This is a genomic window from Aetokthonos hydrillicola CCALA 1050 (genome assembly GCF_017591665.1).
Lineage (GTDB): Bacteria > Cyanobacteriota > Cyanobacteriia > Cyanobacteriales > Nostocaceae > Aetokthonos > Aetokthonos hydrillicola.
The window spans coordinates 115,343-173,013 of record NZ_JAAKGC010000004.1 but is presented as its reverse complement, the minus strand read 5'-3'; the positions used below and the strand labels follow the sequence as shown (position 1 = coordinate 173,013).

Genomic DNA, 57,671 nt, shown 5'->3' with positions numbered 1-57,671 from the left:
TTTAAAACTAATTTCACCAGAAACACATTCAGAAACTTATGTCCGTGTGCAAAATAATCTCGGAACAGCCTATGGTGATTTAGCTCGTTTCTCTAATGCAGGGGAAAATTGGCAACAAGCAGTTTTAGCTTATAGCGAAGCACTCCGTATCCGTACCGTCGAAATGGATCCAATGAAGTACGCTGCTTGTCAAAACAATTTAGGTACTGCTTACTGGCACTTAGCGCAATTTAATCAACCAGTCGAGCATCTCAAACACGCCATCACAGCCTATAAGTTAGCACTGGCTCACTACAAAGCCGAAGAAGAGCCTTTTAAGTATGGCATGATTCAAAACAACATTGGTACTGCTTACTGGAATATTGCTCAATACGAACAGCCAGAGGAAAATTTCTGCTTAGCAATTGATGCTTATAATGAAGCATTAAAGTATCGCACTCCAGCTAATGCTCCGGCTGCTTGCGCTGCCACGGAAAATAACCTTGGTACGGCTTATTGGCATTTATCAAACGTACCAAAAATAAATAAAGATGAGAGATTGAAGTTATTAGAAATGTGCATCGCTGCCTATGATGAAGCACTTGCCCTTGCTCACTCATTGAATGGCGTTACTATGAGTTTTGATATAGCAGCAACTCACAATAACTTAGGATTAGCTCATTATCAACTTGTAACAGATGCTTATTTTAATGGTGATAAAACAGCTCGTTCTCATCATTTAGAAGCAGTATTAGATAATCACTTGCTAGCTTTGAGTGGATTGAATAAGCAAACTGAGGCTTATCAAACAACTGTTAATTATATAGTTAAAGCAATTCGCTCTTTCCACAACGAATTAGGAATACAAGGACAAAATCTTGCTTTATCTAAATTACCAAGCCACTTGTTACCGGAAATATTGCCTAGATTGTAAGTCAATGGATGGAGGTTCAATTTTTATATTGAACGCGGGCAAGATGCCCGCACTACAATAATTTTACGTTTTTGTCTTATCCAAGAGATCTGCACACCAGCTACCACCAGCTTATATCACGCTTTCTATACACTCTCATTGATTTTCTGGACAAGATGCGTGTAAGAACGCATAATTCCTGTAAACTTTATCATCATGTATGAAAAAGGTTGTCCAAGATGAATTTGTATCAAAAAGCACTTTTTGTTGTCGCGACTTCTGTGATAAGTGTCACAACTATTCAGGCAAATCGTGTCTTTGCAGCCAGTTTTGACTTTGATTTTATATTGAAGCCTTTTTTGGGTCCACCTGCAAACACAATTGCAGGACAAGGAAACTTAACTTTTGATGACGATAGCTTAGTAGGTGTTGGTCAAGAGATAAAACCTCTGTCATCACTGAAAGGAGCCACTTTCAATTTTGACTTTCAGCCAGATGCTGTCAGACCAAACTTCCAGAACGCAGGAACTATTACAGAAACAAATATTACAGAACCAGCGGAATTTATCTTTGAAAATGGAAGATTAACAAATATCAGCTTTATGGCCAGAAAAACAATATTCGTAGATGCAAATCAAATATCAAGTCGGCTTCAAACAGGAAGATTCGTTCCAATAGTTAGTATTAACGATCAACTAATTTCATTAGATTTTACTAGTTTTACTGTAATTATGGATGAAAATAACCCTAACTCTGTTAATATTTTAGGCGAAGCTATTGGTGATTTTGCGATCAGAAAAGTAGATACAAATGTAAGATCAGTCAATGAACCTAATAGCATTGTTGGTTATTGTATGGCATTAGGACTAAGCGTTTTATTTTTCAAAAAAAATAATTTCGGAAATAAGCTGGCATTCTTGTCAAGAAATAAATTACGATAGCTGTCGTTTGCTCATACATAAATGACTTGTGATAACACTAGCTTCCTGATTCTTGGCTTCAAACCATTTTGCGTTACGACATCAACCTTGATACCGATCGCGCTACTGAGATAGTCACGTAGCTCCACCAGCTTAAATAAAGTAGGTGCTTGATCGTAGTCAATGAGTAGATCAACATCACTTTCCTCAGTTTGTTCACCACGAGCGTAAGAACCAAAGATACCCAACTTAGTGATCCGATATTGTTGCTCCAACAACGGTTTATTCTGTCTCAGAATTTGCTTAATTTCCTCTAACGTTTTCATATCTTCAATTGAAGGTGTAACTTGAATTCCGGCGTTGCGTTGGGCTGTGCGACAACACACCTACCCTGACTTTGATCAATCAAGCTTGGCGCGATCGCCCCTGATAGCCGAGCCTACAATATATAAATACTTATAATTAAACTGAGGATAAAATTATGCAAGAAGTTGCGAATTATATCCAAGAACTCACCAACCGTATCTCACCCATTGTGGAGAATTTATTTAAAGGTAGTAGCTTGTACATGGTGAGATTAAAAAAACAGGAAAGGATTGAACACTTAGTGAATCTTTTTGGTGAGTTTTCGCCTGAAGAATTTAGAGCTATCCGTGATGATGAATTGATACGTAGAATTGATAAACTTTTAGTTTTAGAAGCCGTTTCCGGAACTCTCAACGATTTGACTCCACAACAAATCAAAATTTTTGATGAGGCAGTGGAAGGAAGATAAATAGAGATTTTAAAGCTTGCTAGTGGTTAATATCAAGTTTAGCGCGATCGCCCTTCTCAGTAAGCATAAATACTTGTACAAAACTTCGTCAATCTTTACTAGCCAAGCGATCGCTTGACTTTTAAGCGTGAGTGATTAGCCCGAGATGAAATAAAAAGTTTTGATGAAGTTTTGTAAAAGAAATGACAGATAGCACAAAACACTCTATTGACTAACACTGGAATCATGGTTTACTCAAGACTGATTCTGCGTTAGGAAGATTTTTAGGAAGAGTGGAATGTTGCAAATCCAGACCAGTTGCCGTCGTGGGCGTAAGTTATTGGGAATTATTTTTGGTAGTGCTTGCGTATTGACCGCCCATTGTGCCGTAGCTCAGATTACACCAGATACAACTTTACCAAATAATTCTAGTGTCACAATCAATGGCAGCACCTTTAATATTACTGGCGGAACACAAGCCGGACGCAACTTATTCCACAGTTTCCAAACATTTTCTGTCCAGACTGGCGGTACGGCTTATTTTAACAATGGCTTGGATATTCAAAATATTATTAGCCGGGTAACAGGAGGAACCGTCTCAAATATTGACGGGATAATTCGTGCTAATGGTGTTGCGAATTTGTTTTTTCTCAATCCTAGCGGGATTGTGTTTGGGCGTAATGCTCAGTTAAATGTGGGTGGTTCGTTTGTTGGTTCTACAGCTAACGCCATTCAATTTGGCAACCTGGGAATTTTTAGCGCCTCCACCCCTAATACACCAACACCGCTATTGACAATCAACCCTTCAGCATTGTTATTCACTCAAACTAATCCAGGGGTGATTACCAATCAATCAATTGCACCCGCACAGCAGGATCTTACAAATCAAAATGTCACAGGGTTGAGAGTTCCTGATGGGAAAAGTTTACTGTTAGTTGGTGGAAATATCAACATTGATGGCGGTGGACTGCGAGCTTATGGTGGCAACATTGAACTTACTGGATTAGCCGCACCAGGAAATGTGGGATTAAATATTGTCGGGAATAGCCTCACTTCGGTTGTTCCTAATGGTGTAGAACGTGCAGATGTATCTCTCAACAATGGAGCAGAACTCAACGTTCGTGGTGCGAATGGTGGGGATATCAAAATTCAAGCGCGAAACTTGAACTTGGCAGGACAAAGTAAACTGCGAGCGGGAATTGAGAGCGGGTTGGGTACGGCAGATAGCCGAGGCGGAAATGTTGAAATTAACGCAACAGGCACCACAAATTTGACTGAACAAAGTTTTATTAGCAATTCTTTGTTAGAACAGTCCTCTGGAAAAACTGGTGATATTAGCATCACAACGGAGTCGCTACGCTTAAGTAATGGTGCTGCACTGAGTTCTACCACTTTTGGGCAGGGAAATGCAGGGAGTATATCTATCCAAGCAAACTCCGTTACCTTTGCTAACGGTGATATCTTTAGCAATGTAGAAAGTGGGGGTATTGGCCGTGGTGGGGATATTAATATCAAAGCTGGATCACTTACCCTGACTGAAGGCGCTCAATTACAAACTTCTGTAAAAAAAGCTGATGGAACTCTTCAGGCTGGACGTGGTGATGCGGGGAATGTCAATCTTGATGTTTCAGGTAAAGTCTCTATTACTGGGGTAAATAATGGACTCTCTAGTGCCATTTTTAGCGATGTGGGAACGGATGCAACTGGTAACGCGGGCAACATCAATGTTAAAGCTGGCTCCTTTGAACTCAGTAATGGTGCTCAACTAAGCTCTAGCACTTTTGGGCAGGGAAATGCAGGGAATGTCTCCATACAAGCATCTAATGCTGTTTCCCTTGCTGGGAAAAACACAGGCATCCTCAGCAATGTAGAAAGTGGGGGTATTGGTCATGGTGGTGATATTAATATCAAAGCTGGATCACTCACCCTGACTGAAGGTGCTCAATTGCAAACCTCTGTAAACAAAGCTGATGGAAATCTTCGAGCCGGACGTGGAGATGCAGGGAATGTCAATCTTGATGTTTCAGGTAAAGTTACTATTACAGGGGTGAATAATGAACTTCCTAGTGCAATTTTTAGCCGCGTGGAGACGGATGCAATCGGTAATGGGGGTAACATTAACATTAAAGCTGGCTCTTTTGAACTGAGTGATGGTGCTCGACTAAGCTCTAGCACTTTTGGGCAGGGGAATGCAGGGAGTGTCTCTATACAAGCATCTAATGCTGTTTCCCTTGCAGGAAAAAACACAACCATCTTCAGCAATGTAGATAGTGGGGGTATTGGTCGTGGTGGTGATATTAATATCAAAGCTGGATCACTAACCCTGACTGAAGGTGCTCAATTGCAAACCTCTGTAAACAAAGCTGATGGAAATCTTCAGGCTGGACGCGGTGATGCAGGGAATCTCAACCTTGATGTTTCAGGTAAAGTTACTATTACTGGGCTTCCTAGTGCAATTTTTAGCAATGTAGGGACGGGTGCAACTGGTAGTGCGGGTAACATCAATGTTAAATCAGGATCTTTAGAACTAAGTAATGGTGCTCAACTCGATTCCAGCACTTCTGGGCAGGGCAATGCAGGGAATGTGAATCTTGAGGTTTTAGGTAAAGTTACTATTACTGGGGTAAATAATGGATTTCCAACTGCAATTTTTAGCAATGTAGGGACGGGTGCAACTGGTAGTGCGGGTAACATCAATGTTAAATCAGGCTCCTTTGAACTGAGTAATGGTGCTCAACTCGATTCCAGCACTTCTGGGCAGGGCAATGCAGGGAGAATATCTATACAAACATCTAATGCTGTTTCCCTTGCTAACGGTGATATTTTCAGCACTGTGCAAAGTGGAGGTGTTGGTCATGGTGGTGATATTAATATCAAAGCCGGGTCACTCTCCCTGACTGAAGGTGCTCAATTACAAACTTCTGTAAACAAAGCTGATGGAAATTTTCAGGCTGGACGCGGTGATGCAGGGAATGTCAATCTTGATGTTTCAGGTAAGTTGACTATTACTGGGGTAAATAGTCAACTATCTAGTGCAATTTTTAGCAATGTGGAGATGGGTGCAACTGGTAATGGGGGCAACATCAATGTTAAAGCTGGCTCTTTTGAACTGAGTAATGCTGCTCGACTAAACTCCAGCACTTTTGGCCAGGGGAATGCAGGGAGCATATCTATACAAGCATCTAATGGTGTTTCTCTAGCAAGTAGTTACATTTTGAGTAATGTGGCAAAAGGAGCGGTGGGCAATGCTGGAAATATTAATATTCAAGCTGGTTCCTTTTCTTTAACCGATGAGTCTCAAGTTACTGCTAATAACCTTGGTGGGAAAGGTTCTGCTGGCAATATATTAATCAATACAGCGAATGATGTTTCTATCCGCAAGGGTGCTTTTGTAAGTGGTTTCTCGCAAGGTGAAGGAAATGCTGGTAAGATAACAATTCGCTCAGGGGGTGCTGTTTCTATTTCCGGACGTGGTGAAAATACAACTAGTGGGGTTGCTAGCGGCATATTAAGTCCAGGGATGGGTAACGCCGGTGATATTGAGATCCGATCACGTAGTTTTTTGTTATCCGATGGTGCATTCTTAAGTGGCACACCTCTAAGTGGTGCTGTAGGCAACGCAGGCAACATTTCGATTAGTACAATCGATGATTTCACCCTCAAAAATAATGCTTCTATAGAAACTTCCACCGACACACGAGGAAATGCAGGCAATATCACAATTCATGCCGGAGGGAATGTTTTTATTTCGCAACAAAGTTCCCTGAATAGTACTGTCGGACAAAATGCAGTTGGTAGTGGCGGAAATATTGAAATTTCCGGGCGTAATTTCTCCTTGTCTGATAAGTCTCGATTATTTACCCCAACTATTGGCAAAGGAAATGCAGGCAATTTCCAAATTAATACAACTGGTGATATTACTTTAACGAATGGCGCTCAAATTAGATCTGATACTGTTGGAATGGGAAACGCAGGAAATGTCACAGTTAATGCTGGTGGTACATTTTCTGTTGATGGCATAAGTTCTGATGGTTCTGTTAGCGGAATATCTACTCAAGTTGGTGCAGAACAAGGGTTTGTCGGTATAGGCAAGGCTGGAGACATTAACATTAATGCTCGTTCTATCAAACTAGATAATCAAGGTACTATTACCGCATCAACTAGCTCTGGTGATGGTGGAAATATTAACTTAAAAGCCGCAGACTATTTACTTTTGCGTCGTAACAGCAGCATTTCTACAACTGCGGGAACAACTCAATCTAAAGGCAATGGCGGTAACATCACCATCAATACCCCTTTTGTGATTGCTGTTCGTGGCGAAAATACTGACATCACAGCCAATGCATTCAGTGGGAGTGGTGGAAGAATCACGATTAATGCTGCTGGCATTTTTAACATAGCGCCCTTGAGTTTGCAAGACTTAAAAAAGCTACGTCCATCTGATGTAGATCCGCGTCAACTACCAACAAATAACATCACTGCCGTTTCTCAGCAAAACCCGGAGTTAAGCGGGGCGGTGCAAATCAACACACCTGATGTTGACCCCAGCAAAGGTTTGATTACCCTACCCACAGTCAGCGAAAATACTCCTAAGCTAGTCTCCTCTAGCTGCGCGGCTTTTGATGAAGCTAATGGTGGTAGTAACTTTGCTGTCACTGGACGCGGTGGTTTACCACCCAACCCTTACGAAACGCTGAGTTCTGATGCGATTTGGTCGGACACTCGTCTACCAGTAACCACAGCACAGCAACGTCCGCCCAAGACTCGCGCTGCTAAAATTAAACCTAAACCAATAGAAATTGTGCCTGCTACTGGTTGGGTGTTCAATGATAAAGGCGAAGTCACTCTTATTTCCTCTGTATCTAAGACTACTTCTAGTAGTACTCCAATGAGTTGTCCTGTGAAGTGAGCAAGCCTCTCGTGAACTGGAGCATCCCTGCTTATTGGAATATTATAGAAATGCCACCTTCATTGTTAACCTTTCTTTAGTAGAGCGATCAGGCTTGAAATAAGCGGATTTTAGATAGCGAGAAAAATAATGAGCCTTTCAATTGAGCGGGTTTTAAATGAAATCGATCAATTAAATTTAGTTGAACAAATGCAGGTATTAGAGCATTTGGTAAAGCAGATTAAGCAGTCTGTTGATTCTGTTGCAGTAACTCAAAAGCCTAAGCATAAGGTGACTGATTTTTATGGGATAGCTCCCAATTTGCTAGAGGGTGAAGATGCTCAACAATGGGTTTCTCAGATACGGGATGAGTGGGAAGAGCGCGAAGCATGGAAACAGCCTCAATGAAACTTAATGATGCTTTAGAGGATGGACTAAAGTTTTCTTGGATACTTCTCCTGTAATTTATTATGTGGAAGCTGTACCTGCTTTTGCTGAGGTAGTACGGGAGATATTTACTTTGATAGGACAAGGGCATATAGTTGGTGTGGTGTCTCCTGTAACATTGGCGGAATGTGTAACTTTACCTATGCGGTTGAGGCAGATAGAAGTGCAGCAGAGATTTATGGATTTGTTGACGGGAACGGAGGGGATTTTATTCGTGAATATTGATGCAGCAATTGGACAACAAGCAGCTGATTTACGGATCAGTTATGGGTTGAAGTTGCCGGGTGCTTTACAGCTGGCAACAGCTATTGCTGCTGGTTGTGAGGCTTTTTTAACAAATGATGTAGCTTTAAAGCGGGTGACAAAGTTGCGGGTTTTAGTTTTGGGTGAGTTGGAGGTTTAAAAGATGGGTGGGTATTCATTAAATTAACGGTTAAAAGTTTCGCTTAGGGATACATCCTCATAAACATCGGTTAGAGAACAAGAAAAATTCAAGCTGGTAAAGTGTAATTCTTGATTTCCCCTATAACTATAAAGCTCCCATCTGTTTTGTGCATTGCGCCGGAAAGAATCAACACGCTGACGGTTTTGACTGATTAAAACATATTCTTGCAACGTTTCTAATTCTTGATAGTCACTAAATTTATCACCTCTGTCTAAAGCTTCGGTGGAGGGTGATAGAACTTCAATAATTAAGCTGGGATAGCGTTTGAAATATTCAAAATTTGTATCTCGTTGATCACAAGTCACCATGATATCAGGGTAGTAAAAAAGATTCAGAGATTCGATGCGTGCTTTCATGTCAGAAACGTAAACACGACAACCAGTTCCGCGAATGTGATTCCTCAACAGGGTAACTAAGTTAGCTGTAATTGTTACATGAGCATCACTTGCCCCTACCATTGCATAAATCTGCCCTTGGATATATTCATGTTTAATTGGGCTAGATTTTTCACTCTCCAGGTATTCTTCTGGTGAAAGATAGGGGTAAGATTGGCTAACAGTCATACAACAAAATTCTTATATTTTTTTCATAAAAATTAACAGTTCAATCAAGAGGAGGATAGTCCCTCCAGTGAAGTTTTTTTGTTGATTATAACCCAATACGGTTCAGTTAACTCAAATCTTGCACCTTTCAATATAAATACTGAATTAACGCCACAAAAGTATCGAAGATTGAACTATCAAACATTCGTTTCCATTCCTCTTATAGAGGAATTTAGCTTTTAGACAGGGATTTATAATCCCTGGCTAATTTAAATGCAGTCACACAATCAGTATCGTCGCGGTAGCATTTATATTTATCATTTTATTGGTGCAAGATATGAATCAACCCAACCTACGGAACTTCTTTAACTTAAATGTATTGGATTATAACCCATATTCCGCACCCATAACTGTCACAAGTTATTAGCAATTGAAGGTGTACCTTGACTTTAGACGCTGCGTTACGGCTGAGCTGATACAGGATTATTATTAACTTTATTCTCTGCTAGTTTGTCAATTAGGCTTCCTTCAAAACTATAAATTGTTGACATAATGCTGTCATGAGGATTGTACAATAGCACCTGCTTCATTTCATCTAAATACTCTAAGATAGCTTCGCGCATTTTTGGTCTTTCTATCTGAGCAGTATGGTAGTTATCCCATATATCCCAAGCAAGGATACCCACAGCAGCTAAAGGATCTATTAACTCTAATCCTATAGTTGAAAGAGTAGGAAGCGAAAATTCAGTTGCAACCTTACCAGCAGCTTTAGTTGATATTTTTGCAGTAATCTTGGCACCTGCTTTTGTTGCTGCAGTTTCTGCAAATTTGGTAGCTAGTCCGCTGCCCAGTTTTACTGTAGCTTTACTTAAAGGTAAGGCAACTAAATATTCTGTTCCGCGTGATAATACTCTTAGTGAGAGATCTTGGTTATTACCTGTACTATCCAGGATGGTTGTTGACACTCCGCTGAGGTATCGCTCCCAGTCAGCTTGAGGAATTTTATATTCGCTTTGGATTCCTGCTAGTTGTTCACTCAGTTTAGAGACATAAGTATTTATAGTCTCCCGAGTAAACCGTTCTAATTTAATTTGTGCTATTTCTGGTTTTAATACACGCCTTGTGAATTCTCTTTGAAATTCCTCAGTGATCTTCTGTGCTTTTTGTTCTTGTGCCGTTGGCTGATTTGGATTGAAACTACGAGCGATCGCTGACGAAAAGTCCGTGATCATAGCTTGAAATCCAAGATCCAGTTGAGTAAAGTAATTAAAGTACCAATTTAAGAAGTCGTTATCGACACGCTCTTTCAATCGATTCATCCATTCATCTAGTTTTTCAGACGCATACTTTTCAGAACTAGCACGTGCATTCTTAAGAGCAAGTATGACGTCACGATTGATTTGAGGAGGAACTGATGGAACGGTAATTACCACTCGTCCATGTGTTGTATCGCTAGATGGTTTAGAAATATACTTTCCTCCTATACTGCCAATAGAAATTCTGCCCCATACACTAACTACAACAATCAAAATAACTACTGTCCAAATTATAGGGCTGATTGATTTAAGAAACTGACTCACTGCAAGAAGTCTGTGAGTTTTTTCAGAATAAGAAGCTTGATTATTTAACGATTTTTCTTCTGGAGACGGCTTTTGTTCATCGTTTACCATTGTTATTTGCCTTATTTTGAATTTTGAATTGTTTTGACTACACATCCTGATTTATGGCGAAGACAGCGCAACCAAGAACCTTTTTTAATCTGTAGTCTAGTCAATACTGCACGGGTTTTGCCAAAAACTTAAATCTAATGTAGGTTGGGTTGAGGAACGAAACCCAACATTTATCGGCATTTGTTGGGTAACGCTTATGCGCTCTACCCAACCTACAATTTTCCAAAACCCGTGCAGTATTGGTAGTGTAGTTTATCAACGAAAGTTTTTGGTAAAAGTAGACAGTATTGCGTGCGAGGGTGGCTTCTTTATTTGCTGCTATTCATCCTTACTCTACTTAGAAGGTGGGGAATGTCGCGAATTGGTTAACTGCAACAAATAATCTGGGTTTGGTAACATTTCTAATGTAAGCGAAAATACATTCTGCCAGCGGTTTTCAGTAATATGAGTAGCTAGGTTTTCCAAAGCTTTTTCAGCTTGGGAAGATCTAGAGGAAACAATTTTTCGGGCAACAAGATATTCATGTAAAGCAATAAAAGGAAAGGAGTAAATCCCTTTTGCTTGCTCAATGAGTAAACTGTGGTGCGCTTCAATAGATTTTAAAATAGCTTCAGTATCGATTTGCAGTGCTTGTGGATCAGTGTTGGCATCAGGAAGATTATCAATATAGTCCCTAATTTGCTGCTCTAGGACTTTTTGTTTGAAGAAGCGATCGCCTTTCACAAAAGTACTCCAAGCAATCTCGCTCAGCAAGTCTTCCTTCCTCTCACCAGAAAGTCCTTGATATGCTTGGTTTCTTTGTATACACCGCTTCGCATCCCATTTCTTCAGTAACACATCCAGTACTTCTTTATAAAGTTCTGCAAGATTAACAGGAAAATCGTTTCTTTCCTCAAATACTAAGCACAGGAGGACAAGTAGTAGAGGGTTAGTCGCCAGTTCTTTAAGTAATTGATTTTCTGCCAGCTTTTGCAAAAAGTTAATTGTTGTTTTTGAGCGATACCATTTAGCTGCAAAATCAGCAATCTGCTGCTCATCAAAACCAGCAACTTCCACTTCAGTGAAAGACTCAAAATTATATTCTACTGCTGCAATGCGAGAAGTGATAATAAAGTGATTATCTGGAAAACGGTCAGAAAACTCTCGAATCTCCTTGAATACCCGGTGGGTGTCCTCGTTTCTAACTTCATCCAATCCATCAAGTAAAATCAGCGTTCTACCATGACTTAATAATTGTTTTGTTACTGAAACGTCAGTCGAGTCCTTATCTTGCTCGCCATTGACCACAAAAATGGAGATATACTCTAATAACCCTGGATTATTTACAGCCTCAGCAAAGTCTTTTAAGGAAACAAAAACTGGTACTCGATGAGAATGAAACTCACCTTGAAGGCATTGAATTGCTAGATACCTTAAAAACGTAGTTTTACCGGCTCCTAGTTTTCCCAAAATTATTAACTTGGGATATTTCTCAACTGCTTCCAGTCCAGATATTAATAGTCCAGAACACTCCCTTGTTGGATCTTGTACTAATTCATCTATTTCCTTGCGCCGTCGTCCAGCGATTTTATCCAATACATTGACATTAGTGTAGATATCCTTGAGATTTACTGGCTTGTTCATATCCAACACCCGGATCGGGCTACAACGCATTAGAGTACTTTTGTAGATTGTTGCGCGTACACTCTGAACCGCGTTATCAATTTGACTACTACTTGCTGTATGGTTTGCATTTGGGAGAGATGATGAAGCGACGATTTCATCCCAGTCTAAGTTAAGCCTTTCACAGATTAAGACAAAAATTTGGCGATCAACTGGTTTACCTTGGAAAAATTTGCTGACTGGTTGACGGGTAATACTGAGCCCTGCTGCTAACTCTGTCTGGGTGAGTGAATAACGGATGAGTGCAGCTTTTGCTTTTGTAATACCTTCAACAGATGCTTGGAGCGATCGCCCAGTCATTTTCAGTTGCTTGTCTAATCTCAACGACAGTTGTTACCTGACTTTAGGTGATTTGCGAGAAAGAAAATACCTGGGGAGTGCGAGTTTCGACTTCGCTCAACTCACGATCCCTCAGTTGGTTGAGCGAAGTCGAAACCAACGGCGGTGGTATATTTATTCGGTGTAAATCACCTTAGTAGTACCTCTACAGATTATCATGTAGAAGCTCTCAAAAGTCATACATATCTTATACCTATATCATACAAAAAATAAGCCCTAATCTTACCGAAATTCATACAAGAGAGTGCGAATCTAGAGGAAAGAGGAATTGGACATCTCTTACAGTCAACCAAAACATGTCCAAAATAGTAATTATGTACTATGACCCTCAAGTAAAAATAGATAGTAATGTTAACCAAGGTAAGAATATGACTGCGATTACTTTAACAATAGATGCTCCTTTTACAGAGCCAGTAACAAAAAAAATACACACTTCTAATACAAAGCCTGTAACTCAGCAGAGACTTGAACTCATAGCAAAAGCTGTTCAAGTACTCAACCGTTTAAAATCTGATGAGATTAGAGACTTGGTTGATCAAATTGATCAAATGGTTAATCGACGTCAGATGTCTCAGGTGGAAACTGAGTTAGCAGCAAAACTTGGTGTCGAGCCAATCGATGATCAAGAGCGACGAGAATTAGAAAATTCTGCCTTCAAAAACTTCTTTGAATGGAGACAAGAATTACTCAGAAACTCATTAACAGCGAGTGAAGTAGCAAAACTCCTAAATACGAAAAGTCGCCAAACACCTCATGATCGCCTGAAAAAGAACAGCTTAGTTGCGATTCAAGATAATGGCGTGTGGAAGTTTCCGTGTTGGCAATTTGATCCTAAAGGTCCCGATGGTGTAGTTGCTGGATTACCAGACGTCTTAAAGGCTCTCGACGTTCCCAATTTCTCAAAGATTAGTTGGTTAACTCAACCAAACCGAGCATTCAATGGACTTAGTCCTCTACAAGCCTTAAAAAATAACCAGAAAGATGAGGTACTTAATGAAGCAAAATCTGTGGGAATTATATAGCCAAACTGCTTGAGCGAGAAAATTTTACGAAGAAATACTGCTACTTCTTGAAAGTAAGGCAAATTTTTCCGGAATTACTTAGGTACGCTGTGAAGCTAGCTAATGACAAGGCTGTTAGCTTAATATTAACTAACTCTTAACAAATCTAAAACTGTTAAGGCGTTTTCTACGAAAAAATATCCCCTCTGTTGCGAGCGTCTTGCTCGCTAAGCGGGCTTTCATAGCCGTACTACATCGGGTAATTTATTTTCTGGAATGCTCCTAAGTATCAAAATTTTGTCAGTCAATCAGATTTAGGAGTGAACAAATTGGTAAGAATCATTTTGCCCTCACATTCTACCCCTAACCATGCTAATCCTCAATTTTATACTATAAACCAGAGTACAAAACTTTATAAAATTTTTCGTCTCAAATATTGTCCTACTGCTGTTTCTTTTCGTTTTTGGGGTCCACATTCTCGTTTCGACCATCATCGAGGAAATCCTCCTGGTGTTGACTATGAGCCACTCAATTGTGAGCCATGTGAAGACTCAGAACGCGGAATATCTTACGTTGCACCTAAATTTTCTAGTTGTCTTGTTGAAGTTTTTGGCGATACACCAGAAGCTGCACAAATTACACATGAGTACCAGTTTGCTATCCTTACTCCTAAAACTGACTTAAAATTACTCGATATCCGAGATAGCGGTGCAATGCTAGCTGGTGCAAACGAAGCGTCCCTAGCAAAGTCGGAGAAACGTCCTGTTACTCAAGTTTGGTCACGCTATTTTTATGAGCAACAAGAAACATACACCGAAGTTCAGGGAATTATTTACCGAAATGCTCATAATAATGAAGAAGCAATCTCATTTTATGAGCGTGCTCAACATCTCCTCACCTGTTTACCAGAAGATACATTTCCATTAGGATCTCCTCATCTGCGGAGTTATATTCTCAGGGCTGCAAAGGATAATAACATCAGAGTGATTTTTCCTGAATGGTCAGAACTTACGAATTTACATGATTTTCAAAAAATGACTCGTACTTATGCTAAAGCCAATAAATAGAATTCAGAATTCAGGAGTCAGGAGTCAGAATACGCAACCCATACGGGGATGGCGTTTTATAGATATATTCAACCTCTGTTTCGGTAAGGAGTAGACAAGGTTTTAAACCAATAATCATTCTGACTCCTGAATTCTGTCTCCTGACTACTTTATATATAGAAGTTAAGCTATGGATACTAAATTAGATACAAAAGCACAGAACGGTAAGATTTTCCCGGAAGCAGTTGAATGGGTACTAAAACAGATTGTGGTTCTTCCGAGAAATTGGTTAATTATTACCACTATTTTTATAGTCCTCAGTACATTTCAAATCAGCAAAGACAAACAACTCTCGATAAAATTTCAGGTAACGAATACAACAGCAATTTTTCTGGCACTGACTTGGTTACCATCTGTGTTAAAGATTTTCGCTTTATCTGGAGGAGCGCTCAAGACACCTGGGGTAGAAATTACTAACTCAAGTGTGGTACCTATATTACAATCCTTAAGTTCTGATTCTCTAGGGTTTCTTATTGAGCAGACTAAGCAGGGAGAAGATGTAGCTCCCCTAACACAGCAACAGGAGGTACGCAAAGTCCGTCACGAATGTCAAAAAGTATATGCATCTCGTTTTTCTGGATCTGAGATTCGACAGCAAATGGAGCGTTTAGCTGAACGTTATAAGGAAGTGAGAAGGTTGATGCCTTCTAGTCCACAGCGTACATTTGAAATGGAGTCTATAACTGGACGATTGCGTGCTTTAGCCCCAAAAGTCGATTTTTCTGCAAAAGAGGTTCTTGACTTTCTGCAATCAAGCGATCAAGGGAAGCGATTGCAGGGACTTTCCATTACAGAGTGGTCTGGAGATCCGATTTATTTTGAGTCAGTTCTACACATTATCAATTATTCTCAAACAGCATTTGAACAAACTAGTGCGTTGCGAGCTGCGCATAAAATGATACCTCAGCTTAATGATGAACAAAAGAAAGACTTGCAGCAAGTACTCACTAATCAGCGTGATTACAACCCTGATGAGAAGCGTTGGATTAAACCTGATTCTAACCGTTGGACTATAAGCGATCGCATACTATCCGCACTACAAAGTTAATAAACTACTACGGCACAGCGTAAATAAACCAACCATCTCAAACAGCCATCAGCCTTGATTTATAACACTTTTGACTTTTGACTTTTGAATGCTTGACTTTCGCGCAGCGGCGCTACTCCTCTAAACTCATTGAGTCTGAATTGATTGCACAGAAGAGTGACGAATAATCGGCATTTGCCAACGACATTTTAATCGCCGCTTCCAAAACTTGCTGTACCCCCTCAATACTACTGACATTTAAATCCACTGATTTGGCTTCAGTAATAAACAAATCAGTATCTTTCATCAAGTGTTTCGTTGGAAAGTTAGGATTACCATAATTACCATCTAGCATCCGTTGCAACTTTTTATCAAAAGTTGGTGCATAAAGAGCGCTCTCTCTCAAGATTTGCATAAACAAATCTACATCAATACCCTGACGCTGAACAAAACCTAGACTCAGTGCAAAGCTAGTTGTCAAAGAAGCAATAAGTTGATTTAAGGCTAATTTTAGTGCAGCAGCAGTTCCTACAGGACCTACATATATAGGATCTGGACCGAAATTTTTTAATAAATTTAAATAGCGTTGATATTGTTCGGGGTACGCACCCACCATAACAGTTAGTTTACCAGCCTCTGCTTCTGGAATGCTGCCTAGCACAGGTGCTTCTATATACTGCGCACCAGCAGTAACTACTGCATTTCTAATTTCTTTACTTTCTGTAGGCGTAATTGTCCCCATTTGGATCACAGTGCGTCCTACCAGATTTGACGACGACCCATCTGAAAGTAGCACATGATAAATAGCCATAGCATTAGTTAGCATCAATATGATACAGTCAGCAGCGCGAATTGCTTGGTGAGGACGTTCCACTGTTTCAGCACCAGCCGCTTTTAGCGGTTCTAGTTTTTCTGGAGTACGGTTATAAGCAATTAGCGGTATATTTGCTGCTAATAACCTTTGAGCCATCGGCACTCCCATTAGTCCAGTTCCTAGAAATGCCACCTTCATTGTTTACCTTCCCTTAATAGAGCGATCTCTTTACTAATTTAGTAGGAAATAGGCAGAGAAAGAGTAAGCCATAAGGCAAAATGGGTTTTAGTTAGTAAGAATTCAGAATTCAGGAGTCAGGAGTCAGAATTTTGACTCCTTGTTGAATTTTTGCATGGGACGCGGGCTTTCGGGCCCGCACTACAATAATTTTACGTTTCAGTCCTGTAGAATATAGCTGCAAATTAGCTGTATCAACCGCCTGCTGCAAAAGAAGCCATAATCAATACAGAAAGTAAAATACCGGGCGTTAGTAAGGTAATTAGCATCAAAAAGTCATGAGCAGACATAGTTATTAGCCTTCTATTTTTTTGATTATGATCACTGCTGCTATGTTAGCTAATCTGGACTTAAATAGAAAATCTGAACGTTTAAATCTGCTCTGGTACAATAAGCCCTTTTAAGGGTTGTGTACCTTCTATATTAGTTAGACCTTTACTTTGAACAAGCACACCAAAGCCTCCTAGTCCCATCGGATCTAAGAGTTGGTGTAGTGCATCTCGGCGACGCAGTACGTCAGATAATGGCTGCTCTTTATGGGAGAGTTTTGCGATGCGATCGCCTAAACCCAACGCCATTAAAAACAATCCTTGTTGAGTAAAGCCAATATTATCTAATCCGCAACGCTCACCCCATCTCTCCAAAGCAGTAAAATCAATATGGGCGGTTATATCTTGTTGCCCAATATTAACATAGGGGTTATTGTGGCGCTGATGCTGGTAATAGCACTGTAGTGTTCCTTGCGATCGCCTGGGATTGTAGAAGCGATTAGCAGGATAGCCATAATCTATTGTTAATATATAACCACGTTGTAAGCGCTCTGTTACCGTACTTAACCAATGTAAAGCTGCTAAATTCACTTCACTGCGGTAACCATCTGGATAAGTATTTGGATCAAACTTGACTTCAATCAAATCGAAATATTGAGTTATTTCATTCGTAGAGAGTTCTCCGATAACCTCTACAAATTCAGTTCTTAGAGGTTGTGTAACTTGCTTAGATGATTCAACTTCACTTGCTGCTTCCTTGCTCGTAGGCACAGAAGATTCATGCCGAGTGGTTACATACACTTCTTGCAAGTATCGTTGTTGTAGAATAAACTGATGAACTGGCAAAGCGTCCACCAATTCATTAGAAAAAAAGCAACCAGTTATTGATTGGTTTGGTATCTCCTCAAGGTTGCACCAGCGTACAGGATATTTTCGTAAGCGTTCCTGTTGTTCTTGTCTTAAAGCATTTGACTTTTCAGCAATAATATAATCAACTGCTTTGAAAAAAAATGGATGCTTCTGCTCAATAAAGTTCAGAATGTCGAGTGCTAACAATCCTTGTCCAGCACCCATTTCCACCAAAGAAAATTGGCTGGGTTTTCCTAAAATTTCCCACATTTGGACAAATTGCACTGCTAGCAGCTCACCAAAGTCAGCACCAAGATGCACAGAAGTGAAAAAATCACCCTGTTTTCCTAGGTTAACTGCCTTTGTGGAATAGTAACCATGAACCGGATGATACAGCACTGTATCCATGTATTGCGCAAAGGTAATTCGCTGTTGAGGACTTTGAGCAATAATGTGTGCAATTGCTTGACAGAGTGCTGAATTGGAATTGCCAGCAGGCAATGGTAGATTATGAGAATTCATACATAAAGTTAGATCATATCAACTAATCGCTTTCATTAAGAAACAGTAAGCGTATAGCAAGAACAGCAAATCCAATTGCTGCGATCGCCTTCAATAACCTTGTTGGGAAAAATTCTGCAACGACTCCCCCAGCCAAAGCACCTAATAAGCTAGTCAAAAGTAATGCGCAAGCTGTACCTAAGAACACAGCGCGGGGGGTAGATTGACAACGACTAGAAAGCGCGATCGCCGCTAACTGACTTTTGTCACCTAATTCTGATAAAAAAACTGTAATAAAGCTTAATCCTAAAAGATGCCAGTCCATAATATTTTAGAGTCCGTTAACCGAGGAATACATCGCAAAACAGCAGTACAGAGATCAACAGCAATACCGTCCCTGCTGCTTTTTCCACAATCTTAGGAGACAGACGGCTAGCTATCCAATTTCCTAAAACCACACCTAAAAAGCTGGTGGTTACAAGCGCAGCAGCAGATCCTAGAAAAACTACCCAAGGAGAATGGGATTCTGCACTCATTAATAAGGTTGACAGTTGAGTCTTGTCACCAATCTCAGCTAGAAAAATAGTGCAAAACGTAGTTACAAAGACTACTGCTGCTGATTGCTGCTTTTGAGGACGCTCAGTTGTTGAAGAGAGATCTAGGGAAGGTTGCTCGTTGAGATCAGCAGCCTCTTCAAGAGTTAAATTCGAGTCAATATCGTCTTTTAGTTCTGGCTTGCTCTCAGACTGATAGTTACCAGTAAGGCTCAAAGGTGCATAATCAAGTTTCACAGGCAGTAGTTCTGTTACTAAGTTGTTTTCATATTCTTCTCATTTTCTCAGTTTTTTTAACAAATTGCAACTCTTTGTTGTTGGGCGATTGCCACTGTAAGCATAATATGAGCAATAAGTAAAGCCGTTTCGCGAAAAATACAAACTATGTAAACTTTTGTAAAATAGATTGAAAGGTTTGTAGTTGCGCTAAAGCGCACTAAAGTGAGCCAGTGTGCTGGGACTCATATCTTGCACCAATAAAATGGTAAATATAAATGCTACCGCGACGATACTGATTGGGTGACTGCATTTAAATTAGCCAGGGATTATAAATCCCTGTCTAAAAGCTAAATTCCTCTAGAAGAGGAATGGAAACCAATGTTTGATAGTTCAATCTTCGATACTTTTGTGGCGTTAATTCAGTATTTATATTTAAAGGTGCAAGATCTGAGGGGAGCCTTCCCGTATAGTAGCAATCGACGTGCAACTACGAGCCAATGATGACTTATTGACACCAATCTACTTCTTATTAAGTAACCAAGCAGTGCCTACGAAGAGGTAATGACTATGAGTAAACTCGATGTTGAGGAGAAAGAAATACTTGAGTCCTTTGAAAAGGGCGAATGGGAATCGCTGGGAGATCCAAACCGTCTTACCCAACTGCAAGGGTATGCCAAAGCTACTCTTGCTAAAGATAAGCGAATTCGTTAAAATACTCCTATTGGAGGATGCTATGCGCAAATCTGTAATTTATCAAGACATTCAGTAAGAAAAAGCATTATCGATTGTAATGCGACTCCTTCGTCATAAAGTTGGAACTGTTCCACCTGCAGAGGTATTGAAAATTCAAGCTTTAGAATCAACGCAGTTGGATGATTTAGCAGAAGCTTTGCTTGATTTTAATAGCTTGGCTGATTTAGGAGCTTGGTTAGCGCAAAATCAAGTTTAAATCGGGTAAGTATATAGCAAGTGCGGGGAATAGAATCATAGCGATCGCCTAATTAAAATTTATGGCTGATGATATTGAAGCATCAGACTTCTCTGCAATCTTACGTATTTTTTCTTGCAAACGAGCAAAAACTATCTCACCATCTATAACTCGTCCTTGTGCAATTCGTTCCGTTCCCACTGCAATTTTTTGCTGCAATTCTGACAGCCTTTTTTCTCTTTCTTCTAATAACTTAAAGGCTTCGTTGATAACATCGTCAGCATTCTCATATCGACCACTTGCCATTTGTGCTTGAATAAATTGTTCTTGTTCGGGCTTAAGTTGAATGTACATATTTTTTACCTTCAGATAATTAATACTATCACAGTTAAAAACCAGAACGCTGTTAATTACTATGGGGTAAATCTTCCCCAGCCTTCTGGTATTTCCTCACTTTTGGGAAAACTGACCTAATTGAGTGGAAACACAGCTTTTCTCACCTCAAATCTTGCACCTTTAAATATAAATACTGAATTAACGCCACAAAAGTATCGAAGATTGAACTATCAAACATTGGTTTCCATTCCTCTTATAGAGGAATTTAGCTTTTAGACAGGGATTTATAATCCCTGGCTAATTTAAATGCAGTCACTGGTGTTGTTCATGCTAATTAGCGATTTACGCAAGGCTAGGCTTTGGGGAGTATCCTTTGACTTTAAGTATATCTAATTATCTTTTTCTATTCAAATGGTGGTAGATTATTTGGGTCAATACCCTGAGACTGTAAATAGGCAATTAGCCTTTGTTTCTCCTGACGTTCCTGTTCAATTTGTTCCACAGCCCAAGGTAACAAATTACCGCTCTTATCCCACCAGCGTAACCAATAACCAGTCCTCCCTTCTTTTGTTCCTTGCCATGTTCCTAAATATAAGCCCATCCGCTCTACCCAATGACGACCATTCTCGTCTGGTAGCTTTAATTTATAGTGTTCGCCTTCAAGTTGGTGATATTCCAACAATCCCCCATCGGGTGAAAAGATTATATAGATAGGTACTTGCAATATCTGTTCATAAAAAAACCATCTTCCTGGCGGGTAGGTACGTTTGACTGAATATTCTCCTCCATCTATATCTGAGAGAAATTCTATGACAATTAATGGGATTTCTCCTTCTAAAATTGGTGTGTAACTTTTGCGATTACTGATAACTTCCCTGACTGATGGAACATAAACCCAGTCTGGCACTTTAATCACCAATTGCTCATTGACTGTTGCACATATTCCAAAGTTAGAAGCGATTAACATTTGTGGTTGGATGAAACCACTGATTTCTAAGCTTTCGCGCAAAGCACCAGCCAACAAGGGCTGACTTGTATTCTCCACTGGTTCATCCTCTAGTTGAAAATCTTTAGGTAGAGCTTCCCATTTTATGATCAGTTCAGTTTGGGGTTTGGTTTCGCTGAGTCGGCTTGTCATATGTAATTTAAAATACCCTATGGGATTTTGTGACAAAATTTAGAAACCAAGTTATGAAGAAGAATTCAGGAGTCAGGAGTCAGGAGTCAGCATGAATTCTGTATTCTGGATCGTTCTTTTTTATGATAAGACAATCTCAACTTGGTTAAACCTCATCTACAGCGATTAGCTCCCTAATTACAAGCCAACTGCTTTGTCAAAGTGCTGCATTTCTTGACTTTGATCGCCATAGACCCCCTCTATTTGCTGATGACAGCACTCGATCGCAAAATCATTTAAGTCTTCAGGTTGAATACCGTACATATCCTGAAATACCTCTGCTTCTACCCGACAAAAACGTGGGCGATTTGGGTAGATGCGACACTCTCGCGAGTCGTGGTCAAAATTCACACACCATCCACCTTCCCCTACCATACCTAAAAATATTTCTAATTCTTCTTTAGATAGATATTCATGCAAGTCTGGACGATCTGCTGGATCGAGATGACAACAGGCTCCACATTTTTTTACACATTGCCAAGTCAGCATAGATTAATCCCTTTGTATTCTTTCTTATAATTTTGTTAAGTAAATTAAATTTTGCGGACAATTGCCAGATATGATGAATTTTAAGTTTGGCATTTCTGTTATTTAATTTTTTAAGACTATTGGGAGGAAAAATGTTTGAAGCGTTAGGTAGCGTCAATTGGGAAGTTATTTTCCAGCTAGTCTCTGTTGCATTAATCATGTTAGCTGGTCCAGCTGTCATTTTCGTACTCGCATTCCGCAACGGAGATCTTTAATACAGCGAGGTGTTAGTGGTTATTGGTTAGTACAACAAGCAACACATAACAACTAACACCTGATAGATTCTAAAGCTTGAAGCGCAGCCTGGATAATACCGTCGTATTGAGGGAGAAAAACATCAATTTGTTTGGCGTCCTCACGATTGGTTCCTAGTAAACCGATACTTTCTCCTGGCTGAACAGCTAAAACTTTCCCTTCAGAATTTTTAATTCTCAATTCTGGGGAAGAACCGTTGTGATAAATACCACAAGTATATTGGCGCTCATTGTGCTTGAAAGTGGTTTTCAATGGAGTTGGTGGTGAAGTAAAAAACAGATGTGACTGAGTTGGAAGCCTAAGACCTACCAACTCTAACTCGATAGTGGTGTTACCATTAAAGTGATTTTCTCTAAGCTTGTAAGCAATATCGACTCGCGATGGAAGGGGAAAATAGTCTCGCCAACGCCACGCGATCGCCTTAATTTTGTACCACTGATTATCAATACTTTGCGCAACCGTCAGTTTTAGATGCGCCTTGCCAACAATTTCCTGTTCAGCGACTTGGACATTGGGTGTCCAAAAAACAGGATCAGGGTTGTCAATTCCACAAGGTTCTAAGACGTTAAGCTTTTGATAAAGCTCTTGATTGATTTGGTCTAAGCTTACTTGGGTATCGATTTTAAGCAGTGGTTTGAGGTGTTGCACTTCAAGTGACTTGTTAGCGAACTCACTTAGGCGCGATCGCAATGCTAATAGATTTTCTGCTGGAAGAGAAAACCCACCGGCGGCTTTATGTCCCCCAAATTTACCTAATAAATCGCGACAATATTCCAAAGCCCCAAACACATCAAATTCTGGAATTCCTCGTGCAGAACCCCGAACATGTTGACTAACATTAACCGATGACGTATCCGTTTCACCTGTTGTTTCGTAAGTACCAATAAACACTGGGACACCGTAGCGTTCCACTAAGCGAGAAGCGACGATACCAATAACGCCGTGATGCCAGTTATGTTCTACAATAACCAAAACACGGTCTTGCTGTAGAGATTTAAGGTACAATTCCTCCACAATCGCGATCGCTTCTTGTTCAATTTGCGTACACATCTCTTGGCGCTGTCGGTTAATAGATTCGCACTGCATTGCTCTTTCCAGCGCTATCCCCATATCATCCGTAGTCAGCAATTCTATCACAGTCTGGGGGTTCCCAATACGCCCAATCGCATTAATTCGGGGACCAAGCCGAAACCCAATATCCTCCGGCTTTAACGATTTTACCTCTCGTGAATTCCCTACCGAACCAACCAATTTATCTCCCTTGCTCCTCTGCTCAAGAGCTCCCCTGCTCCTCTGCTCCCCTGCTTCCCCTGCTTTCCCAACTCCCTGCACCCCAGCCACTTGAATCAACGCTTGTACTCCAGCTAACTTGGATTTAGGTAACTGCTGTAAACCCCGTTTCACCCAACGCCGGTTCACACCAATCAAGGGAGCTAAATCTGCAATAGTTCCTAGTGTAAAAAGTTCCAGCATTTGACTTACTATACCTTGAGTCTGTCCCATTTGTTTTGCAAGGGATACTGCTAGAATATAAGCAACACCAACACCAGCAACACCTCGGTAAATAGAAGATTCTGGAATCAGTTTGGGATTGAGGATGGCGTTAGCCAATGGCAATTGTGGGGGAATATCGTGGTGATCGGTGACAATAACTTTTAACCCAAGTTCTCTAGCTAGAGCAATTGGTTCCAATGCTGAGATGCCATTATCTACAGTGAGAATTAATCTTACGCCTTCGCTGTAACATTGTTCAACAATGCGCTTATTAATCCCGTAACCCTCGTGCATCCGACTGGGGATATCATACTTTACATCAGCACCTAACCACTGGAGACTGCGCAACAGTAGAGCAGTGCTTGTCATCCCATCAGCGTCGTAGTCGCCACAAATGACAATTTTTTCTTGGGAGGCGATCGCATTTTCCAACAATTCTATACTGATCGCCAAATCAGGAAATTCATCAAGTGGAGAAGGTAAAGTGACAATCTCTGGATTGAGGAACATTTGCGCTTCTGCTACCGTTTGAATACCACGATTGATCATGAGTTGGCTGATGATAGGCGACAAATTCATTGCTTGAGCCAACTTTTGCGCTAGTTCTGTTTTCTGTGCGTAAATTTGCCATCGTTGATTTGGTAATCTTTGACGGTTACGAAAAGGTTTAGGTGTTGGTTGCTCTGGCACAATAAGAATTCAAGTTAGTGACTGAATGTTTTTACTAAGTCAACGTTTTTAATCCTGTTTTGTTTCTCTCGTAAAACAATAATCAAAGCTAAATTTTGAAACTTTGATTGAATAGAGGTTTGATGCTTTATTTTATAAAAAAATAGAATTCATGGGAAATTAAAGCTACTTAATAGTTTGGGCTATCGCATCTTCCAAGATCCTAAATTAGGATTAAGTAAAGCTATTTAACCCCTTGTTGACAAGGGCTGTAGCCGTTGTTTTTACTTTAATCTCCAATAATTTGGAATTTACTGAATTTGCTGTCAGGCTATATACCGCAAGTAAATTGGTAATTAACTGAGATGCTATTGTAACGATTGTGAATAGTCAGGGTTGGGGCGGTAACATACTGATGTTACTGAATTTGAGCCCACGAATGTAAAGAACAAGGCTTGTTTGCAGATCTGTATAATGAAGCCAATAAAGTGGCCATAACTTTCCTTCACGAGATGAGCGGTGTAAATACTCTGTTACTCCAGCCCAATGAGCAGGTTTTCCATAATCATGCCAAAGGATAATAGCTTTCTCATTGGCAATAGAAAGAGCCAGTTGAGTGTCATTTTCAACATAAGCGAATGAATGTGAGCCATCGATAAAAATGAGGTCAAACTTATCGCTGAAGTCATTGGCATTAAGATTCGCTGTATCTGCCTTAATTTGTATAATTCGATTAGCCGTTGCATGACCTTCGAAAAGAAGCTGCGGCTCACTTACTGGAAAATAACGTGCATTCCATGCATCCGAGTTTAGACGAGGTCGTTGACCATCTGGAAGGTTGATAGTAACTAACTGTGCATCATCATCTAATTGAAGAGCTAAGTTGTGCGATGTCCAACCGTGAAAAGTTCCAATTTCAAGAATTCGCTTAGGTTGGAGCCAACGTGTGAGAACTGCAAGAATTGTCAGTTCTAGATGAGAAATACCACCATTTTCAATCATAGCACCTACTTCGAGTGGTACAAACTGATGGTCTAAATTGGGAAATAGTTGAAATAGATGTTCGTATCCGATTTCATATGGTCCGGCAAATTCCGAGTTACGTGGATCTATATCTAGAGGATATAAAAGTTTTGAGGGATATTTCATTGCTATTCCTATGCTTTAATTCTTGGGAGATTATAAGGTGTCTCCCACAAAAATCCTAGATTGTTGTCTGCACCAAGGGAATTGGCTAAAACTTTAGCACTTAAACCTTTTTCGTAAAGTTCAGGACGGAAGCGTTGACTGAACTCATATATCTGAGCATTAAGCATAAATCCTTCTGTGTATACTTTTTGAGGAAAAGGTATGGCAGAATTTTCTAGCATTTCACTCAAAATGAAAAATTGGGTAGCGTAAGGAGTAGGATCAGATAGCTGGTACTGAATTTTGTAACTCTTTGTTTCGACAGTCAGTACAGTACTTGAGAAATCTATCACCATTTCTCCTCCCTGACATTCCAATTTTAGCCAACGCTGATGAGATTTAGAGTGTAGGTACTTAGCAGCAAAAATAATAGCTGAGATCTCATCAGTTTTAAGATGTACGAGATTAGCTGTGTCTTGGGGAAGTTGATTATTAAACATGGATGAGATTTCATTAACGACTCCTCTGTAACTTTGCAAAATAGTAAATCTTCGTGAGGCATTCTTAAAACCAACAGAAACAAGACAGGTTAAGTGAAATAATGTTTCCCAAGTATTTCCCCCTGCTTCAGGTGTAAGTACCCAACTCCTATTATCTAAAGAACCTGCAAACCCAACACTTTCCAAGATACAAGCCACCAATTTCTGGGGTAAGCCAAGTTCCTTGTGTAATTCACTAAGCAACTCAGGTTCAATTATAGGCTCTATCAAGTCTATGTAGGGCTTTACATGAAAATCAGGACAGCAGAAGATAAGGTATGGGAGTGCTTTCTCAATCAGGTAGTAAGAAAGAAGGAAATACGATTGATTTATTTGATCTGTTAAGGATTCAAAAATTGCATACTCTTCCTGTGAGTTTGTTAGAGGTTTTTCAACCGCAATAAGACGAAATTTACCTAGCATCTGAATGGCATAGGGAATATGGAACTGCACAGGCGTAGCAATTATAACTACTGCACTTGGGGGAACTTCCTGAATTATCAGATGTACTGCTTCGGAAACTGATCGAGGTATCTGCGTGTATACTGCACTAGGAAACTTTTGCAGTGTAAGTGAAACTTCACTTACTGGAAGGATGTCATAAATCCAACTAACTCTAAATCTTGATAAGTTTCTAGTTGCCGCCAGACCAAGTGAATATCGCTCACGAACAACTTCTCCAGCACCTATTATACATAGATCTATTATTTCCATTGAAAAATAACACGCAATAAATGGACGTATTTACTACACTGGTAGATTAGTACACTAAATCATAATAACCTAGGTGCAGGTAAATAAACTTAAAATAAGGTCGATTAAATTAATCCAGTGGCTTTCTAACACATCTTATAATTGATTGTTTAGCTAATTCTAGTCTTTGGAGTGAAATTAATATTTGATGTGCGATAGATCTAATAATTTCCTGAGACCTAGTATAAGTCGGTATAGAAATACTATTGTTCGATATTATCGAAGCTCCATCACTCAAGATAGAAGGGATTTTCTCACTGATATCTTTGATAGAACGCTTAATAATTACCCTGTCTTCTCTCTTACGATATTTAGTCACTTGTTGCGTAGCATCAATAAGTTGTGGAGCCCATTCATCTCTTAATATAGATAAAAATGCATCTAGCTGTTCTTCTTTACTTAAAGTGTAAGTAAGATAGAGTTTTCTAAGACTAGCCATAAAACCTTGATGTTTTCTTATTTCTAGTATTTCTTCAAAACTTAGTTTATCAATTGCCACAGCCCATTTCTTAATATCATTAACAGGACTTATACTCAGCCAAATGTCCAGTTCTTTCCATAATTCTATTATTTTCTGATTAGATATATTTACTCCAGTATTAGGCAATACTGATATTTGACCGTAACCTTCATAATTATCAAAATAACAAGATTGTCGAACAGCAATAAGATTATTTTTTATTGAATTCCAGGCAGATGGAACAAATTTTTGTATTTCGCTTCTGCTAATTTTTTTATTTTCAATTTGATCCAAAAAATTAACTAACTCTTTTCTACCTTCAAAATCAACATCTTTGTCTAATATACTTTTTACTTCTTCAAAGAATCTAGTGTGTCTACTTGATGGTGTTTTTATCGATGACGCTTTTTCAAACATAAAACTTATTGAAGGTAAAGCTTCTGTTAATGCATTTAAAGAAAGTGAATTTGCATAATTAGAAATTGTTATCGATTTTGATTCTTGTCGAAGATTACTGAGTACCAAATCTACTTGATCATTATTAATACGATCAATCCATGCCGTCCTTAAACACGAGGGATTGTTAATGCGTTTTCCATCGCTTCCAGCAAACCATGTCCGAAATATAGCATCTAGTTCTGTTTCATCATTAATTCCTTGTGTTTTTTCATGCTTAGCAATCACAAGAGTTGTCTTATTGTTTTCTAAAGAATGAGGAGAAGAAAGCAAAACAGTTTTCAGACCTTCGGAGACAGTAATAAGATTCCAAAGACCAGGATTATCAAAGAAATATCCTCCTGGTATAAGAATATGCACATTCATCAAAAGATGAAGTTTCAATTGACACTCTAGGGCATATATAAACTTTCTGTATCTGGCATGATTATACATTACTGCATATTCGGGATCTGCATAGCAAGGAAATCCAGCTGTTGGTCCTAGCTGGGTTAAGGACTTTGCAGTAGGAACAGTACGTTGGCTTTGGTCTTGCCCAAGATTAATAGTTGTATGGTGATTATTAACTGTATTCGTTTGGGTAACATTCAAGTTTCCTTCAGCAATCCCTCCGATTTGACTATGAGACAGGTTACTGTCGCTAATGCTTAACGATTGGGAAGATTTTTCCTCTGTCATCACTGTATATCCTATAGGTATATTGCCAAACACATCATTAACGCTCTGTGCTGATGTTGGGATAGAGTATGGTAACTTTTTTAGTGTATATGTTACATTAAAAATGATTTTACTGTATAGTTTCGAAGCATAAGTTTCATGAAATTCTAAATTCCAAGGACGATTTGGAACTTTTTTAAGGCTCGTTTGTATACAGTAACCATTAACCTTATCAGAGAAAGCAGCCATGTCAGAAGAAAAGTCGCCCCAGTCTTTTACCATTAGTGGAGGACAACTCTCCAATGCTCAAATTGCAGGTCAAGCTGGTCGCGATTTGAAGGCGACCCAAAATCAGCATCTCAACCAAGCTGAATCTGAAAAGCTACTGACGCAAGAGGACTTAGTTCAATTAATTAGCCAAATTGAAGAACTGTTTGGCATCTCAGGGCTACCGGAGACGCAAATCAAAAAATCACTCAAGCATATAGAATCTGCAAAAGAAGAGGTACAGGAAAAAGAACCTGATAAAGACTTTGTCGCAAAGAATTTGCAGAAAGCTATGAAAGCCCTCAAAGACACAAATGAAACTGTTGAAGCAGGAACGAATCTCTGGGAGAAAGTTCAGCCCATTATCACCAAGCTTTTACCATGGTTAGGGGTAGCAGCAAACTTCTTTAGCTAAAACGGGCTTTTTGATGATCAGCGAATGGTCGACTAGATCCCAATCAGCAATTAAACATTTCTGAGGATGCTTCCCTTGAAAGCAGCCAAACTAATCCACGAGTAGGACGGGAGATGAGCGGGGCTGAAAATGATCAACCAGGAAGGAAATATGTTCCAAAGCATAACAATATAGATAGCTTTAAATACAACAGAGACAAGCATTTTGTAAAGTGCCCTTACAAAGTCAAAGTTTCGGATAATATCGGGTTAATATTATGCATATCACGGGAAAAACGAAACTGTTAGGAGTGATTGGGTATCCAGTAGAACATTCGCTGTCACCAGTGATGCATAATGCAGCACTCAGTGCGTTGGGGCTAGATTATGTCTATGTTCCGTTCCCGATAGAACCACAAAATTTACAAATAGCTATTCAAGGTTTTTCTTCCATTAATATTCTAGGGTTTAACGCCACGATTCCCCACAAGCAGGCGATAATTCCTTTATTGTCAGAAATAGACCCCATTGCCAAGTCTGTAGGAGCAGTTAATACTGTTAGTTACAAAAATAATAAGTGGATAGGAACAAATACTGATATAGAAGGATTTCTCTCTCCCTTGCAAACAACATATAACCAAGATTGGAGCCAGAAAGTAGCAGTGATTTTAGGTAATGGTGGCGCAGCGCGAGCGGTTGTTGCAGGGTGTAGTCAGCTAGGTTGTGCTGAAATTCATGTAGTTGGGCGCAAGAGGTCGAATTTACAACAATTTCGTGATAGTTGGGGTAATTCCTCGTTAGCAGTTAATCTCCACGTCCATACATGGGATTGGTTACCAAAGTTGATTCCACAAGCAAACTTGTTGGTAAATACAACCCCCATCGGAATGCATCCTAAAGTTGAAGAGTCGCCGTTAAGTGCAGAGGAAATCGCACAGCTACCACCAAGAGCGATCGCCTACGATTTGATATATACTCCTAGCCCAACCAAATTTTTACAACAAGCACGGCGGGTTGGTGCGATCGCCATAGATGGACTAGAAATGCTTGTTCAACAAGGCGCAGCGGCATTAAAAATCTGGTTGGAACGCGACACTGTTCCTGTAGACATTATGCGTCAAGCACTGCAAGAAAAATTCAAAATTCAAAATTCAAAATTCAAAATTAATTAACGAAGATAGGGATCTGGTAGTTAATGCTGCCTATGATATTGTATTTTTTGTTCAGAGTCAAATCATTGATGGGAGCAAAAACCTGATGTGCTTATATTATCGTGCAGTTGTCGCAGCAGTACTCCAAGATAAAACTCACATACCCTAATGACACGACTTTACTACAGAGGGATGGCAGAGTCAAACGGTAAACCAAAATTAGGTCGTAGCGCTCGTCTTCTGGGTATTAGACCTGGGGTTGATATTGACGTAGCTTACATGCCAAAGGGTTGGCTAGACGAACAAGGCTATTTACGCCCTTCTTCGTCACGAAATGATTCAGGAGCGATCGTAGAAATGGCGCTCAGAAATACGAAAGGGATGTCCACATCCTTATCTATCGAAGGATTGCCTCTTTTCCGAAAACCCGCAGCTTTTGGAGGAATAGGCAAAGATTCCCTCTGGCAGATTGAAGACTGCCATATCACTGGAGACCTAGAGGCAGTTCAGGACAGCGCTACACACGTTAGTATTATGCCAAGGGCTACAATGCCCCTAGAAAAGTACGAGGCAGCTTTAGCAAAAACTCAGGATTATTGGGAAAAGGTGAATTCAGATGGCATGGGTATTTAGTCTATCGGCAGAGTGTGGTCAAGACCAAGATGCAGCAGAACGATTCTCTAACCATTTTAAGTCTATTTCCTGGGTGCTATCGAATGGTTTTCAATCCCAATGTTTTACAACAATTTTTCAAGACATTGACTCTAACTGGTGGTGTCGAGTATGTCCTAACGGTATAAGTGAGCTTGGCATTGAATCGCCCGACTCAGCTTACTTAATGACGGAGTTAGGTATTTTGCTATATCAACACTTACATTTACCCTCAGCTCCGTCCTTCCGGTATGCATTAGTTGGAGTAGAGGTTGATGAATTTAGAACCTACAGCGAATTGCTCAATGAGTCTCCTGATTTACGGTTTCCAGGATTGGTTTTATCTGATAGAATCTGGCAGGCAATAGCGTCACCATCAAGATTTAGACCTTTTAGAGCGGGTTATGTTTGGCAACCCTACGAAGGTGAAGTATATAAGCCACTTATGGTATCACCCACTTTAAAAGAGCAGATGAACCGTTTATTAGTTGCGTAATTGCCAACTGTGAGTACTAGAGTTCTGGATTTCTGGTAACTTGTTTGCTCCGACAGTTTGATTTGAGGAAAAAATTTGGTCAAAGAATTTCCTTAGGCGAGTTGGTTAAAAAGAGGGAGCAGGGAGCAGGGAGCAGGGAAAGACAATTGGAGTTGTTGCGTGGAACCGATTGGTCAGAGTGCAGGGAGTATCGGGTTTGCCATATAATCCCCCGCTTCCTCTGCCCGGAGGGCAGGTCAAATAGAACAAAAACGACAACAATATCAGCTTTAGGTAGTATTAAAATCTTTATCCATATAGTCCGTCAACCATCTTCAGATAGATGCTTTGAGTGGGGTAAAAGCTGTATTACGAAATAACAACTGCCCCCTGGATGAAGCAATGTCAACTGCGCACTTAACTAAAGATACAGATTACCTAGACCCACAGCAGCTATTAAAGACCTTGGTAGCGGTGAAAAAAGGGAACTTTTCGGTGCGTATGCCCATAGATCGGACTGGTATCACCGGGAAAATTGCCGATACCCTCAATGATATTATTGAGATCAATGAAAGAATGGCGGCGGAATTAGACAGGATTAGCACAGTTGTAGGTAAGGAAGGTAAAATAACCCAACGTGCTTCCCTGGGTAATGTTAGCGGGTCGTGGTCAGCTTGTGTTGATTCTGTTAATACCCTGATCACCGACCTCGTTCAACCAACGGCGGAAACGGCTCGCGTCATTCGCTCTGTAGCAAATGGGGATTTATCTCAGACTATCGCTCTGGAAATAGAAGGTAGACCGCTAAAGGGAGAGTTTCTGCAAACAGCCAAAATTGTGAATACAATGGTGACTCAGCTAGGCTCGTTTGCTTCTGAGGTGACACGGGTAGCGCGAGAGGTAGGCACAGAGGGAAAGCTGGGTGTCCAGGCAGAAGTGAAAGGGGTAGCTGGTACCTGGAAGGATTTAACTGACAATGTTAACTTAATGGCCGGTAACCTAACTGGTCAGGTACGTAATATTGCGGAAGTCGCAACAGCGATCGCCAATGGTGATCTATCCAAGAAAATTACTGTCGATGTGAAAGGGGAGATCCTGGATCTTAAGAACACTGTTAACACAATGGTGGATCAACTCAATTCCTTTGCGTCTGAAGTAACGCGGGTAGCACGAGAAGTAGGCACAGAAGGAAAGTTGGGTGTTCAAGCAGAAGTAAAAGGTGTAGCAGGTACTTGGAAGGATTTAACTGACAACGTTAACTTAATGGCTGGTAATTTAACAGCCCAAGTACGTAATATTGCTGAAGTAACGACAGCAGTGGCAATGGGTGATCTGTCTAAGCAGATCACTGTCGATGTGAAAGGTGAGATTCTCGAGCTGAAGAACACTGTTAATATCATGGTGGGTCAGCTTAACTCTTTTGCATCTGAAGTGACGAGAGTCGCAAGAGAGGTAGGAGAAGACGGAAAGTTAGGGGGTCAAGCAGAAGTTAAAGGGGTTGCTGGCACCTGGAAAGATTTAACTGATAGTGTTAATTTCATGGCGGGTAGCTTGACTGCCCAAGTACGTAATATTGCGGTTGTCACCACAGCCGTAGCAACTGGTGATCTGTCAAAGAAAATCACTGTTGATGTTAAAGGCGAGATTTTAGAACTGAAAAACACCATAAACACGATGGTGGATCAGCTTAATTCCTTTGCTTCGGAAGTAACGCGAGTCGCTAGAGAAGTGGGAAGTGAAGGAAAACTAGGCGCACAAGCAGAAGTCAAGGGAGTGGCAGGCACCTGGAAAGATCTCACTGATAGTGTGAATATGATGGCAGGGAATCTGACAGGGCAGGTGCGCAATATTGCAGAAGTTGCTACTGCGATCGCTAATGGTGACTTGTCGAAGAAAATTACTGTAGAAGTCAAAGGCGAAATTTTGGAGTTGAAAAACACCATAAATGTGATGGTGGATCAACTAAATTCCTTTGCAAGCGAGGTTACTAGGGTCGCAAGAGAGGTAGGATCTGAAGGCAAGTTAGGTGGTCAAGCAGATGTTCGCGGGGTAGCAGGGACTTGGAAAGATCTCACCGATAGTGTGAATATGATGGCAGGGAACCTTACAGGTCAAGTGCGCAATATAGCAGAAGTTGCTACTGCGATCGCTAATGGTGACTTGTCGAAGAAAATTACTGTAGAAGTTAAAGGCGAAATTTTGGAGTTGAAAAACACCATAAACGTGATGGTGGATCAACTAAATTCCTTTGCTTCTGAGGTAACACGGGTTGCAAGAGAGGTAGGATCTGAAGGTAAGTTAGGCGGTCAAGCAGATGTTAGAGGTGTAGCAGGTACCTGGAAAGACTTAACTGAATCAGTTAACTTTATGGCGGGTAGCTTGACTGCCCAAGTACGGAATATTGCTGAAGTCACTACCGCCGTAGCCAATGGGGATCTATCCAAGAAAATTACTGTCGATGTGAAAGGTGAGATTTTAGAGTTGAAAAATACCATAAATATTATGGTGGATCAGCTCAATTCCTTTGCTTCTGAAGTGACGAGAGTCGCTAGAGAGGTGGGTAGCGAAGGGAAATTAGGCGTCCAGGCTGAAGTCAGGGGTGTGGCAGGTACTTGGAAAGACTTAACTGACAGCGTTAACTCAATGGCAGGAAATTTAACAGCCCAAGTACGTAATATTGCTGAAGTGACAACGGCAGTTGCTAAAGGAGATTTGTCGAAGAAAATCACCGTTGACGTTAAAGGTGAGATTTTGGCGCTGAAAAACACCATAAATATCATGGTGGATCAATTAAATTCCTTTGCTTCTGAGGTGACGCGAGTAGCTAGAGAGGTTGGGACAGAAGGAAAGTTAGGTGTCCAAGCAGAAGTCAGGGGTGTAGCAGGGACTTGGAAGGATTTAACTGATAATGTTAATTTAATGGCTGGGAATCTCACGGCACAAGTCCGCAACATTGCAGAGGTTGCTACGGCGATCGCTAAAGGAGATTTGTCGAAGAAGATCACTGTTGACGTTAAAGGTGAAATTCTGGAGTTGAAAAACACCATAAATGTGATGGTAGATCAACTCAGTTCCTTTGCTTCTGAAGTGACTAAAGTTGCAAGAGAAGTGGGAAGTGAAGGTAAGTTGGGTGTACAAGCTGATGTCAAAGATGTAGCAGGTACCTGGAAAGATCTAACTGAATCAGTGAACTTCATGGCAGGTAGCTTGACGGCTCAAGTGCGTAATATTGCAGAAGTTACCACAGCGGTTGCGAATGGAGATCTATCTAAGAAAATTACTGTCGATGTTAAGGGCGAGATTTTAGAACTGAAAAACACCATAAATACGATGGTGGATCAGCTTAACTCTTTTGCTAGTGAAGTTACGCGGGTAGCACGAGAGGTGGGAACTGAAGGAAAATTGGGCGTCCAAGCTTTTGTCAGGGGTGTAGGCGGAACTTGGAAGGATCTAACTGACAATGTCAATTCAATGGCAGGTAATTTGACTGCTCAGGTACGCAATATTGCCGAAGTGACAAAAGCCGTTGCAAATGGGGATTTGTCGAAGAAAATTACTGTTGATGTTAAAGGCGAGATTTTAGAGTTGAAAAACACCATAAACGTCATGGTGGATCAGCTTAGCTCGTTTGCATCTGAAGTTACACGGGTAGCACGTGAAGTAGGGACTGAAGGAAAATTGGGTGGTCAAGCTCAGGTTAGGGGCGTAGCAGGAACTTGGAAGGATTTGACTGACAATGTTAACTCGATGGCAAGTAACTTGACGGCACAAGTGCGGGGCATTGCTGTGGTGGTTACAGCAGTTGCAAAAGGTGAGTTGAAACGCAAACTCATGCTAGAGGCAAAAGGAGAAATTCAAACCTTAGCAGATACGATCAATGAAATGATCGACACTCTAGCAACTTTTGCTGAACAAGTAACCACTGTAGCGCGTGAAGTGGGAATTGAAGGTCAGTTGGGTGGACAAGCTAGAGTTCCTGGTGCATCAGGAACATGGAGAGATTTAACAGATAACGTTAACGAACTGGCGGCGAATTTAACAACCCAAGTGAGGGCGATCGCAGAAGTGGCGATCGCTGTCACTAACGGAGATTTGACACGTTCCATAGCCGTTGAAGCTCAAGGCGAGGTAGCAGTACTGAAAGACAATATCAACCAAATGATTGCTAATCTGAGGGAAACTACTCAGAAAAACACCGAGCAAGACTGGTTGAAAACGAACTTAGCAAAGTTTACTCGTATGCTACAGGGGCAGCGAGACTTGGAAACTGTATCCAAACTGATTTTATCTGAGTTAGCGCCTTTAGTTTCAGCACAACACGGTGTCTTTTTCTTGATGGAATCTAATGAAAATCAAGATCCGCTCTTGAAGCTTTTGAGTACCTATGCTTATCGTGAGCGAAAGCATCTTGCTAATCGTTTTCATTTAGGTGAAGGACTCGTAGGACAATGTGCTTTAGAAAAAGAAAGGATTTTACTGACTCAAGTACCAGAAGATTATATTAAAATCAGTTCTGGTCTTGGGGAAGCTACCCCACTAAACGCTGTTGTTTTACCTGTGTTGTTTGAGGGTCAAGTGACAGCGGTGATTGAATTAGCTTCTTTCCATAAGTTTAGTGATATTCATCTGTCATTTTTCGATCAACTGACTGAAAGTATTGCGATTGTTTTGAATACAATTGCTGCCAGTATGCGTACAGAAGAGTTGCTTAAGCAGTCACAATCCTTGGCAGAAGAACTACAAAGTCAGCAAAATGAACTTAGAGAAACTAATCAGCGCTTAGAACTCCAAGCCCAATCCCTAAAAGCATCAGAAGAATTACTTAAGCAACAACAAGACCAATTGCGGCAAACTAACGATGAACTGGAACAACGCTCTCAGTTGTTAGCCAAGCAAAATCAGGAAGTTGAGCAGAAGAATCAGGAGATTGAACTTGCTCGCCAGTCTCTAGAGGACAAAGCTGCACAGTTAGCCTTGACTTCCAAGTATAAATCGCAGTTTTTAGCTAATATGTCTCATGAACTGCGGACACCGCTCAACAGTTTGCTGCTCTTGGCTAAGTTGTTTGCTGATAATACTGATAACAACTTGACATCTCGCCAAGTTGAATACGGTCGTACAATTTATTCAGCAGGCACTGATCTTTTAGCACTAATAAACGATATTCTTGACCTTTCCAAGATTGAATCTGGCACCATGTCAGTGAACTTCAGCCAGATCAGGTTCACAGAAGTCGCCTCTCATGTTGAGGGTAACTTCCGTCAAATTGCTCAAACTAAAGGGCTTAATTTCACCATCGAATTAGATAGAAACTTGCCTTTGACCCTCTATTCTGATGTGAAACGCTTACAACAAGTGCTGAAAAATTTGCTAGCTAACGCTTTTAAATTTACTGAGTCTGGCGAGGTTCGTTTACGAATCTTTGTAGCAAGGCAAGGGTGGAATCCTGAAAACGAGCAACTTAATCGCGCCAATACTGTTATTGCTTTCGCTGTAAGTGATACAGGGATTGGGATTGCTGTTGAAAAGCAGAAAATCATTTTTGAAGCCTTTCAACAAGCTGATGGCACAACTAGTCGTAAATATGGTGGTACAGGTTTAGGGTTGTCGATCAGTCGTGAAATTGCTCAACTCCTTGGTGGAGAAATTCAACTAGCCAGTACTATAGGTCAAGGAAGTACTTTTACCCTCTACCTACCACAAAACTCCTCCCCAGGACATGGAACTATACCCGAGACGACTGCTTTAGTATCGCTAGCACCTGAGCAGGTTAGCACGATCGCACCCCAATATTCTTTCACTACTTTTGTGAGTAGTGAAAATAACACTGCTCCAGCACATGAAGAAGGTAAACGGCTGCTTCTAATCGTGGAAGATGATGCTAGATTTGCACAAATACTCTTAGATATGTCGCGCCACCAGGGTTTCAATGGCACAGTTGCCCACAATGGAAGTATGGGTTTGTCTATAGCACGTCAGCTCATGCCGGATGCTATTATGCTGGACATCCGCTTGCCTCTCATGGATGGTTGGACAGTACTAGATCGCTTAAAGCACGACCCTAAGACGCGTCACATACCAGTTTATCTTGTCTCTGTGGAGCTAGGGGGGCAGCGTGGTCTTAAGTTAGGAGCGCTTGCCTATCTACAAAAACCTGTAGAGAACGAGGTTTTGACTAAGGCTCTTACAGATCTTAAAGGTTTTGTTGAGCGTCAAGTGAAGCACTTGCTAGTAGTAGCACACGACGAGGCTCAATGCCATAGGATTGTAGAATTAGTTGGCAACAGTGATGTGAGTACAATTGCAGTTAGCAGTGGAGCAGATGCACTTGTCGCACTGAGATCAGAACACTTTGATTGCCTTGTGCTTAGTTTACCGCTTCCTGATCTCAACGAATTTAAACTGCTTGAAGACATTCAGCAAGAAGTTGCAAAGCAAGATCATGGATCTCTACCTATTATTCTTTATACCGATCACGAGCTAACACAAGCAGAAGAAACTCACTTAAAGCAACTATCTGAGACGAGTCTTGTTAAAAATGTGCGATCGCCAGAGCGTCTCTTGGCAGAAACAGTTTTGTATTTGCATCGAGTTTCTAGCAATCTCACTGAATCGCAGCGACAGACGCTAGAAAGGCTCTATCTAACAGAGCCCTCCCTTAGTGGTAAAAAAGTTTTGATTGTGGACGACGATATACGTAACATCTTTGCCCTCACCAGCACTCTAGAGCGTCACGAGATGGAAGTTCTGTATGCCGAGAATGGCGCTGATGGTATTGTAATGCTACAAAATAACCCAGATATTGATGTTGTACTCATGGATATCATGATGCCGGGAATGGACGGCTACGAAGCCATACGTACTATTCGCCAGATAAGCCAATTTGCCTTGTTGCCAATTTTTGCACTTACAGCTAAAGCAATGCCAGGCGATCGCGAACTGTGTTTAGCAGCAGGGGCTTCTAATTACGTTGCTAAACCTGTAGACGTTGAGGAATTGCTCTCGCTATTGCGTGTTTACTTATCCCAATAAAACATTCAAATTGCAGCAATTTTTACCCAAATGAACCACACCGTTTGTAAGGGCGCAATGCCTTGCGCCCCTACAACTATCTGGTAATTGCTGTAATATCCCACAGCGACAGCGCTAAAATAAACTTAATACAAACAAAAATGCTGTATCCTAAGCCATGTCCCCAGTCAAGGAATTAGATACTTCCCCTAATATTCCAGAAGATGTTATCTTTCCTCCAAGCGATTTATATAGCGACGAACCTCCCTTGGAAACCGAATTACATCTACGGCAAATAATCCTACTCTTCAAATGTCTGGAATGGTTATGGCGAGACAGGACTGATTTCTACGCTGCTGGTAATCTTACTATTTATTACAGCCTGAACAAACACAAATCACAAGACTTCCGAGGACCAGATTTTTTCGTTGTGCTGGACACCGAACGTAAAACTCGTAAAAGTTGGGTGGTTTGGGAAGAAGACGGCAAATATCCAAACTTCATTCTAGAAATTCTTTCTGAATCAACCGCTAATACTGATAAAGAATTTAAGAAAAAACTTTACCAAAACACTTTTCGCACACCAGATTATTTTTGGTTTGATCCATCTACCTTAGAATTTGCAGGTTTTCATTTACTAGATGGCAAATATCAACCTTTAGAAGCAAATAGTCAAGGGCATTTGTGGAGTCAACAGCTAGATTTATACTTGGGTATTCATCAGGGTTTATTGCGATTTTTCGCACCATCAGGAGAGTTAGTTCCTACACCGGAAGAAGAGGCTGAATTTGAACGTCAGCAGAAAGAATTAGCAATCAATAAAGCAGAAAGATTGGCGGCTAAATTGCGGGAGTTAAATATTGACCCTGATACAATTTAGCGCATTTCTGATTAACTTTCCTGGTGAAAAATGCAGGGTTTAATTTTTTGCTCTGCGCCAATTATACTGATTCCATTCGTAGATTCCTTGAATTTCATATTCGGCACCTGTTTCAAAACGGATGATGCAGTTGGTTGAGGAGTAATCGTCGTTGTTAATTTCATTAAGGTGAATTACTGTACAAACAAACCATTCGGGTTGACACGGACCATTTTCTTGTACCCATTCCCATAGAGCGCTGCAGACTTCTATGCGATCGCCTACCTTAAGCTTGGGTACATTCTGTGTCAAGAACTTATCAAAGTGATATGTCTCAAGGCGGGAAAGCCACTGCAAACCATATTGCTTGCGAATAAATTGCACCGCTCCCGTTTCATTTTGCTGGAACCAGTCATTAAGTAACTGCGCTTTCCATGAGGAGTTTTGTTCCTCTTGCGCTTTAACGAACTGTAAAAAAGCTTCCAATTCTTCTAATGTCAGTTCGTCTAGAGGGTTGTCAACATCCGACAATCCTAAATTAGACTGATCCTTGATTCGCTCGACTACTTCCAGTAGTATGTCTTTCTGCGTATCAGTGAGAGGGCAGCTAGCTGCATCACAACGAAAAAAGGCTGCTTGCAGGGCTACTTCAATCTCATCTGGACTCATAAGTTATATAGCAATTTAGGAGTTTATCCTCTAATTATTACAAAAGTTAAAAACAAGTGTTCTACCCTCTTGAGGATTAATTTCGAGGTATGCTGGGGTGAAAACGTATTTATTAGACTCATTCAATATGCTTTCTATGCGATCTGCCAAGGGCAGCAGCGATTCTCTATCGCGCTCACTAAAGATTATTGTTGTTTCCTGTGTTATCGGGGTTTTAATGTGGATATCAACTACCCCTGCTGTAGCGTTAACACAAATTAAATTATCTAATCTTTCATATAAGGAATGCTCACCAGAACTGGCAAAAGGAGCCGTTACTAGCGGTGGTACAACAATGGCTGCTAACTGCTTTATTGTCACTGGTAAAGCTCAAAATGCTACTAACAAAACTGTCTATGATGCGGATATTTTCGGGCGCATTTATGATGCTAATAACGACTCAGTGATGCAAAACCGCACTCGCCTAGGTTCTATTAGTGAAGTACCACCAGGAATCAGTGATTTTGAATTGAGAATTTCTGTCCCTGCTAATCAGCCTACTCCATTAAAGCTAAAGCAGTTTAAAGCAGCAGGATTTAGCGCTCAAATCCGTAAATGATTGTTGACGGTTGACGGTTGACGGTTAACAGTTAACCGTCAACCGTCGGCATATAAGCCAATGTTACGCTAACCCGGCTAACCCGCTACTTACAATATTAAGTAACAGGAAAGCCAAAATTGGTGAAAAATCTATCCCGCCTAATGGGGGAATTATGGAACGGAATAAATTTAAGTAAGGATCAGTAATCTGGGCAAGAGCTGCAAATGGTTGATTGTACCAGTTGATTGTAGGGAACCATGTTAAGAGAACCCGGATAATCAGCAGAGTACTATAGATTTGGATGAAAGTAGTAAGTGTGGTAACTAGTAAATGTAAATCCATAAATGAACAGTTTCCTAACTAAGTGCCAAAAGGGTTCTTATTATTGATTTTAGTTGAGCATTGCTCAGGGTGCATGCACATAGAGCTATTACATGTTCAGGGGTGACTCACTAGATAACCACCCTTCATGGCTAATCACGCAAGGAGGAGCTTTCATTACTTTCCTGACCAGAATTGCTATTGACATTGCCCAGTTGCTGCCTAACTTCATCTATTGTGGCATTGAGCTGGGCAATTTTATCTTCAAGCGATCGCCTCGCTATTTCCATTGCGACACCCTCAGTTTCAGCAGCCCTCATTTGACGCCTTTTCGAGATAGATGCTTTTTGAGCTTCTGGCGCGCTACCATTTATTTGACGCTCTTCTTCTGCTTCTATTTCTGGATCGCGCCGAGAAGCAGCAAGTGAGCCGATAATACCACCTACTACACTACCGAAAATTGCTCCAGCCAAAAAACCACTAGCAAAACCATCACGCTGACTCATATATCTACCACCTTCAACAATCGCTGCATCTTATTTGTTGTTAAGCCACTTTGTCTTCCTAGCTGCATCCTAGCTTAAGTCCCAAAGATGCGATCGCCTGCATCTCCTAATCCTGGTACAATAAACCCTTGATCATTGAGTCCTTCATCAATAGTAGCAGTGTAAACCATTAAACCTGGATAATCAGCGCTAAGTTTTTGTAAAGCTGGAGGAGCTGCGACTATAGAAACAATTCGTGTTAAAGATGGTTCAACACCACGATGTACCAATTCTGACATCGCTTTTAAAATAGAGCCTCCGGTTGCCAACATTGGATCGGTAACCAACACCCGTGTTTGGGGGTCAAATTTTTCAGGCAATTTGTTTAGGTAACACGAAGGTTGTAACGTGTTTTCATCTCGCTCTAAACCAAGATGGTAAATTGATGCCAAGGGCAATACTGTTTGTGCCCCTTCTAATAATCCCAATCCAGCACGCAGAATTGGCACTACTGCCACTGGTACATTTGAATTAATTACAGTTGCAGGACAGGAAGCCAAAGGACTTTGTACTGTTGTCTCTAGAGTGGGTAACCACTCCCGAGCAGCTTCATAAGTCAACCAGCGACCCAATTCTGTCACGGCAGAGCGAAATAGTACTGAAGGTGTGGAAGCATCACGGGCAACAGCCAGCCAATGCTTAATCAAGGGATGGGGTGGAACGTAAACACGCAGTTGTGGCACCATAGCCGAAAACGGGCTTTTTTCTAATGTAGAACAACTGAAACATCATGATACTCCTTCCTGCGTGCAGATGACAGATAAAATCGGTACTTTCAAAGCTTATTGAAAATAATTAGCGTTAACAGTTGACAGATATTCTCAATCAAAGTTATATTGTTGGTCAGTGTTCTCCTCTCTTTAAGGATCGGCAGACGGGATTGGTCGGCAGTAGCAGGCTTTTCCCTCTTTTTTTGGGCATGGGGCATGGGGAATTGGGTAATACCATTTGATTTAAAGGTTGATAAAAATAGGGAATGAGGAGCAATTATTTGTAACAGGTATTTCGTGAAATGGTATAAGAACTTTATCCCTATTCCTAAATTCTCTTTTCCTCTCACCATGCCCTATGCCCTATGCCCTATGCCCCATGCCCCATGCCCTATGCCCCATGCCCCATGCCCCTTATGCAAAAATTTGATGTGATTATCATTGGTAGCGGTATCGGTGGTTTAGTAACAGCAACTCAACTGGCGGCAAAAGGTGCTAAGGTGCTGGTACTAGAACGCTATCTAATTCCAGGTGGTAGTGCTGGATATTTTGAACGCCAAGGTTATCGATTTGATGTTGGGGCATCGATGATTTTTGGACTGGGACACGATGGCACCACTAATTTACTAACTCGTGCTTTAAGCGCTGTCAACGTCAGCCTAGAGACTATTCCCGATCCAGTACAGATCCATTACCATCTGCCTAATGGCTTAAACCTTAAGGTTTATCGAGCCTATGAAAAGTTTTTGGATGCTCTTACGGCCTATTTTCCTCACGAAAGTCGGGGAATTCGCTCATTTTATGATGAGTGCTGGAAGGTTTTTAACTGTCTTAACAGCATGGATTTGCTGTCATTAGAAGAACCTCGTTACTTAATGCGGGTATTTCTACAACACCCTTTAGCTTGCCTGGGTTTAGCGAAGTATCTACCTCAAAATGTTGGGCACTTGGCGCGCCGCTACATTCAAGATCCCCAGTTGTTAAAATTTATTGATATGGAATGTTATTGCTGGTCAGTAGTACCAGCTAACATGACACCTATGATTAATGCTGGAATGGTGTTTTCCGATAGACATTATGGAGGCGTGAACTATCCTAAAGGCGGGGTAGGGCAAATTGCTCAGAAACTAGTGGAAGGGCTTGTTGCAGCAGGAGGTAAGATTCAATATCGAGCCAGGGTCACAGAAATTCTTATAGAAGATGGAATAGCAGTTGGTGTTCTCTTGGCTGATAACCAAATCTATCGTGCTAAGCGCATAGTTTCTAATGCTACACGGTGGGATACATTTGAGAAATTATTAGTGCAACAAGAAATGCCTTTAAATGAGAAAAAATGGCAACAACGGTATGAGAAATCGCCTAGCTTTTTGAGTTTACATATGGGGGTAAAAGCGGAAGTCTTACCTAGGGGAACTGAGTGTCACCATATCTCATTAGAAGATTGGGAAAAAATGACAGCACCAGGAGGTACAATTTTTGTGTCGATACCCACATTACTGGATCCAGATTTAGCGCCTCCCGGGTATCACATTATTCACACGTTTACACCTCAGTGGTATGCTGATTGGCGATCGGCGAATAGCCGCTGCGCTCCGCAATCGCTTTCTCCAAGTGAGTACGAGGCGAAGAAGAAAGTGGCTGCATCAAGCATTATCAATCGCCTAGAAAAGATTTTTCCTGGTTTAAATGCAGGGTTGGATTGCTTGGAGGTAGGAACTCCACGAACACATCGCCGCTTTTTAGGTCGTCAGGATGGTACTTATGGTCCTATCCCTCGGCGTAAGTTGCACGGATTGTTAGGGATGCCGTTTAATAGAACTGCTATTAAGGGGCTTTATTGTGTGGGAGATAGTACCTTTCCCGGACAAGGTTTAAACGCGGTAGCTTTTTCTGGGTTTGCCTGTGCCCATCGTATCGCAGTTGATTTAGGATTTTCGTGATAGTCTTAAACAATCTCCAGAAAAAGTCTCGAACTTGTCCCCATTTCTCTAGAACAGCCAAATACTCCATCCTCTCCAATCGTTTTCACTCTTGGAGACTTTCTAGTAACTGTTTTTCCATTGCCAATAATGAAGTTAGCTGCTCTTCTAAATCTTGCTTACGTCTCTGTACTCTTTGTAGGCGCGCCATTTTAGCTTCCTTGCTGAAAAATTGGTCGAACAGAACATTTTTTTGTTCTTCTGTGAGGTTCCCTATGCATGGGTCTTGATCAATTTCATCAAGCGCACGCCATATTTCCAGTGCTTCTGGTGTTAGTGTAGTGTCAGTTTGGTTCATAGTCTTAATTTAAATAGGCTGTTAATCAAATGTCTGTGAGTCACGTCGCTGCTGTTGTCTACGTAAAAATTCTTCACAAGCAGCTTGTGTTAGTAGCATTTCTCCTGAGCCATCAGTATCTATAAATCCAATTTTACTGTAACGAGGTTTCGCACGTGGAATAGTAAACAACTTGACGACACCAGCAAATTGTTTTGATTGACTTTCCTTAACAATGAACTCGATTAAGGACGTTGGAGCACCTTTGCGCGTTTGCACCTGTGTTTTGTCAATAACGTTCCAAGGAGCATTGCAGATTGATTCAATAGCTATAGCTGGAAACCTCCTCCCTTCATCATATAGTTCAACGTCTTGAATTACAGCGATCGCTTGAACAATGCCTTGCTCATCTACCACACCTCTAAAGTCATTAATTGTGAATCCAAGTTCTGGTTGTGTAAGTAGATTGATTAAGAATTGTATCTTTGATATACAATCACCAAAGGAAGTATTGCGGACATTCTCTGTTTGACCTTCAAAATAGAGATATATGTACTCTTGTGATGATGATGCCCATCCATCTAAATGAAGTGCAAAATCTACTGATTGCCCTACTACATATCTAAAGCTGTTCATTATATATTTTTGGATTTAGCATTTTCATTGAAATAAGACGCGTAAATTTGGTAAATAGTCCTCGTGATATTAGATTAAACAAAAGCGCTGCCCTAAGAGCACGGGAGCGCACAAGTTGTCCAAACGGGGGCGATCGCATGAATGCTATATTTGTATTATAGTATGTAGATGTGTATATGTGTAAGTCTGTAAATATGTAGTACAATAAATTTGTAGATTAGATAGTGAGGTGTTTATGTATGTAGTTAAGAAAGTGCCAAGAGCTAAACGAGCACAAGCTGACAAATATGGTGAGACGAAGCAGCGCTATCAGATTATGCTGACTGAAACGGCATCCCTTGAGCTGGATCGAGTTTCTGAGAAGCTCTTAATCACCAGATCAGAACTAATTGAGCAGGTTATCAGGCAGGGACTTTTAGAAAAAGTTGTATTGTTGGAGGAGTCAGCATGACCACAACGGGCGGCGAGCTAATTAACCCATTGACATAGCCTTAATTCCGCTCATTGTAACGATCTCAGTAAGTTCGTCTTGTAGATTAGACACGAGTGTAATTGATTAGGGACATGATGGAGTTTGGAACATTGTTCGCGAATTTACACCCGAAACAGAGCGACGCGAAATACTGGACTGGTTCCATAGGCATGGAAAATCTCTATAAATGATTTTGCCACATCCCTTCGTATGCCTTCTCCATCTCGCGAGTAAACTGCTTAGCATTCCATAAAGGAGAAGTTTGTCTTGACTGTCGGAGTTGAATAGATATTTGCTGTCTTAAAGCTGCGTCTTTACCTAAACGCACACCCCACTCTAGATACTCTTCATCATTCCAAGCAATGCCTTCTGTAATACCAGCATTCATCATCATGGTATAACTATTACGGGCTGCAAATTGCTGCCCAACCTTGGTTACTATAGGTATACCCATCCAAAGTGTTTCTAATGTTGTCGTGGCTCCGTTATAGGGGTATGTATCTAATACCACATCGGCAATAGCTAAATTTGCTCTGTGAGTAGCTTCAGATGGATCTAAAGGTAAAAATCGCAGGCGATCGCTAGCCACTCCTTCTTCCTCTGCTACCCGCATAAAAAATTTCTGGATCGCGTCTGCGTCCCCTAACCCCTTAATCAAGAAATAGCTATTAGGAACTTCTTTAATAATTTTCATTTGCAGCCGCGCTGTATCTGGGTGACGCTTAAATCCTCTTTGAGCGCTGAGATAAATCACCGCATCACTGGGAATATCTAAAGTATCTCGTCTTAGCGTCGGTACACCCACCTCAAAACCATCTACCGCTATGTAAGTGTGGGGTAGTCTCCAAATTTTCTCCTTATAGTATTCCTGCGCCGATTCTGGTAAAACATAAGGATCAGCAATAAAGTAATCAACGGCTGGTATTCCAGAAGCATCCCAACCCAACCAGGTTGCTTGAACCGGTGCTGGTTTTAGTGCCATGATTTCACAAGCAATATCTAAGGTGATGCTATCAAGATCAATTAAAACGTCAATTTCATCTTTGTAAATTTGTTCAGCGATTTCGTCAGTACAAATGCCACCTTTATAAGCTTGAGTTACGTTCTGGAGATACCATTCTTGTACTGGATCAAATACTTGTTTGTAGTTAATGAAGTAGGCGTGAATTTGAAAGCGATCGCGATCGTGATGGCGAAAAATCCATCTTGCCAACCAGCCGACCGAATGATTAGATAGACAATGAGACAGATACCCAATCTTAAGAAGCTTTGTTCTCTTTCCTAAAGAGCGTTGTTTATATTGCTGAAATTTTTCAAGGGCATACTTTTCCACATTCATCTGGCAAAATTGAGCCAGTTGATTCTGCGTTTGTCTGTTTTTCTTAGGATCGTCTCTTAAATAAGGTGCAAAATAGTTGGAATTAAACAAACGAACAACTTTAATTGGTTCAATATCTATAAGTTGTTCTTGTACCAAAGATGTCAATAAAGATTCCTGCTCTAACAAAACCTTATAAGCTTCTTGCCAAGATTCAGCAATATCCATTAAGCCTTGCAACAGAAGGTACTTTGCAGATACACGATCAGCTAATGTTGGTGATAACTTATCGTACAATCTAGCTGTCTCTATTCCTTTAGAATAATTACCAGATCTTATATAAAAAACACCCAATGCTCGCAAAATTTCTATATTACTCGGGTCTAATCGTAAACCTAGTTCCATGAAACGTGCTGCAATTTTTGGTTGCGACATTGAATGGGCAACTTTGACCGCAGCTGGAATGAGTATCCTCATGAAAGTATTAAGGTCATCAATATGAGGAAGAGTTGCTTCCACAAATTCTAGAACTGACGGATGCAAAGGTGTTGTATAGAGAATACCCCTCAAAACTTGCAATAGCAGTTCAAAATCTACAATGGATTCTGACTGAATTAACTCAATCACACCAAAATTTTTTAGTTCATCACCAGTAAAAGTTTCTAGCTTTATAGCTAACTCAATTAGGTGGAATAAATTGTTGAGTTCTTGTGGTGCAATTTCTCGTATATGCTGACGAATTGCCCAAGCGACTGTATATTCTGCAAGCTGTTCTCTACGTTCTGCTTCGCTTTGCAAAATCTTCAACAATTCAACTGTCCACTGCTCAACTTGTTGGGCTTCTCCATCAGCCATGCCCATCATCCAAGTTACTTGTGCTTCTGCTTCTTGTCCCTGCAATAACAATATTAATCCTAAGTTCCAGTAGTGAGATTTCACTTCCGGTTCTGTTTCTATCGCTTGCTCATAATACTCAGCAGCTTGGCTATAGTCGCCTTTAATAAAAGATTGCTGGGCTTGCTGTTCTGTTAATATCACAGCAGGGTAAAGTTCCACAGAAGTCATAATTAAAGATTTCAAAAAGATTAGAATTACATTTGAGCTTGCACCTCAGATTGAAAAGATGATGGATTTAGTGCAAGCAATTTTATTAACAAAATTAAAAGCAAAATCGAAGTGGGTAGTATAAGCTACCCACTTCTATCAAGCTTTCAACTAAAACAGATATCGCTAAACTTTTACTTAGTCGTCAGCTGTTGAAAATTACTAGGACAAGCAGGTTGTAGTGGGGTACCAGAACCGGAGGGTGCTGTATTTGTTGAGCTAACACCAACGCTAGTAGCCTCACACAAAACAGCCAAAGTGGTTGCATCACTACTGCTATTTCCTAGTGTGGATAAAACGACGTTACCATGATAGGATTTAAGAGCAGCTTTCAAAGACTCTCCATTATTTGCAACCTGGGAAGAGCCAGAAGCAATTTCGTACTTGTAGTTTTCTGTTTGAGTTTTAATACCAATTCCTAGTTGATCTATTGAAGATCCAAACGAGGCATTTTCTAAGTAATAGGCTTGCTGGGAGCGATTGAGAGAACCAACGTACTGTTTAGCTTCTGATTGTTTACCTTTGTTAGCTTGGTTTAGGAAAGAGGGCAGAGCAATAGCAGATAGAATACCAATGATAATAATTACTACTAGTAATTCAATAAGGGTGAAACCTTGATCTTCTTGCTTTTTCTTAAGGATGTGTTGTAAAAACTTTGCTTTCAATTCAGTTTTCATATCTTTTTTCCTTGGAGGGATTAATTATTGATTGCTAGATGTAACTTACCCACTTTTGATCAGTTTCATATCATCCTCTAGAAAAAATTTTCTTACCTGGGATAGATTGCTTATTTTATCGATGAGGGATCCGGTGGATAGGGGTTAGTTGACTGAAAAAATTTACTTAACACTTGCGCTTAACTGAGATCGGTGACTATAATAGAACTAAGTCGTAGTCGTTATGAGTTTGTTTAAAGTTATATGACTAACTCAACAGTAGAAAACGTAGTGATTATAGGATCTGGACCAGCTGGATACACAGCTGCTATTTATGCAGGAAGGGCTAACCTGAAACCTGTTGTCTTTGAAGGGTTCCAAGCTGGGGGTCTACCTGGTGGGCAGTTGATGACAACGACGGAAGTAGAGAACTTTCCTGGGTTTCCTGAAGGAATTACTGGACCAGAACTAATGGATCGGATGAAGGCTCAAGCAGAGCGCTGGGGGGCTGAGTTATATACTGAAGATGTGATTGAAGTAGACTTAAGCCAGCGTCCTTTTACTGTTCGTTCAGAGGAACGGGAAGTTAAAACAAACACTGTTATCATTGCCACTGGTGCGACAGCTAAGCGCTTAGGGTTACCTAACGAACATGTATTCTGGAGTAGAGGAATTTCTGCCTGTGCAATCTGTGATGGTGCTACACCTATTTTCCACGGCGCAGAGTTAGCTGTGGTTGGTGGCGGAGACTCAGCCGCAGAGGAATCGATTTACCTCACCAAGTATGGTTCTAAGGTAAATATGCTGGTGCGAGGAGAAAAAATGCGGGCTTCTAAAGCTATGCAAGACCGTGTTTTGAGTAACCCAAAAATCCAAGTGCATTGGAATACAGAGCCAGTGGATATCTTTGGCAATGAAAAACACATGGATGGTGTGAAAGTTCGCAATACAAAAACTGGCGAAGAAAGCGAACTGCACGCTAAGGGTTTATTTTACGCTATTGGTCACAATCCCAATACATCTTTATTTAAAGGTCAACTAGAATTAGATGATGTGGGTTACATTGTTACCAAGCCTAATTCGCCAGAAACAAGCTTAGAAGGGGTTTTTGCTGCTGGTGACGTCCAGGATCATGAGTATCGTCAGGCAATTACAGCTGCTGGTAGCGGTTGTGCGGCGGCGATGTTAGCTGAACGCTGGTTATCATCTAGCGGTTTGATTCAAGAATTCCATCAAAAGCCGGAAACTCCAGATAATGAATTAAAGACTCCTCCAGCCGAGAAGAAAACTGATGAACAGCTTTCATCTGAATTTGATCTGAATGCGACGCGCCATTATGGGGGTTATGCTTTGCGCAAGCTCTTCCACGAAAGCGATCGCCCTCTTATCGTTAAGTACGTTTCTCCTGGATGTGGTCCTTGTCATACTTTAAAACCAATCTTAAACAAAGTGATAGATGAATTTGACGGCAAAGTTCACTTTGTTGAAATTGATATCGACAAAGACCGGGATATCGCTGAAAATGCTAATGTGACAGGAACACCAACAGTTCAATTATTCAAAAATAAAGAACTGTTGAAAGAACTTAAAGGCGTTAAAGGTAAGAGTGAGTACCGCCAGTTGATTGAGAGCAATCTATGAAGAGGGTGTAGGGCTAATTTTTGCCCTACACCTACACCCCACACCCTACCCCCTACACCCTATTTTTTGTAAAATCGTCAGCATATATTGCGTGTGAGCGCCCATGACCACTTTAAAAAGCCGAGAACGAAGATTTTTAAGTTTTCCCAAAAATCCCAACCTTTCGCAAAAACTGATGATTGCTGGGTTGCTTATTACCCTGTGTTTCATATTTTTGGCATTTTTTGCTCCTGCATTTCAGGCGTGGGGATGGATAAAAAATCCTACTGATTCCCTGATTAATCCTATTCATCAACCACCAACAGGCAACTATTGGTTTGGAACCAGTCGTCAAGGCTACGATGTATTCTCGCGCACACTGTTTGGGGCTCAAGCTGCATTGCAAGTGGTTTTGCTTGCCACATCGCTTAGTATGTTCATTGGTGTGCCTTTAGGGATGGTAAGTGGTTATCTGGGGGGTAGACTGGATAAGGTATTGCTGTTTCTTATGGATAGCATTTACACTTTACCCGGACTGCTACTTTCGGTAACGCTAGCATTTGTTGTGGGGCGTGGGATATTAAATGCGGCGATCGCCATCAGCATTGCTTATATTCCACAATATTATCGTGTTGTCCGTAACCACACAGTGAGCGTCAAAACTGAAGTTTTCATTGAAGCTGCACAAGCAATGGGTGCTAATACTTGGCAGGTGCTTTCGCGGTATTTGTTTTTCAATGTCATTCAAAGTGTACCTGTTTTGTTCACTCTTAATGCAGCGGATGCAATTTTGGTGCTAGGTGGTTTAGGATTTTTGGGCTTAGGACTTCCGGAAGAAGTACCAGAATGGGGGCATGATTTAAAACAAGCTTTGGATGCTTTACCCACGGGTGTTTGGTGGACTACTCTTTTTCCTGGTTTAGCCCTGACATTAATGGTAGTAGGGCTATCATTGCTAGGGGAAGGGTTAAATGAATTTGTCAATCCTCGGCTGCGAAGAGAAAATGGTCTGAGGAAATAGGGTGTGGGGTGTCGGGGGTACACCCAACACCCCACACCCTATATTTATGTAGATATAAGGACACCAATCTGGGTTTGGATCGTCTAAGATTTTGTTTGTTGTATTGTTTTAACACAAGAAAGTGAAAGATAATTTTTCCTTGATTGCTGCTGCCGCTGGTGGCTTTATGCTTTCTGTTGCCCTTTCTGGAGTCTTAAGGGGAACTCCTGTAGTATCTTGGCAAGGTCATTCTAGTTTACGTTCAACGATAATTGCTGATTCTCAACCTGCATCTACTCAGGTAAAGGGTGGGGAATTTTTTTCCAGAAAAAGTGATAACTGATGTGGTAATGGTATTGAGTAAGGACGCGCTGACTCATCCGTTACCACGTTTGTTATTCAAGAGGTGTGAAGGTGGAGAATTCTCAAGTAATCGGTATTGACTTAGGGGGAACAGCAATTAAACTAGGGCGTTTTGCATCTGATGGGACTTGTCTGTTAGCGTTAAGCGTACCGACTCCCCAACCCTCAACACCAGAGGCTGTTTTGGCGGCGATGGTAGAAGCGATCGCGGAAATTGACCCAGATCAACATGCGATCGCCATTGGTGTTGGCACTCCAGGTCCAGCAGATGCTCTGGGACGAATTGCTAAGGTTGCCATTAACCTGAAGGGATGGTATGATGTTCCTCTAGCAGACTGGTTAGAAGCAAAAACAAATCGTCGTACAATTTTAGCAAACGATGCGAATTGTGCAGGATTAGGAGAAGCTTGGCTCGGATCTGGTCGACGTTTTAAAAATCTCATCTTGCTAACTCTGGGAACTGGTGTTGGTGGGGCTGTTATTTTAGATGGTGAACTGTTCGTTGGGCATCAGGGATCTGCTGCGGAACTAGGATTGATTACCTTAAATCCCGATGGTCCAATATGTAATAGTGGGAATCGCGGATCTTTGGAGCAATATGTTTCAGTTACAGCAATTCGTCGGCGCACAGGAACTGATCCTGCTGAATTAGCTGTTCTGGCAAAAGCTGGAGACACAGGTGCTTTGAACTTTTGGCAAGAATATGGCAGAGATTTAGGGATTGGTTTGACTAGTTTAATTTATGTGTTGACGCCAGAAGCGATTATTATTGGTGGTGGCGTCAGTGCCAGTGCAGAGTTTTTCTTACCCTTTGTCAAGGCAGAGATTGAGCAACGGGTATTACCAACTTCTCGCATGGGTTTACAAATATTGGCAGCAGAACTAGGGAATTCTGCGGGAATAGTAGGTGCAGCCAAGTTAGCGTTTTCAAAATTACTGAGTTAGCAGCGCAAAGTCAAAAAAATATCATACTTTTTATGACTTTTTATGACCGCCATCACTAAAGAATTAACTTACATTATATTTACAAGCAAAAGGATAAAAAGCCCTGGTGTCGCGTCGGGGCTTTATTTTTTTAACTCATTTATCTGACTTTTCCACATGCCGCAAAAAGTCAGAACCTTGCATAAGTGCGAAACTTGTGGTAAAAAGTGTAGACTAAAGCTCAGTAGCTTTTATAGTTATTGTATTCTGCAAAACAAACAGAAGATTACGTACTTTAACGCTCAAGGAAGAATAAAATGGGACTTAGTGAAGGACTCTCCAACCCAACAAAAAAAGCTATGGTTGTAGATGATTGTTGTAAAATGATAGACGCGCAACTTGCTTCTAAACAAGGAATAAGTGGTATAGCCCTGAAAACTGCCTTTAATACCCTTAAAGGAATCAAGCCAGGATATATTTCTGATGTTGTTGAAACCCTTCTACCACAATGTTTAGATGCGATTGATCCTATTTGGTGTGAGGGTGTTCAGAATGGTGATCCTGTTGAGTATCTTGTTGAACATCGTTCTCGTACCGCTGAGGTATTACTCAGCGTCACTGATAATCTCGTAAAAGACTCGAAACGCAAAATTGCTCGGGCAACTTATAATCAGTTACGTGGTTCTGCCAAGCAGCACGTAGAAGCAGCAGTCCCAGATCTTGCTAAGGTAATTGAGAAGTACACCAAGACGGAGACTTACGTTTAAAAAAAATTATAGGGGTTCATCTATTGCCTGTTCTCTCTTACAAAAATCCTATAATATTTTGAATGTAATCCAGAACTTTTTGATAAGATTCTGGATTACTAACAGGATTGATAATAATAGGGATAGTACTATCGGGTAGCCAAAAAGTTATCCTACCGTTTGGCTCTTGGCAAAAAGAGCTAATACACTCGAGGTTGATAACATACTCATTTCTCTCATAAGAAATTTTCACCCAATAGCCTTTCTCTACTCCTAAACCCGTAATTTTTTCTATATATTCGGAAATTTTTTGATAATCTTCTAGGTTACTTTGGGGATTAATCACGACTGGAATGGCGCTATCGGGTAACCAAAATGTAATCCTGCCATTCTTTTCATAACAAAAAGCTGTGACACGCTCAAAATTGATTACATATTCATTTCTTTCATAGCTGATCTTTACCCAGTGCGCCACAAAATACCCTCCACGTTAAAAATTAAAAATTAGGTTGCTAATTTTTAATTTTTAAGGACTTAAAAAACTTCTACAGATGTGTGTATCCTAAAAGACGAGTGAGAACGGGCGATCGCAGCTTCAATAAACCCGATGAATAAAGGATGAGGTGTGCTGGGGCGCGATTGAAATTCTGGGTGAAATTGACAAGAAATAAAGAACGGATGGCTTGGTAATTCAATCATTTCTACTAACCGTCCATCGGGAGAAGTTCCACTGATCACATAACCAGATTCTAAAAACAGATTGCGGTAGGCGTTATTAAACTCATACCGATGACGATGTCGTTCGTAAATAACTTCTTCGTGATACAGTTGGAAAGCAAGAGTATTGGGAATAATACGACAAGGATAAAGTCCCAAACGCATTGTACCGCCTAAATCGACAACATCTTGTTGTTCTGGCAATAGGTTAATGACTGGGTTTTCTGTGTGGGGATTAAATTCAGCACTGTCAGAGTCTTTGAATCCTACGACATTCCTTCCCCATTCAATCACGGAGCATTGCATTCCCAAACATAAACCTAAGAAGGGGATTTGCTGCTCACGAGCATATGTGATGGCAGCAATTTTGCCATCCACTCCTCGAGAGCCAAAACCTCCAGGAACCAAGACGCCATCAACACCATCAAGATGGGTATCAATTTCGCTATTTTCCAATTCTTCGGAATTTACCCAACGTATGCGCAGTTCCCCGCTCATAGAAATGGCGGCATGACGCAGCGCTTCAACAACCGAAAGGTACGCATCACTTAACCGCACATATTTACCCACGATCGCAATTTCGACTGGATGCTTAGGACTATACATCCGATCTACCAAAGTTTGCCACTGCAGGAGATCTGGTTGTCGCTGCTCCATATTTAATAGCTCCAGCGCTTGCTGTGCTAATCCTTCTCGTTCCAAAATCAATGGAACTTCATAAATACTCTTAGCATCAATAGCAGGAATCACACATTCTGCTGGTACATCACAAAACTCTGATAATTTCTGTTTTAGTCCTGGTTGTAAAGCGCGATCGCACCGGCAAATTAAAATGTCTGGTTGAATCCCAATAGATCGCAGTTCCTTGACTGAATGTTGGGTTGGTTTAGTTTTCATCTCGCCAGCAGAAGCAATCCACGGTATCAATGTAACATGCATGTATAATACATTGTGCCGTCCTACTTCTTTGCGCAGTTGACGAATTGCTTCTAAAAATGGTAAGGATTCAATATCTCCAACCGTCCCACCTATTTCAGTGATAACAACATCAGAAATAGTATTTTTTGCTACTCTTGTAATACGCTCTTTAATTTCATTGGTGATGTGAGGAATGACTTGCACTGTACCACCATCATAATCGCCCCGCCGCTCTTTATTAATCACAGCTTGGTAGATTGAACCAGTTGTTACGCTGTTAAGTCTTGACATAGAGGTGTCAGTAAAGCGTTCGTAATGCCCTAAATCCAAATCTGTTTCCGCACCATCCTGGGTAACGAACACCTCCCCGTGTTGAAACGGACTCATTGTGCCTGGATCAACATTAATATAAGGGTCAAGCTTGAGAATCGACACTGAATAACCCCGGGACTTCAGCAGCCGCCCTAAACTTGCAGCCACAATTCCCTTCCCAATACTGGAAACCACACCGCCTGTGACAAATACAAACTTACTCATAGTATGTAGCAATTTTGGCAACTTTTAAAAAACATCCTGAAATTGTGCAACAGTAATAAAGAGTTAAGAATAACTCATAATAACTGATGTAAATTATTTTATTTTGAATTTTGATGTGCGGCCCATTTTAGGATTAGTATTATTAAGTAGTATACTTACCCCCTCCCTTGCTTTGGCGCAAGAGCAATCTCTCAAGATTATTTTTCCCAAAACAAACTACAAAACGACTGCTGATAGAATCTTTGTTCTTGGCACAGCGCCACCCCAAGGACAGCTTCTCATCAATGGTAATCCAATTACCCGCTCTCAGGCAGGTCATTTTGCACCAACCTTGCCATTACAGTTAGGAGAGAACCTTTTCACTGTTCAATACCAAAACCAACAAGTCCAAGTTAAAGTCATAAGAGCTTCTACTCAACCTGAAGTAAGCCAAGAATTAACTTTTGCTAAAGACTCTCTGACTCCAGCAACCAACATTGCCAGACTCCCAGGAGAACTGATTTGTTTTACGGCAGTCGCGAAGCTTCCTAAACAGGTTACCGCCTCCAACGCCAGTGTATCTGTAAAGATAGGAAATCAAACTCTTTCTCTTTTACCACAACCTCCACAAGCACAACTACCTGCAAACTCCGCCGCCCTAACTGGGCGAAATCAACCTTCTATTCAGTCTAGCGTAGGCAAGTACGAGGGTTGTACTACAGTGGGAACACCTGGGAATGTGGGACAACCTGAATTTCAACTTACAGGAAATGGCAAGACGATAACTCAGCTAGGTGCTGGTAAAATAGAAATTCTTCCACCCGCACAGTTGCAAGTTGTTGAAGTTACTACATCAGGTGTGGCTCGCACTGGCCCTAGTACAGATTATTCTAGACTTACACCCTTACCGCAAGGAACACGGGCATCAGTCACAGGTAGAGAAGGTGAATGGCTCCGCTTAGATTACGGTGCTTGGATCAATAGCAAAGAGACTCGTGTTATACCAGGTGCAATCCCACCACGAACAATTATCCGCAGCGTTGGATATCGTCGAACCCCGAGTGCAGCTCAGATAGTTTTCCCTCTGCAAGTTCCTGTACCTGTGAGTGTTCAACAAGGTGATAATACTTTCTCCCTCACTCTTTACAACACAACTGCCCAAACAGACATTATTGCCTTGGGTGATGACCCCCTCATTTATCGTCTAGATTGGCAGCAAGTGACTCCTGAACAGGTGAAATACACTTTTAACCTGAAAAAAAATCAACAGTGGGGATATAAGCTCAAATACGATGGAACAAGTTTAGTTTTATCCTTGCGTTACCCTCCAGCAACTACACGCCATAACAAACGCAAGCCTTTATCTGGTATTAAGATACTGATAGATCCTGGACACGGAGGTGCAGAATCTGGGGCGTCGGGACCAACTGGTTATCTTGAAAAAGATGTAAACTTAGCTGTATCCAAATTGCTGCGGGATGAGTTGGTGAAGCGAGGTGCTACAGTGGTGATGACGCGGGAAGACGATAAAGAAGTGTCGTTAGGCGATCGCGTGGCGATGATAAATCAGGAAGAACCAGCGATTTCAATTTCCATACATCACAACTCTTTACCTGATGATGGTAATGCGGAGAAAATCAAGGGTTTTTCATCCTATTGGTACAACACTCAAGCCCACAGCCTAGCATTGTTCTTGCATGATTACTTCATTAAAAAACTCAAAAGACCCGACTATGGCGTATTTTGGGATAACCTAGCCCTAACACGTCCAGAAAGCGCACCATCAGTTCTACTGGAAATAGGTTTTATGAGTAATCCTGAAGAATTTGAAGTGGTGACAAATCCTCAGGAGCAGAAAAAGGAAGCGCGTGCGATCGCCCAAGGAATTGTGGAATGGTTTAAGAAACAGAATTCAGGAGTCAGGAGTCAGGAGTCAGAATAAAAATCTATTCATACCAATTTTGTTTGAAGGCGCAGATTACTTTACCCCTCCTAACCTCCCCTTGCAAAGGGGAGGGAACTAGATTTTCCTTGTTTCCCCCATTTCTGTAATATTGGCATGGTGAATAATCCCCATGCCAAACCTGTTATTAAACCAAAGAGCGTGACGACATAATTATTAAAACTCCACCAACCCAAAACCTCGGCAGCCAATTCTAGGGGGTAAGCCATCATTAAGACACTAGACACTGCTACACCAGACCAAGAATACTGATTTAACCAGTAAAAACCCTTGCCTTTAGTTACTTCATATAGTAGGCGAGTTATAAGTAAACC

The 57,671-nt window shown here is 40.9% G+C and carries 52 protein-coding genes and 1 pseudogene (2 of these 53 running past the window's edge); 27 read left to right on the top strand and 26 right to left on the bottom strand.

The window, feature by feature from the left end; all coding sequences use genetic code 11:
• Positions 1 to 913, top strand: partial view of a tetratricopeptide repeat protein gene (locus G4P69_RS03630; protein WP_208348498.1) — the 3' end only. 1,262 nt of this gene lie to the left of the window's left edge; 913 of the gene's 2,175 nt are visible here — the last part of the coding sequence; its start codon lies beyond the left edge, outside the window; the stop codon is at positions 911 to 913.
• A gap of 218 nt (positions 914 to 1,131) precedes the next feature.
• A complete protein-coding gene (locus G4P69_RS03625) occupies positions 1,132 to 1,833 on the top strand; it encodes a hypothetical protein (RefSeq protein WP_208345757.1) in 702 nt (233 codons plus the stop codon).
• A gap of 11 nt (positions 1,834 to 1,844) precedes the next feature.
• On the opposite strand, the gene G4P69_RS03620 is transcribed toward G4P69_RS03625, so the two are convergent.
• Positions 1,845 to 2,198, bottom strand: coding sequence for a nucleotidyltransferase family protein (locus G4P69_RS03620; RefSeq protein ID WP_310834059.1), 354 nt, complete (start codon positions 2,196 to 2,198; stop codon positions 1,845 to 1,847).
• A 95-nt stretch (positions 2,199 to 2,293) separates the two neighbouring features.
• On the opposite strand from G4P69_RS03620, the gene G4P69_RS03615 reads away from it, so the two are divergent.
• From G4P69_RS03615 to G4P69_RS03600, 4 genes are all read left to right on the top strand, one after another.
• The gene (locus G4P69_RS03615) at positions 2,294 to 2,587 is read left to right on the top strand and encodes a hypothetical protein (protein ID WP_208345756.1); all 294 of its coding nucleotides are present in this window, start codon (positions 2,294 to 2,296) and stop codon (positions 2,585 to 2,587) included.
• A gap of 277 nt (positions 2,588 to 2,864) precedes the next feature.
• A complete protein-coding gene (locus G4P69_RS03610; protein ID WP_208348496.1) occupies positions 2,865 to 7,475 on the top strand; it encodes a beta strand repeat-containing protein in 4,611 nt (1,536 codons plus the stop codon).
• A gap of 129 nt (positions 7,476 to 7,604) precedes the next feature.
• Positions 7,605 to 7,862, top strand: a complete 258-nt coding sequence (locus tag G4P69_RS03605; protein WP_208341479.1) for a hypothetical protein — start codon at positions 7,605 to 7,607, stop codon at positions 7,860 to 7,862.
• A 37-nt stretch (positions 7,863 to 7,899) separates the two neighbouring features.
• Entirely contained in the window at positions 7,900 to 8,304 is a 405-nt protein-coding gene (locus tag G4P69_RS03600; protein WP_208341478.1) for a type II toxin-antitoxin system VapC family toxin, read from the top strand.
• Positions 8,305 to 8,327: 23 nt separating this feature from the next.
• Here the strand turns inward: G4P69_RS03600 and G4P69_RS03595 are convergent, their stop codons facing one another.
• The 3 genes from G4P69_RS03595 to G4P69_RS03585 all read right to left on the bottom strand — a co-directional run bounded on the left by G4P69_RS03595 (position 8,328) and on the right by G4P69_RS03585 (position 12,544).
• Positions 8,328 to 8,909 (bottom strand): Uma2 family endonuclease, encoded by a 582-nt coding sequence (locus G4P69_RS03595; protein WP_208341477.1) that lies wholly within the window; start codon positions 8,907 to 8,909, stop codon positions 8,328 to 8,330.
• A 440-nt stretch (positions 8,910 to 9,349) separates the two neighbouring features.
• Positions 9,350 to 10,558, bottom strand: coding sequence for a hypothetical protein (locus tag G4P69_RS03590; RefSeq protein WP_208341476.1), 1,209 nt, complete (start codon positions 10,556 to 10,558; stop codon positions 9,350 to 9,352).
• Between the two features lie 333 nt (positions 10,559 to 10,891).
• Positions 10,892 to 12,544, bottom strand: coding sequence for an NACHT domain-containing protein (locus G4P69_RS03585; protein ID WP_243902364.1), 1,653 nt, complete (start codon positions 12,542 to 12,544; stop codon positions 10,892 to 10,894).
• Between the two features lie 311 nt (positions 12,545 to 12,855).
• Here G4P69_RS03585 and G4P69_RS03580 point away from each other — a divergent pair, with 311 nt between their 5' ends.
• The 3 genes from G4P69_RS03580 to G4P69_RS03570 all read left to right on the top strand — a co-directional run bounded on the left by G4P69_RS03580 (position 12,856) and on the right by G4P69_RS03570 (position 15,714).
• A complete protein-coding gene (locus tag G4P69_RS03580; RefSeq protein ID WP_243902878.1) occupies positions 12,856 to 13,581 on the top strand; it encodes a hypothetical protein in 726 nt (241 codons plus the stop codon).
• 299 nt (positions 13,582 to 13,880) lie between these two features.
• Positions 13,881 to 14,627, top strand: a complete 747-nt coding sequence (locus tag G4P69_RS03575) for an RES domain-containing protein (RefSeq protein WP_208341475.1) — start codon at positions 13,881 to 13,883, stop codon at positions 14,625 to 14,627.
• A gap of 169 nt (positions 14,628 to 14,796) precedes the next feature.
• A complete protein-coding gene (locus G4P69_RS03570; RefSeq protein ID WP_208341474.1) occupies positions 14,797 to 15,714 on the top strand; it encodes a hypothetical protein in 918 nt (305 codons plus the stop codon).
• Positions 15,715 to 15,826: 112 nt separating this feature from the next.
• Here the strand turns inward: G4P69_RS03570 and G4P69_RS03565 are convergent, their stop codons facing one another.
• From G4P69_RS03565 to G4P69_RS03550, 4 genes are all read right to left on the bottom strand, one after another.
• Positions 15,827 to 16,705 (bottom strand): NAD(P)-dependent oxidoreductase, encoded by an 879-nt coding sequence (locus G4P69_RS03565; RefSeq protein ID WP_208341473.1) that lies wholly within the window; start codon positions 16,703 to 16,705, stop codon positions 15,827 to 15,829.
• 410 nt (positions 16,706 to 17,115) lie between these two features.
• Positions 17,116 to 18,384 (bottom strand): class I SAM-dependent methyltransferase, encoded by a 1,269-nt coding sequence (locus tag G4P69_RS03560; RefSeq protein WP_208341472.1) that lies wholly within the window; start codon positions 18,382 to 18,384, stop codon positions 17,116 to 17,118.
• Positions 18,385 to 18,406: 22 nt separating this feature from the next.
• A complete protein-coding gene (locus G4P69_RS03555; protein WP_208341471.1) occupies positions 18,407 to 18,688 on the bottom strand; it encodes a TMEM165/GDT1 family protein in 282 nt (93 codons plus the stop codon).
• 16 nt (positions 18,689 to 18,704) lie between these two features.
• Positions 18,705 to 19,154 (bottom strand): TMEM165/GDT1 family protein, encoded by a 450-nt coding sequence (locus tag G4P69_RS03550; RefSeq protein WP_208341470.1) that lies wholly within the window; start codon positions 19,152 to 19,154, stop codon positions 18,705 to 18,707.
• A 549-nt stretch (positions 19,155 to 19,703) separates the two neighbouring features.
• Here G4P69_RS03550 and G4P69_RS38985 point away from each other — a divergent pair.
• Together G4P69_RS38985 and G4P69_RS38980 are read left to right on the top strand one after the other, a co-directional pair.
• The gene (locus G4P69_RS38985) at positions 19,704 to 19,847 is read left to right on the top strand and encodes a hypothetical protein (RefSeq protein ID WP_243902361.1); all 144 of its coding nucleotides are present in this window, start codon (positions 19,704 to 19,706) and stop codon (positions 19,845 to 19,847) included.
• A 70-nt stretch (positions 19,848 to 19,917) separates the two neighbouring features.
• Positions 19,918 to 20,085: pseudogene (locus tag G4P69_RS38980) on the top strand (DUF4351 domain-containing protein); the annotation flags it as partial.
• Positions 20,086 to 20,133: 48 nt separating this feature from the next.
• On the opposite strand, the gene G4P69_RS03540 reads toward G4P69_RS38980, so the two are convergent.
• The 3 genes from G4P69_RS03540 to G4P69_RS03530 all read right to left on the bottom strand — a co-directional run bounded on the left by G4P69_RS03540 (position 20,134) and on the right by G4P69_RS03530 (position 22,066).
• On the bottom strand, positions 20,134 to 20,418 hold the full coding sequence (locus G4P69_RS03540) for a type II toxin-antitoxin system ParD family antitoxin (protein ID WP_208341469.1): 285 nt from the start codon (positions 20,416 to 20,418) through the stop codon (positions 20,134 to 20,136).
• A 385-nt stretch (positions 20,419 to 20,803) separates the two neighbouring features.
• Complete coding sequence (locus tag G4P69_RS03535) at positions 20,804 to 21,538, bottom strand: PDDEXK family nuclease (protein ID WP_208341468.1); 735 nt, start codon at positions 21,536 to 21,538, stop codon at positions 20,804 to 20,806.
• 177 nt (positions 21,539 to 21,715) lie between these two features.
• Positions 21,716 to 22,066: a YkgJ family cysteine cluster protein gene (locus G4P69_RS03530; RefSeq protein WP_208341467.1), complete on the bottom strand. Its 351-nt coding sequence runs from the start codon at positions 22,064 to 22,066 to the stop codon at positions 21,716 to 21,718.
• 131 nt (positions 22,067 to 22,197) lie between these two features.
• Here G4P69_RS03530 and psb30 point away from each other — a divergent pair, with 131 nt between their 5' ends.
• Complete coding sequence (gene psb30 / locus G4P69_RS03525; RefSeq protein ID WP_208341466.1) at positions 22,198 to 22,320, top strand: photosystem II reaction center protein Ycf12/Psb30; 123 nt, start codon at positions 22,198 to 22,200, stop codon at positions 22,318 to 22,320.
• Between the two features lie 52 nt (positions 22,321 to 22,372).
• Here psb30 and G4P69_RS03520 read toward each other — a convergent pair whose 3' ends face one another.
• The 4 genes from G4P69_RS03520 to G4P69_RS03505 all read right to left on the bottom strand — a co-directional run bounded on the left by G4P69_RS03520 (position 22,373) and on the right by G4P69_RS03505 (position 28,765).
• A complete protein-coding gene (locus G4P69_RS03520; protein ID WP_310834058.1) occupies positions 22,373 to 24,544 on the bottom strand; it encodes a single-stranded-DNA-specific exonuclease RecJ in 2,172 nt (723 codons plus the stop codon).
• A gap of 369 nt (positions 24,545 to 24,913) precedes the next feature.
• Positions 24,914 to 25,672, bottom strand: coding sequence for a class I SAM-dependent methyltransferase (locus G4P69_RS03515; protein WP_208341465.1), 759 nt, complete (start codon positions 25,670 to 25,672; stop codon positions 24,914 to 24,916).
• An 8-nt stretch (positions 25,673 to 25,680) separates the two neighbouring features.
• Positions 25,681 to 26,904 carry a Gfo/Idh/MocA family oxidoreductase gene (locus G4P69_RS03510; protein WP_208341464.1) on the bottom strand — a complete coding sequence of 408 codons (1,224 nt, stop codon included), beginning with the start codon at positions 26,902 to 26,904 and terminating at the stop codon, positions 25,681 to 25,683.
• A gap of 109 nt (positions 26,905 to 27,013) precedes the next feature.
• Positions 27,014 to 28,765 carry a hypothetical protein gene (locus G4P69_RS03505; RefSeq protein WP_208348493.1) on the bottom strand — a complete coding sequence of 584 codons (1,752 nt, stop codon included), beginning with the start codon at positions 28,763 to 28,765 and terminating at the stop codon, positions 27,014 to 27,016.
• Here G4P69_RS03505 and G4P69_RS03500 point away from each other — a divergent pair.
• The 6 genes from G4P69_RS03500 (at position 28,764) to G4P69_RS03475 (ending at position 39,344) form a co-directional block, all read left to right on the top strand.
• On the top strand, positions 28,764 to 29,198 hold the full coding sequence (locus G4P69_RS03500; RefSeq protein ID WP_208341462.1) for a hypothetical protein: 435 nt from the start codon (positions 28,764 to 28,766) through the stop codon (positions 29,196 to 29,198). The genes G4P69_RS03505 and G4P69_RS03500 overlap by 2 nt on opposite strands.
• A 256-nt stretch (positions 29,199 to 29,454) precedes the next feature.
• Positions 29,455 to 30,348, top strand: coding sequence for a shikimate dehydrogenase (locus G4P69_RS03495; protein ID WP_208341461.1), 894 nt, complete (start codon positions 29,455 to 29,457; stop codon positions 30,346 to 30,348).
• 147 nt (positions 30,349 to 30,495) lie between these two features.
• On the top strand, positions 30,496 to 30,960 hold the full coding sequence (locus G4P69_RS03490) for a Tse2 family ADP-ribosyltransferase toxin (RefSeq protein ID WP_208341460.1): 465 nt from the start codon (positions 30,496 to 30,498) through the stop codon (positions 30,958 to 30,960).
• Entirely contained in the window at positions 30,944 to 31,474 is a 531-nt protein-coding gene (locus G4P69_RS03485) for a hypothetical protein (RefSeq protein ID WP_208341459.1), read from the top strand. Before G4P69_RS03490 ends, G4P69_RS03485 begins: the two co-directional genes overlap by 17 nt.
• Positions 31,475 to 31,855: 381 nt before the next feature.
• Entirely contained in the window at positions 31,856 to 38,485 is a 6,630-nt protein-coding gene (locus G4P69_RS03480) for a HAMP domain-containing protein (RefSeq protein ID WP_208341458.1), read from the top strand.
• A gap of 157 nt (positions 38,486 to 38,642) precedes the next feature.
• Positions 38,643 to 39,344, top strand: coding sequence for a Uma2 family endonuclease (locus G4P69_RS03475; RefSeq protein WP_208341457.1), 702 nt, complete (start codon positions 38,643 to 38,645; stop codon positions 39,342 to 39,344).
• 39 nt (positions 39,345 to 39,383) lie between these two features.
• On the opposite strand, the gene G4P69_RS03470 is transcribed toward G4P69_RS03475, so the two are convergent.
• Positions 39,384 to 39,992, bottom strand: coding sequence for a hypothetical protein (locus G4P69_RS03470; RefSeq protein ID WP_208341456.1), 609 nt, complete (start codon positions 39,990 to 39,992; stop codon positions 39,384 to 39,386).
• Between the two features lie 136 nt (positions 39,993 to 40,128).
• Here G4P69_RS03470 and G4P69_RS03465 point away from each other — a divergent pair, with 136 nt between their 5' ends.
• On the top strand, positions 40,129 to 40,590 hold the full coding sequence (locus G4P69_RS03465) for a hypothetical protein (RefSeq protein WP_208341481.1): 462 nt from the start codon (positions 40,129 to 40,131) through the stop codon (positions 40,588 to 40,590).
• A 63-nt stretch (positions 40,591 to 40,653) separates the two neighbouring features.
• Here G4P69_RS03465 and G4P69_RS03460 read toward each other — a convergent pair whose 3' ends face one another.
• From G4P69_RS03460 to upp, 3 genes are all read right to left on the bottom strand, one after another.
• On the bottom strand, positions 40,654 to 40,914 hold the full coding sequence (locus tag G4P69_RS03460; protein ID WP_208341455.1) for a YggT family protein: 261 nt from the start codon (positions 40,912 to 40,914) through the stop codon (positions 40,654 to 40,656).
• Positions 40,915 to 41,045: 131 nt separating this feature from the next.
• Positions 41,046 to 41,399, bottom strand: coding sequence for a hypothetical protein (locus tag G4P69_RS03455; RefSeq protein WP_208341454.1), 354 nt, complete (start codon positions 41,397 to 41,399; stop codon positions 41,046 to 41,048).
• Between the two features lie 74 nt (positions 41,400 to 41,473).
• Positions 41,474 to 42,124, bottom strand: coding sequence for a uracil phosphoribosyltransferase (gene upp, locus G4P69_RS03450; RefSeq protein WP_208341453.1), 651 nt, complete (start codon positions 42,122 to 42,124; stop codon positions 41,474 to 41,476).
• 440 nt (positions 42,125 to 42,564) lie between these two features.
• Between upp and crtH the strand changes: the two genes are divergently transcribed.
• On the top strand, positions 42,565 to 44,088 hold the full coding sequence (gene crtH / locus G4P69_RS03445; RefSeq protein ID WP_243902358.1) for a carotenoid isomerase: 1,524 nt from the start codon (positions 42,565 to 42,567) through the stop codon (positions 44,086 to 44,088).
• Between the two features lie 85 nt (positions 44,089 to 44,173).
• On the opposite strand, the gene G4P69_RS03440 is transcribed toward crtH, so the two are convergent.
• Both G4P69_RS03440 and G4P69_RS03435 read right to left on the bottom strand, forming a co-directional pair.
• Complete coding sequence (locus G4P69_RS03440) at positions 44,174 to 44,425, bottom strand: hypothetical protein (protein ID WP_208348490.1); 252 nt, start codon at positions 44,423 to 44,425, stop codon at positions 44,174 to 44,176.
• Positions 44,426 to 44,446: 21 nt separating this feature from the next.
• Positions 44,447 to 45,040, bottom strand: coding sequence for a hypothetical protein (locus G4P69_RS03435; RefSeq protein ID WP_208348486.1), 594 nt, complete (start codon positions 45,038 to 45,040; stop codon positions 44,447 to 44,449).
• A gap of 235 nt (positions 45,041 to 45,275) precedes the next feature.
• Between G4P69_RS03435 and G4P69_RS03430 the strand changes: the two genes are divergently transcribed.
• Positions 45,276 to 45,491 (top strand): hypothetical protein, encoded by a 216-nt coding sequence (locus G4P69_RS03430; protein WP_208344426.1) that lies wholly within the window; start codon positions 45,276 to 45,278, stop codon positions 45,489 to 45,491.
• Between the two features lie 202 nt (positions 45,492 to 45,693).
• Here the strand turns inward: G4P69_RS03430 and G4P69_RS03425 are convergent, their stop codons facing one another.
• Together G4P69_RS03425 and G4P69_RS03420 are read right to left on the bottom strand one after the other, a co-directional pair.
• Positions 45,694 to 47,895, bottom strand: a complete 2,202-nt coding sequence (locus tag G4P69_RS03425) for an O-linked N-acetylglucosamine transferase, SPINDLY family protein (protein WP_208344427.1) — start codon at positions 47,893 to 47,895, stop codon at positions 45,694 to 45,696.
• Between the two features lie 173 nt (positions 47,896 to 48,068).
• Positions 48,069 to 48,611: a type IV pilin-like G/H family protein gene (locus G4P69_RS03420; RefSeq protein ID WP_208344428.1), complete on the bottom strand. Its 543-nt coding sequence runs from the start codon at positions 48,609 to 48,611 to the stop codon at positions 48,069 to 48,071.
• 243 nt (positions 48,612 to 48,854) lie between these two features.
• On the opposite strand from G4P69_RS03420, the gene trxB reads away from it, so the two are divergent.
• The 5 genes from trxB (at position 48,855) to G4P69_RS03395 (ending at position 53,264) form a co-directional block, all read left to right on the top strand.
• Positions 48,855 to 50,231, top strand: a complete 1,377-nt coding sequence (gene trxB / locus G4P69_RS03415) for a thioredoxin-disulfide reductase (RefSeq protein ID WP_208344429.1) — start codon at positions 48,855 to 48,857, stop codon at positions 50,229 to 50,231.
• A 103-nt stretch (positions 50,232 to 50,334) separates the two neighbouring features.
• On the top strand, positions 50,335 to 51,231 hold the full coding sequence (locus G4P69_RS03410) for an ABC transporter permease (RefSeq protein ID WP_208344430.1): 897 nt from the start codon (positions 50,335 to 50,337) through the stop codon (positions 51,229 to 51,231).
• A gap of 121 nt (positions 51,232 to 51,352) precedes the next feature.
• Positions 51,353 to 51,553, top strand: coding sequence for a hypothetical protein (locus tag G4P69_RS03405; RefSeq protein ID WP_208344431.1), 201 nt, complete (start codon positions 51,353 to 51,355; stop codon positions 51,551 to 51,553).
• Between the two features lie 71 nt (positions 51,554 to 51,624).
• On the top strand, positions 51,625 to 52,518 hold the full coding sequence (locus G4P69_RS03400) for an ROK family protein (RefSeq protein WP_208344432.1): 894 nt from the start codon (positions 51,625 to 51,627) through the stop codon (positions 52,516 to 52,518).
• 296 nt (positions 52,519 to 52,814) lie between these two features.
• A complete protein-coding gene (locus G4P69_RS03395) occupies positions 52,815 to 53,264 on the top strand; it encodes a DUF6918 family protein (protein WP_208344433.1) in 450 nt (149 codons plus the stop codon).
• A 37-nt stretch (positions 53,265 to 53,301) separates the two neighbouring features.
• Here G4P69_RS03395 and G4P69_RS03390 read toward each other — a convergent pair whose 3' ends face one another.
• Both G4P69_RS03390 and G4P69_RS03385 read right to left on the bottom strand, forming a co-directional pair.
• A complete protein-coding gene (locus G4P69_RS03390; protein ID WP_208344434.1) occupies positions 53,302 to 53,718 on the bottom strand; it encodes a hypothetical protein in 417 nt (138 codons plus the stop codon).
• 59 nt (positions 53,719 to 53,777) lie between these two features.
• Complete coding sequence (locus G4P69_RS03385) at positions 53,778 to 55,415, bottom strand: CTP synthase (RefSeq protein ID WP_208348483.1); 1,638 nt, start codon at positions 55,413 to 55,415, stop codon at positions 53,778 to 53,780.
• Positions 55,416 to 55,530: 115 nt separating this feature from the next.
• On the opposite strand from G4P69_RS03385, the gene G4P69_RS03380 reads away from it, so the two are divergent.
• A complete protein-coding gene (locus G4P69_RS03380; RefSeq protein ID WP_208348467.1) occupies positions 55,531 to 57,336 on the top strand; it encodes an N-acetylmuramoyl-L-alanine amidase in 1,806 nt (601 codons plus the stop codon).
• A 50-nt stretch (positions 57,337 to 57,386) separates the two neighbouring features.
• On the opposite strand, the gene G4P69_RS03375 is transcribed toward G4P69_RS03380, so the two are convergent.
• Positions 57,387 to 57,671: the 3' portion of a DUF2085 domain-containing protein gene (locus G4P69_RS03375; RefSeq protein ID WP_208344437.1), read on the bottom strand. Its footprint extends 255 nt past the window's final position; 285 of the gene's 540 nt are visible here — the last part of the coding sequence; its start codon lies beyond the right edge, outside the window; its stop codon occupies positions 57,387 to 57,389.

Bases quoted from the DNA above. Each gene is read 5' to 3' on its own strand.
- G4P69_RS03625 (WP_208345757.1), top strand. From the start codon at position 1,132: ATGAATTTGTATCAAAAAGCACTTTTTGTTGTCGCGACTTCTGTGATA.
- G4P69_RS03615 (WP_208345756.1), top strand. From the start codon at position 2,294: ATGCAAGAAGTTGCGAATTATATCCAAGAACTCACCAACCGTATCTCA.
- G4P69_RS03610 (WP_208348496.1), top strand. From the start codon at position 2,865: ATGTTGCAAATCCAGACCAGTTGCCGTCGTGGGCGTAAGTTATTGGGA.
- G4P69_RS03605 (WP_208341479.1), top strand. From the start codon at position 7,605: ATGAGCCTTTCAATTGAGCGGGTTTTAAATGAAATCGATCAATTAAAT.
- G4P69_RS03595 (WP_208341477.1), bottom strand. From the start codon at position 8,909: ATGACTGTTAGCCAATCTTACCCCTATCTTTCACCAGAAGAATACCTG.
- G4P69_RS03590 (WP_208341476.1), bottom strand. From the start codon at position 10,558: ATGGTAAACGATGAACAAAAGCCGTCTCCAGAAGAAAAATCGTTAAAT.
- G4P69_RS03580 (WP_243902878.1), top strand. From the start codon at position 12,856: ATGTCCAAAATAGTAATTATGTACTATGACCCTCAAGTAAAAATAGAT.
- G4P69_RS03570 (WP_208341474.1), top strand. From the start codon at position 14,797: ATGGATACTAAATTAGATACAAAAGCACAGAACGGTAAGATTTTCCCG.
- G4P69_RS03565 (WP_208341473.1), bottom strand. From the start codon at position 16,705: ATGAAGGTGGCATTTCTAGGAACTGGACTAATGGGAGTGCCGATGGCT.
- G4P69_RS03560 (WP_208341472.1), bottom strand. From the start codon at position 18,384: ATGAATTCTCATAATCTACCATTGCCTGCTGGCAATTCCAATTCAGCA.
- G4P69_RS03555 (WP_208341471.1), bottom strand. From the start codon at position 18,688: ATGGACTGGCATCTTTTAGGATTAAGCTTTATTACAGTTTTTTTATCA.
- G4P69_RS38985 (WP_243902361.1), top strand. From the start codon at position 19,704: ATGAGTAAACTCGATGTTGAGGAGAAAGAAATACTTGAGTCCTTTGAA.
- G4P69_RS03540 (WP_208341469.1), bottom strand. From the start codon at position 20,418: ATGTACATTCAACTTAAGCCCGAACAAGAACAATTTATTCAAGCACAA.
- G4P69_RS03535 (WP_208341468.1), bottom strand. From the start codon at position 21,538: ATGACAAGCCGACTCAGCGAAACCAAACCCCAAACTGAACTGATCATA.
- G4P69_RS03530 (WP_208341467.1), bottom strand. From the start codon at position 22,066: ATGCTGACTTGGCAATGTGTAAAAAAATGTGGAGCCTGTTGTCATCTC.
- psb30 (WP_208341466.1), top strand. From the start codon at position 22,198: ATGTTTGAAGCGTTAGGTAGCGTCAATTGGGAAGTTATTTTCCAGCTA.
- G4P69_RS03515 (WP_208341465.1), bottom strand. From the start codon at position 25,672: ATGAAATATCCCTCAAAACTTTTATATCCTCTAGATATAGATCCACGT.
- G4P69_RS03510 (WP_208341464.1), bottom strand. From the start codon at position 26,904: ATGGAAATAATAGATCTATGTATAATAGGTGCTGGAGAAGTTGTTCGT.
- G4P69_RS03500 (WP_208341462.1), top strand. From the start codon at position 28,764: ATGTCAGAAGAAAAGTCGCCCCAGTCTTTTACCATTAGTGGAGGACAA.
- G4P69_RS03505 (WP_208348493.1), bottom strand. From the start codon at position 28,765: ATGGCTGCTTTCTCTGATAAGGTTAATGGTTACTGTATACAAACGAGC.
- G4P69_RS03495 (WP_208341461.1), top strand. From the start codon at position 29,455: ATGCATATCACGGGAAAAACGAAACTGTTAGGAGTGATTGGGTATCCA.
- G4P69_RS03490 (WP_208341460.1), top strand. From the start codon at position 30,496: ATGACACGACTTTACTACAGAGGGATGGCAGAGTCAAACGGTAAACCA.
- G4P69_RS03485 (WP_208341459.1), top strand. From the start codon at position 30,944: ATGGCATGGGTATTTAGTCTATCGGCAGAGTGTGGTCAAGACCAAGAT.
- G4P69_RS03480 (WP_208341458.1), top strand. From the start codon at position 31,856: ATGTCAACTGCGCACTTAACTAAAGATACAGATTACCTAGACCCACAG.
- G4P69_RS03475 (WP_208341457.1), top strand. From the start codon at position 38,643: ATGTCCCCAGTCAAGGAATTAGATACTTCCCCTAATATTCCAGAAGAT.
- G4P69_RS03470 (WP_208341456.1), bottom strand. From the start codon at position 39,992: ATGAGTCCAGATGAGATTGAAGTAGCCCTGCAAGCAGCCTTTTTTCGT.
- G4P69_RS03465 (WP_208341481.1), top strand. From the start codon at position 40,129: ATGCGATCTGCCAAGGGCAGCAGCGATTCTCTATCGCGCTCACTAAAG.
- G4P69_RS03460 (WP_208341455.1), bottom strand. From the start codon at position 40,914: ATGGATTTACATTTACTAGTTACCACACTTACTACTTTCATCCAAATC.
- G4P69_RS03455 (WP_208341454.1), bottom strand. From the start codon at position 41,399: ATGAGTCAGCGTGATGGTTTTGCTAGTGGTTTTTTGGCTGGAGCAATT.
- upp (WP_208341453.1), bottom strand. From the start codon at position 42,124: ATGGTGCCACAACTGCGTGTTTACGTTCCACCCCATCCCTTGATTAAG.
- crtH (WP_243902358.1), top strand. From the start codon at position 42,565: ATGCAAAAATTTGATGTGATTATCATTGGTAGCGGTATCGGTGGTTTA.
- G4P69_RS03440 (WP_208348490.1), bottom strand. From the start codon at position 44,425: ATGAACCAAACTGACACTACACTAACACCAGAAGCACTGGAAATATGG.
- G4P69_RS03435 (WP_208348486.1), bottom strand. From the start codon at position 45,040: ATGAACAGCTTTAGATATGTAGTAGGGCAATCAGTAGATTTTGCACTT.
- G4P69_RS03430 (WP_208344426.1), top strand. From the start codon at position 45,276: ATGTATGTAGTTAAGAAAGTGCCAAGAGCTAAACGAGCACAAGCTGAC.
- G4P69_RS03425 (WP_208344427.1), bottom strand. From the start codon at position 47,895: ATGACTTCTGTGGAACTTTACCCTGCTGTGATATTAACAGAACAGCAA.
- G4P69_RS03420 (WP_208344428.1), bottom strand. From the start codon at position 48,611: ATGAAAACTGAATTGAAAGCAAAGTTTTTACAACACATCCTTAAGAAA.
- trxB (WP_208344429.1), top strand. From the start codon at position 48,855: ATGACTAACTCAACAGTAGAAAACGTAGTGATTATAGGATCTGGACCA.
- G4P69_RS03410 (WP_208344430.1), top strand. From the start codon at position 50,335: ATGACCACTTTAAAAAGCCGAGAACGAAGATTTTTAAGTTTTCCCAAA.
- G4P69_RS03395 (WP_208344433.1), top strand. From the start codon at position 52,815: ATGGGACTTAGTGAAGGACTCTCCAACCCAACAAAAAAAGCTATGGTT.
- G4P69_RS03385 (WP_208348483.1), bottom strand. From the start codon at position 55,415: ATGAGTAAGTTTGTATTTGTCACAGGCGGTGTGGTTTCCAGTATTGGG.